General features: G+C 58.2%; 54 protein-coding genes, 4 tRNA genes, 4 pseudogenes and 1 riboswitch (1 of these 63 only partly in view). Of the genes and pseudogenes, 22 read left to right on the forward strand and 40 right to left on the reverse strand.

All coding sequences use genetic code 11. The annotated features are described in order from the left end of the window. The 9 genes and pseudogenes from BMX68_RS03730 to BMX68_RS26240 all read right to left on the reverse strand — a co-directional run bounded on the left by BMX68_RS03730 (position 1) and on the right by BMX68_RS26240 (position 6281). A complete protein-coding gene (locus BMX68_RS03730; RefSeq protein WP_017130905.1) occupies positions 1 to 264 on the reverse strand; it encodes a PAAR domain-containing protein in 264 nt (87 codons plus the stop codon). Beyond that, the gene (locus BMX68_RS03735; RefSeq protein ID WP_074861876.1) at positions 261 to 2609 is read right to left on the reverse strand and encodes a T6SS phospholipase effector Tle1-like catalytic domain-containing protein; all 2349 of its coding nucleotides are present in this window, start codon (positions 2607 to 2609) and stop codon (positions 261 to 263) included. Before BMX68_RS03735 ends, BMX68_RS03730 begins: the two co-directional genes overlap by 4 nt. Next, positions 2597 to 3115 (reverse strand): Tli1a family immunity protein, encoded by a 519-nt coding sequence (gene tli1a, locus BMX68_RS03740; RefSeq protein WP_074861879.1) that lies wholly within the window; start codon positions 3113 to 3115, stop codon positions 2597 to 2599. The genes BMX68_RS03735 and tli1a (BMX68_RS03740) overlap by 13 nt, the downstream gene beginning before the upstream one ends. Positions 3116 to 3117: 2 nt before the next feature. After that, positions 3118 to 3447, reverse strand: coding sequence for a hypothetical protein (locus tag BMX68_RS03745; RefSeq protein WP_256218757.1), 330 nt, complete (start codon positions 3445 to 3447; stop codon positions 3118 to 3120). Then, positions 3435 to 3950 (reverse strand): Tli1a family immunity protein, encoded by a 516-nt coding sequence (gene tli1a / locus BMX68_RS03750; protein WP_074861881.1) that lies wholly within the window; start codon positions 3948 to 3950, stop codon positions 3435 to 3437. The genes BMX68_RS03745 and tli1a (BMX68_RS03750) overlap by 13 nt, the downstream gene beginning before the upstream one ends. 319 nt (positions 3951 to 4269) lie before the next feature. After that, a complete protein-coding gene (gene tli1a / locus BMX68_RS03755; RefSeq protein ID WP_074861883.1) occupies positions 4270 to 4785 on the reverse strand; it encodes a Tli1a family immunity protein in 516 nt (171 codons plus the stop codon). Between the two features lie 35 nt (positions 4786 to 4820). Beyond that, positions 4821 to 5300: a YceK/YidQ family lipoprotein gene (locus BMX68_RS03760; RefSeq protein WP_017130908.1), complete on the reverse strand. Its 480-nt coding sequence runs from the start codon at positions 5298 to 5300 to the stop codon at positions 4821 to 4823. Beyond that, positions 5297 to 6053, reverse strand: a pseudogene (tla1, locus tag BMX68_RS03765) (toxin Tle1 chaperone Tla1). The gene BMX68_RS03760 and the pseudogene tla1 overlap by 4 nt, the downstream one beginning before the upstream one ends. 102 nt (positions 6054 to 6155) lie before the next feature. Next, a complete protein-coding gene (locus BMX68_RS26240) occupies positions 6156 to 6281 on the reverse strand; it encodes a hypothetical protein (protein WP_256218758.1) in 126 nt (41 codons plus the stop codon). Between the two features lie 320 nt (positions 6282 to 6601). On the opposite strand from BMX68_RS26240, the pseudogene BMX68_RS03770 reads away from it, so the two are divergent. The 4 genes and pseudogenes from BMX68_RS03770 to BMX68_RS03785 form a co-directional block, all read left to right on the forward strand. Then, a pseudogene (locus tag BMX68_RS03770) lies at positions 6602 to 7090 on the forward strand (transposase); the annotation flags it as partial. Positions 7091 to 7389: 299 nt separating this feature from the next. Beyond that, a complete protein-coding gene (locus tag BMX68_RS03775) occupies positions 7390 to 8712 on the forward strand; it encodes an MFS transporter (RefSeq protein WP_026013061.1) in 1323 nt (440 codons plus the stop codon). A gap of 333 nt (positions 8713 to 9045) precedes the next feature. Then, complete coding sequence (locus tag BMX68_RS03780) at positions 9046 to 9360, forward strand: hypothetical protein (RefSeq protein WP_074861886.1); 315 nt, start codon at positions 9046 to 9048, stop codon at positions 9358 to 9360. Between the two features lie 183 nt (positions 9361 to 9543). Then, entirely contained in the window at positions 9544 to 10173 is a 630-nt protein-coding gene (locus BMX68_RS03785; protein WP_017130914.1) for a flavin reductase family protein, read from the forward strand. Between the two features lie 175 nt (positions 10174 to 10348). On the opposite strand, the gene BMX68_RS03790 is transcribed toward BMX68_RS03785, so the two are convergent. Both BMX68_RS03790 and BMX68_RS03795 read right to left on the reverse strand, forming a co-directional pair. After that, positions 10349 to 10579 carry a hypothetical protein gene (locus tag BMX68_RS03790; protein WP_017130915.1) on the reverse strand — a complete coding sequence of 77 codons (231 nt, stop codon included), beginning with the start codon at positions 10577 to 10579 and terminating at the stop codon, positions 10349 to 10351. 115 nt (positions 10580 to 10694) lie between these two features. Continuing rightward, positions 10695 to 12332 (reverse strand): 5-guanidino-2-oxopentanoate decarboxylase, encoded by a 1638-nt coding sequence (locus BMX68_RS03795; RefSeq protein WP_017130916.1) that lies wholly within the window; start codon positions 12330 to 12332, stop codon positions 10695 to 10697. A 142-nt stretch (positions 12333 to 12474) separates the two neighbouring features. Here BMX68_RS03795 and BMX68_RS03800 point away from each other — a divergent pair, with 142 nt between their 5' ends. Beyond that, the gene (locus BMX68_RS03800) at positions 12475 to 13377 is read left to right on the forward strand and encodes a LysR substrate-binding domain-containing protein (protein ID WP_017130917.1); all 903 of its coding nucleotides are present in this window, start codon (positions 12475 to 12477) and stop codon (positions 13375 to 13377) included. Positions 13378 to 13415: 38 nt separating this feature from the next. Here BMX68_RS03800 and BMX68_RS03805 read toward each other — a convergent pair whose 3' ends face one another. Both BMX68_RS03805 and ttcA read right to left on the reverse strand, forming a co-directional pair. Next, the gene (locus tag BMX68_RS03805; protein ID WP_017130918.1) at positions 13416 to 14087 is read right to left on the reverse strand and encodes a DNA-3-methyladenine glycosylase I; all 672 of its coding nucleotides are present in this window, start codon (positions 14085 to 14087) and stop codon (positions 13416 to 13418) included. A gap of 10 nt (positions 14088 to 14097) precedes the next feature. After that, a complete protein-coding gene (ttcA, locus tag BMX68_RS03810; protein ID WP_017130919.1) occupies positions 14098 to 14922 on the reverse strand; it encodes a tRNA 2-thiocytidine(32) synthetase TtcA in 825 nt (274 codons plus the stop codon). A 302-nt stretch (positions 14923 to 15224) separates the two neighbouring features. Here ttcA and BMX68_RS03815 point away from each other — a divergent pair, with 302 nt between their 5' ends. Further along, on the forward strand, positions 15225 to 15827 hold the full coding sequence (locus tag BMX68_RS03815) for a Yip1 family protein (protein ID WP_017130920.1): 603 nt from the start codon (positions 15225 to 15227) through the stop codon (positions 15825 to 15827). Between the two features lie 132 nt (positions 15828 to 15959). Next, on the forward strand, positions 15960 to 16454 hold the full coding sequence (locus BMX68_RS03820) for a SprT family zinc-dependent metalloprotease (RefSeq protein ID WP_017130921.1): 495 nt from the start codon (positions 15960 to 15962) through the stop codon (positions 16452 to 16454). Between the two features lie 8 nt (positions 16455 to 16462). Here the strand turns inward: BMX68_RS03820 and BMX68_RS03825 are convergent, their stop codons facing one another. The 4 genes and pseudogenes from BMX68_RS03825 to BMX68_RS03840 form a co-directional block, all read right to left on the reverse strand. Beyond that, on the reverse strand, positions 16463 to 17644 hold the full coding sequence (locus BMX68_RS03825) for a CaiB/BaiF CoA transferase family protein (RefSeq protein WP_017130922.1): 1182 nt from the start codon (positions 17642 to 17644) through the stop codon (positions 16463 to 16465). 386 nt (positions 17645 to 18030) lie between these two features. Next, positions 18031 to 18546 carry a hypothetical protein gene (locus tag BMX68_RS26700; protein ID WP_060782869.1) on the reverse strand — a complete coding sequence of 172 codons (516 nt, stop codon included), beginning with the start codon at positions 18544 to 18546 and terminating at the stop codon, positions 18031 to 18033. Positions 18547 to 18551: 5 nt separating this feature from the next. Then, complete coding sequence (locus BMX68_RS26245; RefSeq protein WP_244159637.1) at positions 18552 to 19406, reverse strand: hypothetical protein; 855 nt, start codon at positions 19404 to 19406, stop codon at positions 18552 to 18554. A gap of 131 nt (positions 19407 to 19537) precedes the next feature. Beyond that, positions 19538 to 20250 (reverse strand): annotated as a pseudogene (locus tag BMX68_RS03840) (IS5 family transposase); the annotation flags it as partial. Between the two features lie 116 nt (positions 20251 to 20366). Here BMX68_RS03840 and BMX68_RS26705 point away from each other — a divergent pair. Continuing rightward, entirely contained in the window at positions 20367 to 20534 is a 168-nt protein-coding gene (locus tag BMX68_RS26705; RefSeq protein ID WP_156430103.1) for a hypothetical protein, read from the forward strand. A 405-nt stretch (positions 20535 to 20939) separates the two neighbouring features. Here the strand turns inward: BMX68_RS26705 and BMX68_RS03845 are convergent. From BMX68_RS03845 to BMX68_RS03855, 3 genes are all read right to left on the reverse strand, one after another. Then, a tRNA-Asp gene (locus BMX68_RS03845) sits at positions 20940 to 21016 on the reverse strand. Positions 21017 to 21035: 19 nt separating this feature from the next. Continuing rightward, positions 21036 to 21111, reverse strand: a tRNA-Val gene (locus BMX68_RS03850). A gap of 180 nt (positions 21112 to 21291) precedes the next feature. Next, positions 21292 to 22188: a LysR substrate-binding domain-containing protein gene (locus BMX68_RS03855; protein ID WP_017130926.1), complete on the reverse strand. Its 897-nt coding sequence runs from the start codon at positions 22186 to 22188 to the stop codon at positions 21292 to 21294. Positions 22189 to 22386: 198 nt separating this feature from the next. Between BMX68_RS03855 and BMX68_RS03860 the strand changes: the two genes are divergently transcribed. From BMX68_RS03860 to BMX68_RS03880, 5 genes are all read left to right on the forward strand, one after another. Beyond that, positions 22387 to 23700 carry an aspartate aminotransferase family protein gene (locus BMX68_RS03860; RefSeq protein ID WP_017130927.1) on the forward strand — a complete coding sequence of 438 codons (1314 nt, stop codon included), beginning with the start codon at positions 22387 to 22389 and terminating at the stop codon, positions 23698 to 23700. A gap of 51 nt (positions 23701 to 23751) precedes the next feature. Beyond that, positions 23752 to 24663 carry an amino acid ABC transporter substrate-binding protein gene (locus BMX68_RS03865; protein WP_017130928.1) on the forward strand — a complete coding sequence of 304 codons (912 nt, stop codon included), beginning with the start codon at positions 23752 to 23754 and terminating at the stop codon, positions 24661 to 24663. A 15-nt stretch (positions 24664 to 24678) separates the two neighbouring features. Further along, complete coding sequence (locus BMX68_RS03870) at positions 24679 to 25407, forward strand: amino acid ABC transporter permease (protein WP_017130929.1); 729 nt, start codon at positions 24679 to 24681, stop codon at positions 25405 to 25407. A 1-nt stretch (position 25408) separates the two neighbouring features. Next, positions 25409 to 26158 carry an amino acid ABC transporter permease gene (locus BMX68_RS03875; RefSeq protein ID WP_017130930.1) on the forward strand — a complete coding sequence of 250 codons (750 nt, stop codon included), beginning with the start codon at positions 25409 to 25411 and terminating at the stop codon, positions 26156 to 26158. A 122-nt stretch (positions 26159 to 26280) separates the two neighbouring features. Next, positions 26281 to 27456, forward strand: a complete 1176-nt coding sequence (locus BMX68_RS03880) for an aromatic amino acid transaminase (RefSeq protein ID WP_026013063.1) — start codon at positions 26281 to 26283, stop codon at positions 27454 to 27456. Positions 27457 to 27554: 98 nt separating this feature from the next. Here BMX68_RS03880 and BMX68_RS03885 read toward each other — a convergent pair. Continuing rightward, positions 27555 to 27631, reverse strand: a tRNA-Asp gene (locus BMX68_RS03885). A gap of 19 nt (positions 27632 to 27650) precedes the next feature. Further along, a tRNA-Val gene (locus BMX68_RS03890) sits at positions 27651 to 27726 on the reverse strand. Positions 27727 to 27885: 159 nt separating this feature from the next. On the opposite strand from BMX68_RS03890, the gene rdgC reads away from it, so the two are divergent. Both rdgC and sugE read left to right on the forward strand, forming a co-directional pair. Beyond that, complete coding sequence (gene rdgC / locus BMX68_RS03895) at positions 27886 to 28806, forward strand: recombination-associated protein RdgC (protein WP_017130932.1); 921 nt, start codon at positions 27886 to 27888, stop codon at positions 28804 to 28806. A gap of 219 nt (positions 28807 to 29025) precedes the next feature. Further along, positions 29026 to 29343 (forward strand): quaternary ammonium compound efflux SMR transporter SugE, encoded by a 318-nt coding sequence (sugE, locus tag BMX68_RS03900; protein ID WP_017130933.1) that lies wholly within the window; start codon positions 29026 to 29028, stop codon positions 29341 to 29343. Positions 29344 to 29389: 46 nt separating this feature from the next. Here the strand turns inward: sugE and BMX68_RS03905 are convergent, their stop codons facing one another. Both BMX68_RS03905 and BMX68_RS03910 read right to left on the reverse strand, forming a co-directional pair. Then, complete coding sequence (locus BMX68_RS03905; RefSeq protein ID WP_017130934.1) at positions 29390 to 31267, reverse strand: MFS transporter; 1878 nt, start codon at positions 31265 to 31267, stop codon at positions 29390 to 29392. 234 nt (positions 31268 to 31501) lie between these two features. After that, positions 31502 to 32128: a cysteine hydrolase family protein gene (locus tag BMX68_RS03910; RefSeq protein ID WP_017130935.1), complete on the reverse strand. Its 627-nt coding sequence runs from the start codon at positions 32126 to 32128 to the stop codon at positions 31502 to 31504. Between the two features lie 121 nt (positions 32129 to 32249). Between BMX68_RS03910 and BMX68_RS03915 the strand changes: the two genes are divergently transcribed. After that, positions 32250 to 33206 carry a GlxA family transcriptional regulator gene (locus BMX68_RS03915; RefSeq protein WP_017130936.1) on the forward strand — a complete coding sequence of 319 codons (957 nt, stop codon included), beginning with the start codon at positions 32250 to 32252 and terminating at the stop codon, positions 33204 to 33206. Positions 33207 to 33225: 19 nt separating this feature from the next. Here the strand turns inward: BMX68_RS03915 and BMX68_RS03920 are convergent, their stop codons facing one another. After that, positions 33226 to 33978, reverse strand: coding sequence for a hypothetical protein (locus BMX68_RS03920; protein ID WP_017130937.1), 753 nt, complete (start codon positions 33976 to 33978; stop codon positions 33226 to 33228). Between the two features lie 251 nt (positions 33979 to 34229). On the opposite strand from BMX68_RS03920, the gene BMX68_RS03925 reads away from it, so the two are divergent. After that, entirely contained in the window at positions 34230 to 37703 is a 3474-nt protein-coding gene (locus BMX68_RS03925) for a hybrid sensor histidine kinase/response regulator (protein WP_017130938.1), read from the forward strand. Between the two features lie 88 nt (positions 37704 to 37791). Here the strand turns inward: BMX68_RS03925 and BMX68_RS03930 are convergent, their stop codons facing one another. Next, positions 37792 to 39156 carry a DNA recombination protein RmuC gene (locus BMX68_RS03930; RefSeq protein ID WP_169316084.1) on the reverse strand — a complete coding sequence of 455 codons (1365 nt, stop codon included), beginning with the start codon at positions 39154 to 39156 and terminating at the stop codon, positions 37792 to 37794. A 192-nt stretch (positions 39157 to 39348) separates the two neighbouring features. Further along, the gene (locus tag BMX68_RS03935; RefSeq protein WP_017130940.1) at positions 39349 to 39672 is read right to left on the reverse strand and encodes an SEL1-like repeat protein; all 324 of its coding nucleotides are present in this window, start codon (positions 39670 to 39672) and stop codon (positions 39349 to 39351) included. Positions 39673 to 40603: 931 nt separating this feature from the next. On the opposite strand from BMX68_RS03935, the gene BMX68_RS03940 reads away from it, so the two are divergent. The 3 genes from BMX68_RS03940 to BMX68_RS03950 all read left to right on the forward strand — a co-directional run bounded on the left by BMX68_RS03940 (position 40604) and on the right by BMX68_RS03950 (position 43003). Continuing rightward, entirely contained in the window at positions 40604 to 40828 is a 225-nt protein-coding gene (locus BMX68_RS03940) for a hypothetical protein (protein WP_017130941.1), read from the forward strand. 267 nt (positions 40829 to 41095) lie between these two features. After that, entirely contained in the window at positions 41096 to 41578 is a 483-nt protein-coding gene (locus tag BMX68_RS03945; RefSeq protein ID WP_017130942.1) for a hypothetical protein, read from the forward strand. A gap of 144 nt (positions 41579 to 41722) precedes the next feature. After that, entirely contained in the window at positions 41723 to 43003 is a 1281-nt protein-coding gene (locus tag BMX68_RS03950; protein ID WP_026013064.1) for an OmpP1/FadL family transporter, read from the forward strand. 143 nt (positions 43004 to 43146) lie between these two features. On the opposite strand, the gene BMX68_RS26255 is transcribed toward BMX68_RS03950, so the two are convergent. From BMX68_RS26255 to cobO, 13 genes are read right to left on the reverse strand one after another with little or no spacing between them, the layout of a single operon-like run. After that, the gene (locus BMX68_RS26255) at positions 43147 to 43269 is read right to left on the reverse strand and encodes a hypothetical protein (protein ID WP_017130944.1); all 123 of its coding nucleotides are present in this window, start codon (positions 43267 to 43269) and stop codon (positions 43147 to 43149) included. Next, positions 43266 to 44474: an MFS transporter gene (locus BMX68_RS03955; RefSeq protein ID WP_017130945.1), complete on the reverse strand. Its 1209-nt coding sequence runs from the start codon at positions 44472 to 44474 to the stop codon at positions 43266 to 43268. Before BMX68_RS03955 ends, BMX68_RS26255 begins: the two co-directional genes overlap by 4 nt. A 51-nt stretch (positions 44475 to 44525) precedes the next feature. Beyond that, a complete protein-coding gene (locus tag BMX68_RS03960) occupies positions 44526 to 44939 on the reverse strand; it encodes a MarR family winged helix-turn-helix transcriptional regulator (protein WP_017130946.1) in 414 nt (137 codons plus the stop codon). Between the two features lie 59 nt (positions 44940 to 44998). Beyond that, positions 44999 to 45730 (reverse strand): adenosylcobinamide-GDP ribazoletransferase, encoded by a 732-nt coding sequence (locus BMX68_RS03965; RefSeq protein ID WP_026013065.1) that lies wholly within the window; start codon positions 45728 to 45730, stop codon positions 44999 to 45001. A gap of 2 nt (positions 45731 to 45732) precedes the next feature. Continuing rightward, entirely contained in the window at positions 45733 to 46311 is a 579-nt protein-coding gene (gene cobC, locus BMX68_RS03970) for an alpha-ribazole phosphatase family protein (protein WP_017130948.1), read from the reverse strand. Continuing rightward, positions 46308 to 47363 carry a nicotinate-nucleotide--dimethylbenzimidazole phosphoribosyltransferase gene (gene cobT, locus BMX68_RS03975; protein ID WP_017130949.1) on the reverse strand — a complete coding sequence of 352 codons (1056 nt, stop codon included), beginning with the start codon at positions 47361 to 47363 and terminating at the stop codon, positions 46308 to 46310. The genes cobC and cobT overlap by 4 nt, the downstream gene beginning before the upstream one ends. Continuing rightward, complete coding sequence (gene cobU / locus BMX68_RS03980) at positions 47360 to 47881, reverse strand: bifunctional adenosylcobinamide kinase/adenosylcobinamide-phosphate guanylyltransferase (RefSeq protein ID WP_017130950.1); 522 nt, start codon at positions 47879 to 47881, stop codon at positions 47360 to 47362. Before cobU ends, cobT begins: the two co-directional genes overlap by 4 nt. Positions 47882 to 47896: 15 nt before the next feature. Then, positions 47897 to 49351, reverse strand: a complete 1455-nt coding sequence (locus tag BMX68_RS03985; protein ID WP_017130951.1) for a cobyric acid synthase — start codon at positions 49349 to 49351, stop codon at positions 47897 to 47899. Further along, a complete protein-coding gene (cobD, locus tag BMX68_RS03990) occupies positions 49348 to 50340 on the reverse strand; it encodes a threonine-phosphate decarboxylase CobD (protein WP_017130952.1) in 993 nt (330 codons plus the stop codon). Before cobD ends, BMX68_RS03985 begins: the two co-directional genes overlap by 4 nt. Continuing rightward, positions 50333 to 51241 carry an adenosylcobinamide-phosphate synthase CbiB gene (gene cbiB, locus BMX68_RS03995; RefSeq protein WP_017130953.1) on the reverse strand — a complete coding sequence of 303 codons (909 nt, stop codon included), beginning with the start codon at positions 51239 to 51241 and terminating at the stop codon, positions 50333 to 50335. Before cbiB ends, cobD begins: the two co-directional genes overlap by 8 nt. Continuing rightward, positions 51238 to 51888 (reverse strand): 5,6-dimethylbenzimidazole synthase, encoded by a 651-nt coding sequence (gene bluB / locus BMX68_RS04000; protein WP_017130954.1) that lies wholly within the window; start codon positions 51886 to 51888, stop codon positions 51238 to 51240. The genes cbiB and bluB overlap by 4 nt, the downstream gene beginning before the upstream one ends. Next, positions 51885 to 53264, reverse strand: coding sequence for a cobyrinic acid a,c-diamide synthase CobB (locus BMX68_RS04005; protein WP_017130955.1), 1380 nt, complete (start codon positions 53262 to 53264; stop codon positions 51885 to 51887). The genes bluB and BMX68_RS04005 overlap by 4 nt, the downstream gene beginning before the upstream one ends. Continuing rightward, positions 53261 to 53872, reverse strand: coding sequence for a cob(I)yrinic acid a,c-diamide adenosyltransferase (gene cobO / locus BMX68_RS04010; RefSeq protein ID WP_017130956.1), 612 nt, complete (start codon positions 53870 to 53872; stop codon positions 53261 to 53263). Before cobO ends, BMX68_RS04005 begins: the two co-directional genes overlap by 4 nt. Positions 53873 to 53953: 81 nt before the next feature. Next, positions 53954 to 54174, reverse strand: a riboswitch (cobalamin riboswitch). A 230-nt stretch (positions 54175 to 54404) separates the two neighbouring features. Here cobO and BMX68_RS26610 point away from each other — a divergent pair. Both BMX68_RS26610 and BMX68_RS04020 read left to right on the forward strand, forming a co-directional pair. Beyond that, positions 54405 to 54629: pseudogene (locus tag BMX68_RS26610) on the forward strand (hypothetical protein); the annotation flags it as partial. A 73-nt stretch (positions 54630 to 54702) separates the two neighbouring features. Next, on the forward strand, positions 54703 to 55425 hold the 5' portion of the coding sequence (locus tag BMX68_RS04020; protein WP_074861889.1) for a PQQ-dependent sugar dehydrogenase. 591 nt of this gene lie beyond the right edge of the window; the window shows 723 of its 1314 coding nt (coding positions 1-723); the start codon lies at positions 54703 to 54705; its stop codon lies beyond the right edge, outside the window.

Consider the following 55425-nt stretch of genomic DNA (forward strand, 5'->3'; position numbering starts at 1 on the left):
TCATGGCGCGACCATCATCGAAGTGGCCGCCAGGGTGCTGACCAACTGGCAACCACAGGCGCAACGATGGCCGTCCAGCGCCACCGGCTTGCCATCTATGGTTGATCCCGAGGCACCCTCGATAATATGCGTCAGGCCATGTAGGTTGCAGCGCACCGGATCATCCACACAGGCCACCGGCTTACCGAAAGCTTCGTAGTGTCCCGCCAAAACCTCACCACCAAAGGGCCACAACGGATCACCGAGACGAACCAGGGGCATCATGGCAGCACCGCCTTGACCTGTTCGACCAGGGTGCCTTCCTTGCGTAACATGGCACTGGTCTGCTCGATGCGCTGCCTATAGTCGTCCAACGCGATCTGGCGTTTCTGCTCGACCACCACCTGGCCGATATGGCCAGTAGGCTTTAGCAACTGCTCGGCGTCAGGCAGGAAGGGCACCACCTTGCCAGTGACCTTATCGATCACCTGATAGCCGATGGTCGCCGCGCCAATGCCCGCCGCCAGTCCACCAACCCCTCCCAGCACTTTACCGCGCCTGATGCCATACGCCGTGGCCCCGGCAATCATCGCCACGCCCAATAGACGCCCGGCCACCACCACCGGCGACAGATCGCGGCTGTTGGCATTCCCGAAATAGATCATGCGGTAAAAGAAATAACCGGCCCACAACTCCCTCGACTTCAGTTTGTCGTGCATAAACCAGGCTCGCGAGTCGTGTATATGGTCGTCGAACAACGCCACCAGCAAGGCCATTTCGGCATCGGTACTGGGTGTCCCGTGGGCGTCGCGGAACAGTTGCTCACTGCGCCGCTTGCCCTCTGCGCTGAGGGTTTCGTGGTCTTTGCGCTCATCGTTCGCATTGAGCAGATAGGCCGCGTCGCGCAACACCACATCAAGAAACCCACCCGGCAAACTGGTCTGCTCGCGCTTTTGTCCGGTGTAATCGGATTTGAATTCAGCGGCAGCCTGGCTCAGTTGGGTCTGATCGATTTGTGCTTCATACACCGGCGGTCCGGGATGCTGAGGATTGGTCAGGCGCACAGCCAGGACGGCGGCCCGTAAGTCCTCGTCATTCTTTTTCTCCTGACTGCTCCTCTCGGCGGTGAATTCAGTGGCCTCGATAAAGAACGGCTGGCGCTGGTAGCTGTCGTTATCGGTTTTGGCATCATTGGCATAGCGACCAATGCGCCAGCCGGTGATCCAGCCCAATTGATCGGCCATACCGTCTTCCACCGTGGTGCCCAGAAGCAGCGGGGTGTACTCACAAGCGGGATAATTGACGGGCTGATCGGCGGTGATTACCGGTAGGGTTTTGCTTCGCCAGGCGTTGAAGCGTTCGACTACAAGCACATCGACATCGAAATCAGTGTTAGTTGCCTCAGACATGACACGCCATGACTTCTGAGAAAGCAGCGTCCGCGGTAACACTTCCTCGGGGACCCGCAACGGAGCGCCAGCAGCAAAGGCGGCGGCATACAGATCGTGCAGGACGATCTGCGACACCAGTTCATGGGTGCCGCCACGGGCCTTGCCCTGGTCATTTTTTGGGTAGCCACCGCCAACATCGGAGTGAACACCGGGGTACAGCACTTCATAGCTGTTGTCCGGGTATCGACCGTCCTCGTTACGGATCGATTCCAAGGGGAAGCAGGAGCGTTGTTCAAAGGCGGCGACAAAGTGCGAGCAGCGCTTGATAAATTTCGGGAAGCGCCGCGCATCCGGCAGCAACTGGGTGTCGTCGGCCCAATCCATATGCCCGGAGAAAAAAGGCGCCACATGGGCAATGCCCACCGAGGCCACGGTATCCAGTATCCCGAGAAACTCGACGCTGATCGGCAAGCCAATCAGCGTTTGAGCGGGTAGCTCCGCCCCGACAGGGGTGTCGAACAATTGGCTCAACCACGTGACAAAGGTGCGAGCTTCGGCTGCTCCTCGGGAGAAACCATACACAAACAGCTTGACCCCCAGTACGCGAGGCTGAGCCCATTCCGTCCGAGCCTGCAAGGGTGCTAGCAACCCGTTCATCGTCCGCCGCCGATTACCCTGGCCCATGGCACTCATCAGCGGTGCCCTCCAGGTGCTCATGGCTTCGACTTTGGCCTTGGCAACAACATTATCGATTTCTTTCTTATTGTTAAGCGCGAAAGAAAGAGCACTGGCCACTTGTACCAATGCCCAATTGATACGATCCTCGCCACCAGCGGCAAATTGCAATCCGCTATCGCTGTAATCCAGCTCGCCAATTTCTGGAAATGGAGTGCCAACACCGGGCATGTAATACGAAAAGTAACCTTGTCCCTTGGCCTTTGAACCTCTGAGTGATGCATGGAATAACTTGGCAATATTGCTCGGATGATTTTTTTTGGTATCGTTGGCCTCGTTATTATTAGTGCCATCAAAAAATAAGCTGATATGCAGGCTGTGGCAGCATTCGGAATACCGCTTTTGGCCTCTAGAGTTGGTTCCTCGACGAAAAATATCTTCCTCGTAAGTCTGCTTCCGGCAGTTAGCGGCTACCATTGATACTTTGGTAGGTAAACGACCATCCTTCGGAAAATAGGGTGGTCCCCATGCTTTATCTTTTGAGTCTCTTTTCACTTCGGACATACGGTCGGCTCCTTCATATCAAGAGGTTCTTTAATTGGATTATTCGGTGAACCATAACCCCAGCAGGAAGTTGTGACCTTGACCTGATTACAAGTTAGAAAATGCACACTCAAGCCACAAGACTCCGTTCCTGGCCACTCTGGTATCTCCACGGTGGTACTGTGGTCTTGGTAGTTAGCTGCGTGTTTGAGTTGAGCGGCTTGGTATCCATCAAAATCAGATGGCCATTTTGAATAAGCATATGGCTCTGGGTCGACCTCCCACTCGATATGGGCTTTCAAGCCAGGGCGCCATTTGGTAGGCATGATAATGCAGCACGAACTCCCGCCCCCTCCGTCGGCCCGATAACCATTGACCGACATCCAGTTAATAGCATGCACGGTATGATTGACGGCTTGCAGATTTCCCCCGGCCATTTCGTTATCGGCTGAAGAACATCCGAACAATGTCAATCCCAACAAAGCAAGCAAGCCTTGCCGTATGATTTTTCTTATTATCATTTGCATCGCTAGAAATTTCCTTGCTGATCATTCTTGTCACGCAAACCATTCGAAGCATGAAACATGCCTGGCGATATTAGTTGGCCAACTGTTCTTGACATCATGCTTCTCGTTATCATTGGCATCGTAGAAAACAAGCTGATATGCAGGCTATGGCAGCATTCAAAATATCGCTTTTGACCTCGGGAGTCGGTCACTCGACAAAAAAGGTCTTCCTCGTAAGTTTGCTTTCGGTGGTTGGCGGCTACCATTGATGTATTGGCAGGTAAGCGGCCACCCTCCGGAAAATGCGGTGTCCCCCACGCTTTAGCTTTTGAATTACTGTTCACTTCGGACATACGGCTGGTTCCTTTATTTGCGAGGGTTCTTTAATCGGGTAGTGCTCTGAATTAAACGCCCAACACGAACTCGTAACCCTGACCTGGTTACAAACCAAAAAATGTACCTTCAAGCCACATCGCTTCGTTCCTGGCCACTCTGGTATCTCCACCGTAGTACTGTGGCGTTGGTAGTTGGCTTTATGTTTAACCATAAAATCCAGGAATTCATCGGTTCCTAAAGGCGGCGTTGGACCAAAGGGCTCAGGATCGACTTCCCACTCGATATGGGCTTTCAAGCCAGGGCGCCATTTGGCGGGCATGATGATGCAACAGACGTTGCCGCCCCCTCCGTCCGCCCGGTAACCATTGACCGACATCCAGTTAATAGCATGCACTGTGTGATTGACGGCTTGGAGATTTCCACCGGCCATTTCGTTGTCGGCTGAAGAACACCCGAACAATGTCAATCCCAACGAGGTAAGTAAGCCTTGCTGTATGATTTTTCTTATTATCATCTTCATCGCTAGCAACTTCCTTGCTGATTGTTCTGGTTGCGTAAACCATTCGAGGCATGAAACATGCCTAGCGATATTAGTTGGCCAACTGTTCTTGACATCATGCTTCTCGTTATCATTGGCATCGTAGAAAACAAGCTGATATACAGGCTATGGCAGCATTCAAAATATCGCTTTTGACCTCTAGAGTTGGTTCCTCGACGAAAAATATCTTCCTCGTAAGTCTGCTTCCGGCAGTTAGCGGCTACCATTGATGTATTGGTAGGTAAGCGGCCACTCTCCGGAAAATGCGGTGACCCCCATGCTTTAGTTTTTGAATTATTGTTCACTTTGGGCATACGGCTGGCTCCTTCATTTGCGAGGGTTCTTTAATCGGATAGTGCTCTGAATTAAATGCCCAGCATGAAGTTGTTACCTTGACTTTATTACAAACCAAAAAATGAACTTTTAGGTCACAAGACTCCGTTCCTGGCCATTCTGGGATTTCTACGGTAGCACTATGATGTTGATAGTTAGCTTTATGCTTAACCATAAAATCCAGGAACTCATCGGTTCCTAAAGGCGGTGTTGGACCAAAGGGCTCGGGATCGACCTCCCATTCGACATGAGCTTTCAAGCCAGGGCGCCATTTGGTAGGCATGATGATGCAACAGACACTGCCACCACCACCGTGAGCCCGATAACCATTGACCGACATCCAGTTAATCCCCTGCACGGTATGATTGACGGCTTGCAGATTCCCCCCGGCCATTTCATTATCCGCAGAAGAACATCCCAACAACATTAACCCTAATAGGCACCACAATCCTTGTATCCGCGCCTTTCTCATTATTATTTTCATGATCTTCAACTCCCTTGATCACCAGCAACTCACACTCAAACAGAACCCTGCATCAAGGCCCAATTTTTTAGTGCTGCTTCATCTGGCCTATCCTCAGCGAGAGCGTGTTCATCTCGAATATATCCGCTGTTTTTTTGTTCTTCTTTGAGTTTATTTTGATGGTCGCTATACAACATCACCGTATCGACCAGAAAATCTACCGGCATGCTGAGCAGAGTCGCAAATGGGCATACGATGATTAGATAGCAGTACGTAGGAATGGGGTCATAACCACCGGCGCCTTCCAATGTAAGAAGCCTCCAGTCATATTGAACACCGACATAGTAATGACCTGAACGGTGGTAGGTTTTCGATGATTCGCCCCGCTCAACTAATGTTCCGCAGCCGGCACTACTGATTGCAAGACCGCACAGCATGATCAAAGCTAATCGTTTCAGTATATCGACCTTTTGCTTGAGTAAATTTTCTACATTCCGAACACGCTGACCATTCGACACGCCTTGTTTGCGGCTCATAATTTTTGCCTCACGTATTCGGTCAAATCATCCAAATGATTTTCCTGGTGGGCCTGTACGACAATTGAGTATAAGGCGGCGAAACGCAGTTCCCGGGTCGCCTCCAAATCATCGAAGTCCCCTTCATCCAGCAGTTTCTGCGCATCACCGATACAACCAATCAGCTCGCCTTGCTGATCGCTCAAATTCAGAAAAGGGGGTAACTTCGATTTCAGCGTGATATCCCTGGCAATTACCTTGCAGCCACTGCGGCTGGTCGTCCCGATCCAGCCAGCCCCAATAGTTGACCGCTTGCAGGTATTCGGTGCGCTGGTTATCCGTCAGGATCGCGGACGTCAGCAAAGGAAAGATTCGTGGGTCGTAATACCGCAACAGGCCCGTCCGTGCGCCCCACTTTACTTGCGAGAGGGCTTGCAGAGCCTGGCTCAAGGTATCGAAGGGCAATGGCGAGATCACCACCAGCAAGCGAGCCTCGGTGGCGCACTGGGTCAGCAGTTCTTCCAGCCAGGCTTTATGTTGCCAATGCGTCAGGTTCAAGCGCATCAACAACGGGGCCTGACCCAGAAGGTTTTCCTCCGGTGTGCCGCTGAACAATGAAAACCATGGAACTTGCGGCCTCAGCATCTTCAGCGCCGGTACAGCGCAGTTGTTCCAATCGGCTTGGTCGAGCAGCACGTTAACCTGTTGCAGGCCGACGCTGGCACATGTCCGCTCGATGTGTTCTTGCCATTCTGTTGGCGTTGCCATCTGCATCTTCCCTTCAATCAACGTTCACGGCTCAAGACTGAAAGTGGCGCTGCGGCCGAGCATTTTTTCGACGTCGATATCGCAGTCGGTGCAGGTGAACTCCACGCATTAGTTGAACGGTTGGCTCAGGCCCTCGGTGCCCTGAAAGGTGAGGACGTCGAGCAAGACGTCAACGCCGTAAACGCTGAGTGTGTGCCGGCTATGGTCGAAGATCGGGCGCGGTGGGTTGAGCATGTTCAGGCCTCCGGGAGGACGAAGGCTTGAGGATCATATATAAGGTCTGTGATCATCAGGCGTGAGGAAGCGTTGAACATCCGTTGTTCCTTTAGTTACCCAGCTAGGACAGGCTTTGGCGTGCTGGCAGGACCGCCCATAAAGCACAACAACTAGCCTGACAAATATGAACTGAGAGGAACGCTAACAAAGCGGAAAAAGAATTACTGTAAGATCCATCCCCAAAATAGCTAGGAATGTTCAGCAACGATCTTTAGCCAGGCGATTAGAGACTGTCAGAAACTTTGTGTTTGGGCATGCCATGAGTAAGAGGTGCATGTATGCCAACCAAAAAGAAGCCGGCCCGTGAGGCCCCGCGAGACCTTCCAGCTATTCCCAAGGAGCTGATCGATCAGTTCGTCAACGGACCGATGAGCGCCGAAGCCATCCAGGATGCCTCAATGGCGTTCAAAAAGGCGCTGATTGAGCGAGCCCTTGGCGCAGAACTGGGCCATCACCTTGGCTATCCTCAGGGCGCGGAGCGCCCTGAGGATTCGAGTAATCAGCGCAACGGCAAAAGTGGCAAAACAGTGCTTACCGATAATGGCCCACTTCGCCAGGACATTCCCAGAGACCGCGACGGCAGCTTCGCTCCGATCCTGATACCCAAACACAAGCGTCGTTTCACTGGCTTTGGCGGCAAGATCATTGCCATGTATGCCCATAGCATGACCGTGCGCGAGATCTGCGCATTTCTCTCGGAGCAGTACGGAACAGACGTCTCCCATGACTTCATCAGCTCGGTCACCGATGCCGTATTGGAGGGGATCGATTTATCAGGCCGACCTGGTGAAATGAAGGCCTGCCTGACGACAAGCCGTTAACAGCCCGAACACAAAAAATCTGACACTCGCGTCCCTTGTGGCAATGCGGCGTCCCGACCAGCCCGCTCACTCCAAAATATCGGCAATTTTCCGCTTATCGATTGGTTGCCAACAAGCGGATTTCCGCCTATCAACTCCCATCAGCTCCCCTAGACCGGGCCTTCGTTCCCTGGCACGGCTCCTGCTATAGCCTTGTCAGGCTGCGCTCACGCATGCCATAAAAACAATGACTTGAAGGTTCCCTGATGGATAACTCCTCTACCTTGCCCCTAGGGTCGGCCACCGCGCCGGCACAAGAAAGAACGACCTCCAGCCGTTTGAAATCGATCTTCAGCGGTTCGGTCGGCAATATGGTCGAGTGGTATGACTGGTATGTCTACGCCGCTTTCTCGCTGTACTTCGCCAAGGTCTTCTTCCCCAAAGGCGACACCACGGCACAACTGCTCAACACCGCAGCCATCTTTGCCGTGGGCTTCCTGATGCGCCCGATCGGTGGTTGGCTGATGGGCCTGTATGCCGACCGCAAGGGGCGCAAGGCGGCACTAATGGCTTCGGTCTTGCTGATGTGCTTCGGTTCCCTGATCATCGCTCTGACACCCGGTTATGAAACCATCGGCGTCGGCGCACCGATCCTGCTGGTGGTTGCCCGCCTGATGCAGGGCCTATCGGTCGGTGGCGAATACGGCACTTCCGCCACCTATCTCAGCGAGATGGCGACCAAGGAACGTCGCGGCTTCTTCTCCAGCTTCCAGTATGTGACCCTGATCTCCGGCCAGCTCATCGCCCTGGCGGTACTAATCGTACTGCAACAGACCTTGACCACCGAACAGTTGCAGAGTTGGGGCTGGCGGATTCCATTCGGCATCGGTGCATTGTGTGCGGTGGTCGCGCTCTACCTGCGTCGCGGCATGGAAGAAACCGAGTCGTTCACCAAGCAGCGCAAAAAACCGAAAGAAAGCTTGATGCGCACGCTAATGCGCCATCCCAAGGAGCTAATGACCGTGGTCGGCCTGACCATGGGCGGCACCCTGGCCTTCTACACCTACACCACCTATATGCAGAAGTACCTGGTGAACACCGTCGGCATGAGCATCTCCGACTCCACCACCATCTCGGCGGCAACGCTGTTCCTGTTCATGTGCCTGCAACCGGTGGTCGGCGCGCTGTCGGACAAGGTGGGCCGACGGCCGATCCTGATCGCTTTCGGAATTCTCGGCACGCTCTGCACCGTGCCGATCCTCACCACCCTACATACCGTCCAGAGCTGGTGGGGTGCATTTTTCCTGATCATGGCCGCGCTGATCATCGTCAGCGGCTATACCTCGATCAACGCGGTGGTGAAGGCCGAGCTGTTCCCGACGGAAATCCGTGCCCTGGGTGTCGGCCTGCCCTATGCACTGACGGTATCGATCTTTGGCGGCACCGCTGAATACATCGCACTGTGGTTCAAGAGCATCGGCCTGGAAACCGGCTACTACTGGTACGTGACCGCCTGCATCGCGGTTTCGCTGCTGGTGTACATCACCATGAAGGACACCCGCAAGCACTCACGGATCGAAACCGACTGACACGACTGAAAAGCCCCACTCCCCATCGTGGGAGCGGGCTTGCCCGCGAAAAAGCCGCCCTGCTTCGCGGGCGCTTCCATATCCTGCGCTTCTGCACAAAAGAAATTTGGGAATTAATAACCGTTAATTCCCAGCCTCAATTCTGCCCCCACGCCAAATCAACTGACGCATGCGCCGTTGGGCATCACGTGATCGTTATTCGTTGACGGCACCAAATACATCGATTTATACGATTGATTTAAGCATTATTTTGCGTTTTTCAATCAAATTAATCAGCGTAATATAGCCTCCATACCCACTGAACAAAACAACTACCCGATAGGAGCAGCTACCATGAAAACCAAATTGATCCTCGCCCTGACCTTTTCCGTACTGGCCGCCAACACCTTTGCCGCCGATGGTTACAGCCACACCCCAGGTGCCTATAGCGTTGCGGCTGATGGTTACGACCGGACCCCTGGTGCCAATGCGGTTGCTGCTGACGGTTACGACCGGACCCACGGCGCCAATGCGGTTGCTGCTGACGGTTACGACCGGACCCACGGCGCCAATGCGGTTGCTGCTGACGGTTACGACCGGACCCACGGCGCCAATGCGGTTGCTGCTGACGGTTACGACCGGACCCACGGCGCGGTTGCCTTCGGCTAACGGGTCGCGCAGACCTCACAGCCCGGCTTCGGCCGGGCTTAGTCGTTTCTTGGGGGTAACAAAATGCAGCCCATGACGCCCGTGCCAGCAGAGCGGACGAAGGTCGCAGTCATCGAGCTATCGCATTTGCTCTCAAGGCCAAGCACACTGTTGGCCTCACCCAGCCTGCGGAACCCTCGAAACATGTCCGACGATATCCACTATTACGAACCCATCAACGGCCACGGCCTGCCTCACGATCCGTTCAATGCCATCGTCGGTCCGCGCCCCATCGGCTGGATTTCGTCGCAGGACACCGAAGGTCACCTTAACCTGGCGCCCTACAGCTTTTTCAACGCTTTCAACTACATCCCGCCGATCATCGGGTTCTCCAGCGTCGGTCGCAAAGACAGCCTGAACAATATCGAACAGACCGGTGAATTTGCCTGGAACCTCGCCACCCGCCCGCTGGCCGAAGCGATGAACCAGAGCTGCGCCGCTGTGCCGGCCACGGTCAATGAATTCGAACTGGCGGGCCTGACGCCCGTTGCCTCGAAGATCATTCGCGTGCCACGGGTGCTGGAAAGCCCTGTGTCCTTCGAATGCAAGGTCACCCAGATCATCCAGTTGCAGCGTGCCGACCAGACATTGGTGCCCAGTTGGCTGATTCTCGGCGAAGTGGTTGCCGTCTATATCGCCAGGCATCTGCTCAAGGACGGTATCTACGACACCGCCGCCGCCGAGCCGATTCTGCGTGGCGGCGGCCCGGCGGACTATTTCCAGTTGAGCCCGCAGGCTCTGTTCAAGATGTATCGCCCGCAAGTGACGAACTAGTGGCCCGTGTGGTTAGTTCTATGAGTCAATTTCGGCGCCCTAAATCCCTGGCCTACGTTGCTGTTCCTCGCCATAGCCCCGCTATGACTCGTCACAGCGCCTTGGCCATGGACTTATGGCATCCGAACTTGAGCTAACGAACTCACCGTACAGGCCACTAGGCACTGGGGAACGCCTACCAGGACAACTCGCCTTTGGCATCGACGTCGATCAGCCCCGCCAACGCTTGCTCGGCGGCCTGATCGGCGGCCAGCGCGGTCTTGAACGTCTGGTCTTGCAGAATTTTGTGGAAACGCGGGGCATCGAAACCGCCCAGGGCCTTTACCGCAATAGCTGCGCTGTAACCGGCCTCACCGCGAACCGCTGCGGAAACCGCTTCGAATTGTGCAAACTCTTTACGTGCCATGCCTATCTATTCCACCCCATTGATCGGCTCACATTCTAAACCTTCAACGGGTCAACTGGCGCAAGGAGTCGCTGGCCGTCGATAGGGAGGCCGTCCAGGTGCATTTGCACATTCATCACGACAACATCCCTTTCAGCCAAAGACCTTGGTCAATTTCAATCAACGTCGGTCCCGGACGCGCGGCGGCGGTCTGCAGCGCGATGCGCAGAGGCTCCACCGCGCTGACCGCCTCGGCCGCGCAGCCCAGGGCCTTGGCGACGCCGATAAAGTCGGGAGTATAGATATCCACGCCCACTGGGGTGATGGCACGGTTGACCATGTATTTCTTGATCTCTTCGTAGCCCTGGTTATTCCACAACAAGACGATCACCGGGGTGCCTGCTTCGACGGCACTGGCCAGTTCCGACAGGGTGAACTGCAAGCCGCCGTCACCGATCAAGCAAACCACGGCGCCGCGCTCATGACGCTTGGAGGCCCGTCCCAACCAGGCGCCGATGGCGGCGGGCAAGGCATAACCGAGGGTGCCGTAGCCGGTGGACGAGTTGAACCAGCGCCGTGGGTGCTCCGGATTCAGGGTCAGGTTGCCGGTATACACCGGTTGGGTCGAGTCGCCCACCAGCACCGCTTCCGGCAGCACCTCGAGAACGGTGTTGAGGAACTGCGTCTGGGCACGTGTCGGCGCATCCCAGAGAGCGTCCAGTTCAGCGCGCAAGGCAGCGGCGCGTCGCAGCCCCCAATCGTCTTGGCGTTCAGCCAGGACCTGGCCTTCGACAGCCGCAAGCAGCGCCTCGGCCGCCGTTCGCGAGTCGGACACCAACGCGACCTTGGGCGGATAGTTGCGGACGGTCTGGTCCGGGTCGATATCGACACGCAGCAGGATGCCGGGAATCTCGAAGCCGCCGGCAAAGGTGATGTCGTAATCGGTTTCCGCCAACTCGGTGCCGATAGCCAGGACCACATCGGCATCCGCCACCAGGGCACGGGTGGCAAGCATGGATTGAGTCGAACCGATCAACAGCGGATGGCGCGACGGCAACATGCCCTTGGCATTGATGGTCAAGGCCACCGGGGCTTCCAATCGTTCCGCCAGCCGGGTCAAGGCGGCTGCCGCATCGATGGCGCCGCCACCGGCGAGGATCAACGGATGCCGGGCCCTGGCTAGTAGTTCGGCCATTTGCGCGACCGCTGCCGGGGCCGCCCCGGCACGGCTAATCTGCACCGGCTGGCTATCGAGCAAGGCATCGGCGTTCTCCACCAGCACATCGAGGGGAATCTCGATGTGTACCGGACGCGGGCGCCCGGCCTGGAACAACGCGAAGGCGCGGGCCAACACCGCCGGCAATTCGGCTGCCGACATCAGTGTGTGGGAGAACGCCGTGACACCCGCTACCAGCGTGCCCTGGTTCGGCAACTCATGCAGCTTACCGCGCCCGCCGCCCAGTTGATTGCGCGACTGGACGCTGGAAATCACCAGCATCGGGATCGAATCGGCATAGGCCTGGCCCATCGCCGTGGTGATATTGGTCATGCCGGGGCCGGTGATGATAAAGCACACCCCCGGCTTGCCGCTGGTGCGGGCATAACCGTCAGCCATAAAGCCTGCGCCCTGCTCATGGCGCGGCGTGACGTGCTCGATGCTCGACGACGCCAGGCCACGATACAATTCCACGGTATGCACGCCGGGAATGCCGAACACCTGCTCGACCCCGTAGCCTTCCAGTAACTTGACCAATACTTCGCCGCACGTCGCCATCAGATTCGCCCTTCTTGTTCGTATAAGCCATGCTGCCGATAAGCGCGGCGCCAGGGTTATTGGAGCGTTTGACCGATGGCCGGCACAAGGCAAAAATAGTCATACTAGGCATGTCCTGCCGTCATGCCTGAGCTGCCTTACTATGAAACGTCCACCACCGCTGCCCGCGCTGCACACCTTCCTGGTCACCGCCCAGTGCTGCAATTTCACCCGCGCAGCCGAGGTGCTGCACATCACCCAGGGAGCGGTGAGCCGGCAGATCGCCGGGCTGGAAAGTCATCTAGGCTATGCGCTGTTCCAGCGCCAGGCACGTGGCCTGAGCCTGACCGCTCAGGGTCGTGAGCTGTTCCCACGAATCCAGCAGGCGTTCAATCTGATCGACGAGGCGCTGGACCAGGTCGGCGCCCGCCGCGAAGCCCTGCAACTCAAGGCACCGACCTGCATGATGCGCTGGCTGCTGCCACGCCTGTTGCAATGGCAGAAGGAGCGCCCGGACGTGCCTGTAGAGCTGACCACCACGGTGCAGCACGCCGTGGATTTCCGCCGGGAAGCATTTGACGCCGCCGTGGTCTATGGCGCGCCGCCAGGCCCTTCGGTGGCCTCCCATCATCTGTTCGATGAGCAATTGACGCCGGTTTGTTCACCACAACTGATGAATGGCCAGATCCCCTTGAACAGCTTCGCCGATCTTGAGCAACACATGCTCCTGCATCCCACGCGTGACCAGCGGGACTGGGAAGCCTGGCTCAAGGTAGCGGGTGCGCGGGTCAGCAATATCGGCAAGGGACAGCATTTCGACACCCTGGACCTGGCGATGAGCGTGGCGTCCCAAGGCACCGGCGTGGCGATTGGCGATTGGGCGTTGATTGGCGAGGACCTGAGTGCCGGGCGGCTGGTTATGCCGTTCGACTTGCGCGTGCGCACCGGGCAGGCGTACTACCTGGTCTATCCGGAGCGGGCCAGGACGGCACCGCCGTTACGAGAATTGATGGAGTGGCTGGTGGCGCAGGCGGCGGAGCGGGCCGCCCCCGAGCACCCGGCATAGCCCGCCGGAATCGGCTCAGCGACGCTTACGGGTCATGTTCAATGATTGGCGGTAAACGCCAGCATCATCGAAAGCTGGCACATCGGTCGCCCGCTCTCGGCATGCCACTGGTTGAAGGCGTCCTGGACGATTGCCAGGTCACGCAAGCTAGTCGGCACCTTGTCGACGATCTTCTGCGCATTGAGCGCTGCCACCACGTCATAGCTCGGTATAAAGGTGTCCTTGCCCACCATCCGCAGCAAACGCGGAGCCGACAGCCCACCCAGTTGCTGTCCGTGCTTGGCCAGGTATTTCCACAGCCCGGTGATCTCGGTCACCGGCCAATCGGCGATCAGGTTGCCGAAGCTACCCTTCTCCTTGGCCACGTCCAGCACCATCTGCGCATTGCGCGGCACACTCTTGAGCTTGCCCAGGTGACGGATGATTCGTGCATCCTGCATCAGTCGCTCCAGGTGTTCGGCGCCCATCAGCACCACTTTCTCAGGATCGAAACCGAAGAACACTTGCTCGAAGACCGGCCACTTGGCATCCACCACACTGTGCTTGAGACCGGCACGGAATACCCGCAAGGCAATCATCGACAGGTAGCGATCATCACTGAACCGGCGCAGTTGCGTCGCCGTCTGCGGCTCGGGCAGCTCGGCCGCCAATGCCGCCGCCGAACCGAAGCGGTTCAGACAGTATTCGTGCAGCCATTTGTAGTCGCGCATGCCGGTTACTTCAGAGATTCACGACATTGACGAAGCGCGAGGCTGCCGTTTCGTCGATACGCAGGTGGGTGAAATCGAACAGGTTGCGGTCGGCCAGTTGCGAAGGGATGACGTTCTGCAAACCACGGAAAATGCTCTCGGTGCGGCCTGGTGTCTTGCGCTCCCACTCCTGCAACATCTCCTTGACCACCTGACGTTGCAGGTTTTCCTGGGAACCACAGAGGTTGCACGGAATGATTGGGAACTGTTTAAAGTCCGAGTAGGCCTGGATGTCCTTTTCGCTGCAATACGCCAGCGGCCGAATTACCACGTTGCGTCCATCATCGGACCGCAGCTTGGGCGGCATGGCCTTGAGGGTGCCGTTGTAGAACATGTTGAGGAAGAAGGTCTCGACGATATCGTCGCGGTGATGCCCCAGGGCCATCTTCGTCGCACCGATCTCGTCGGCGAAGGTGTACAAGGTGCCACGACGCAGGCGCGAGCACAGCGAGCAGGTGGTCTTGCCTTCGGGCACCAGCTCCTTGACCACCGAGTAGGTGTCTTTCTCGACGATATGGTATTCCACGCCCAGCGCTTTCAGGTAGGCGGGCAGTACGTGCTCGGGAAAGCCGGGCTGCTTCTGGTCCATGTTGACGGCAACGATGTCGAACTTGATCGGCGCCACTTTCTGCAGGTGCATCAGAACGTCGAGCATGGTGTAGCTGTCCTTGCCGCCCGACAGGCAGACCATGACCTTGTCGCCCTCCTCGATCATGTTGAAATCGGCGACCGCCTCCCCCGCCTGCCGGCGAAGGCGTTTCTGCAGTTTGTTCTGATTGACCGAAAGAGTGCCCATAGCCCTTGAAATCCGCGAGGTGTGTCGAAAAGGCGGCTATTTTACGCACAAACCCGCGTTGGGCGAAGACTCCGTGTTGTGGGAGTGGAGCTTGTCCGCCGAAATCCAATGCAAATGCTACAACGCGATTACAACCGCGCCCGACAGTGCGATTTGCTCTAAAGCCCCGGATTTATTGAGTCCAGCCCTCTCTATACTGCGACATAAGGTCGCGCAGATATCCAGACCTCTGATTACTTTGGCCGATTGGCCGGTAGGTGCTCCTCTGGGGGGCGACGGTAATAACAAAAGGAGTGACTGACATGATCCATCACGTTTTCGGACTGTTCACCCACCCTGATCAGGAATGGCGGGAAATCCGTGGCGACGCCGAGGAAAGCATCGGCCACATGTACCTCACCCACACCTTGATCCTTGCCGCGATCCCCGCGGTTTCCGCCTTTATCGGCACCACACAGGTCGGCTGGGTCATCGGCAACCGGGCTCCGGTCATGCTGACCCAGGAAAGCGCGATCTGGATGACCCTCATGTCCTATATCGCCATGCTCGGCGGCGTGGCGGTGATGGGCGCCTTCATTCACTGGATGGCCCGCACCTACGATGCCAACCCCAGCCTGGCACGCTGCGTGGCATTCGCCACCTACACCGCCACACCCCTGTTCATTGGCGGCCTGGCGGCGCTGTACCCACATATGTGGCTGGGCATGATCGTCGGCACCGCCGCCATCTGCTACACCGTCTACCTGCTCTATGTCGGTTTGCCGACTTTCATGAACATACCTTCGGATGAAGGCTTCCTGTTTTCCAGTTCGATACTGGCCGTTGGGCTGGTCGTACTGGTGGCAATCATGGCCTTTACCGTGATTGTCTGGGGCTTGGGAGTGGGTCCGGTCTACACCAACTGAATAACCAGAAACCTGCCGACACAGGCCGCCGCAAGGCGGCCTCTTTAATTCCACCCTGACCATTTGGCGCCTGACGGATTCGGAATCGCCAGGGTTTGCGGCATACTCACGCTCTCTGGAGAGACGTACAGCATGCCCGAGCACCTCAACACCCGTGTCGAAGACTGTTTCCAACAAGCCGAATTCTTTTTTAAACGACCGTTCAAACGCCCGGTCATCAGCCTCAAGCTGCGCGGCCAGAAAGCCGGTGTTGCGCACTTGCGGGAAAACCTGCTGCGCTTCAATCCGCAGCTATACCGGGAGAACAACGAAGACTTTCTGCGCCAGACCGTACCTCACGAAGTCGCGCACCTGATCGCCTACCAACTGTTCGGTGAACGTATCCAGCCCCACGGCGAGGAGTGGCAACTGATCATGCGGGGGGTTTACGAATTACCGCCCAACCGCTGCCATACCTATGAGGTCCAGCGGCGCAATGTGACACGCTATATCTACCGCTGCCCTTGTGCCGACAGCGACTTCCCGTTTTCGGCTCAGCGGCATCGACTGGTGAACCAGGGCCGGCGCTATCTGTGCCGGCGTTGCCGGCATACGCTGGTGTTCAGCGGTGAGATGCGGGTGGAGTAGGTTCGGCCTCAGCCGAGTATTCCCGCCTTGCGCAGCGCCACGATGCGCGCCTCGCTGTAGCCCAACTCAGCCAGCACCTCGTCACCCTGGGCGCCCAGCGCCATGCCGATATGCCGGGGGGCGGGCAGGCCCTCTGAAAATTTCAGCGGACAGGCTATCTGCGCCTGGCTGCCCCCCTCGCCACGGGGCACCTGAACCACCACTTCACGAGCCTTCAATTGCGGATGCTCGACAGCTTCAGCCAGGCTGAGAACCGGCTCGACACAGGCATCGGTACCGGCAAACAACACGCATAACGCGTCGTAGTCATGCTTTTCGAACTCCACCTGCAGCGCCTGCTTGAGCTGCCGTTGCTGCACGGGATCCGACGACAAACCTGGGTGAATCAACTCCGGGCGCCCCAACGCGGTACATAACGAGCGCATGAAGTTTAGCTCCAGGCTGCCCACGGCGAACCAACGGCCCTCGCGGGTGCGGTAGTAGTCGTAGAAACTACCGCCATTGAGCATCTGCCGCTCGCGCTCCGGCTCCACGCCACAAGCGAGGAAACCGGCACCGGACAAGGCATTCAGGCTGAACGCGCAATCGGTCATACTGACATCGACAAATTGCCCGAGCCCCGTCTGCTGCCGGGCGATCACCGCCGCCAGCAGGCCGATCACCCCGTGCAGCGAGCCACCGGCCACATCCGCCACCTGCATCGCCAGGGGCAGCGGTCCGGCGTCCTGACGCCCGGTGTAGCTGGCCAGTCCCGATAATGCCAGGTAATTGAGGTCGTGCCCGGCGCGGTCGCGGTAAGGTCCGGTCTGGCCGTAGCCGGTGATCGCTACATAGATCAAGCGTGGATTGATGGTCTTGAGGGTTTCATAACCCAGGCCCAGGCGGTCCATGACACCGGGGCGAAACTGCTCCAGCAGGATGTCATGCTCAAGCACCAGTTGCTGCACGATCGCCACGGCCTCGGGCTGTTTCAAGTCCAGGGCCAGGCAGCGCTTGTTACGATTGAGATAGGCATGAGCGGCAGAGATCCCCTGGTCATGGGGCGCCAATATCCGTAGCAGGTCCGGGCGACTGGGCGATTCGATACGCAGTACATCGGCGCCCATGTCCGCCAGCAGCAAGGAGGCGAACGGCCCTGGAAGCAATGTCGAAAAATCCAGAACCTTCAGTGATGCCAGCGGACCTTGCATGGGCGCTCCGTAATCTGGACGATGATCTCCAGAATAGGCAACCCACCACCGGGCGCCACCCACCGTAGCTATGAAGGCAAGTGGGATCAATACCATGGCATCCCACGGCATTTCGTGGGAGTACGGATGCAAATTCCGGTAAGGAAAAATCTTCGCCGCGCTGATTACCACAAGGACAATAGTCGCGGTTCCCGCAAACTCGGCCTTGAGCAGCTTTTTGCGCCAGCATGTAGACCTGAAAGGGTGGCCCCACAAGCAGGGCCGCCAGTACGGCTAGAAAGCTCAGGCAAATACCTTGGCCGCCTTCGCATCGACCACAGCCTGCTCTCGAAGCCATTCGTACTCTTGTTGAGGAACAGCCGTCGCGCCAGAATTGCCCAGTTCGTTCAAAGGGATCCGGCAGGCCAAGAAATAGCGCATTTCTTACTTCGCATCAGTTTCTTCTTCACTTCGAACTTCATGTCAGTGATCAGCAATAAGGAGGAGAAATACAGTCCAACGGTAGGCGAATCAATACGAAAATTGATGCGCAAGAAATCACAAAAAATTGTGTCAGCGGTATACTTAAAAACCGTGCTCGTGGATAGATTTCGGTGAAATCCAGAAAACGAAAAAAGCGGCTCGATGCCGCTATTTTCCATGGTTTCCAGGCGTTCAGTGGGCCTTAATGGAAGCAAATATGGCGTAGCGGGGGGAATATCTGCCCTGGTTCGGCCTCGCTTACCGTGGAGCACGGCGGTCGCCCGGCCCTCGCCTAGGTTTAATTGCATCGGGGTGGCACGAAGCTTGGATTTATCATCGATGTACAGAGTTTTCTCGATGCGCCCGAAATCGACCGGTGCTTCGGCCAAGTGCAGCAGATCATCCCGGTGCTCGATGAGCAGATCGAGCTTGACCGCCAAATTTTCTAATACAGAACTTCTTCGGCACTTATATTAAGCATACCCTTGAACTCAAAGTTATGTTTATCCGCTTTCAAAAAGTGCTCCAAAGTTCTCACCGAGGTGGCTTCAGCATCAACTTTTAGAGCTTCGCTATAAGGAATACCCATACGGCTTGCCGCAGCCTGATAAGCCGCTATGATAAAATGTGAGCAGAATGCCCCACTAATCTGAGGTCTATTTTCAAATGCTTCTTTTGAATAAGATTGACTGGCTTTCGAAGCACTCTCACCGAAATTTGAGTTGCGTAAAACACTGAGTACAGATTTAGTTTTTGAGTACGGAACGCTTTGATCCGCGCTCCAGGCCTGCCCTACCTGGGCAGCCCAATCACCCAAATCTTTATTTTTTGGTGAGTAAACTTTATAAAGACCTTGCCGAATTGGCCCAGAGTTTGATGACAGTTGCATGCCGCCCCGCATCTCTACAATTTCCGACTCGCCTGAGCTATTGATGCTAGTACGTCCAGGGTTGTTCGATCTTTTCGACCACATGACAGCATGGACGAGTGCAGGATCGCCTTTATTATTTCGCAATAAAGAAAGTACGACCAACTTCTGCCCAACCTTAATTAGCTGATGATTAGTTGTTGTATTACTCTGCTGATCAAGCAATATAAGTATGTCACCAGCCGTGATATCTTCTTTTTGCAATTTAATGTTGTGTACAGGTTCCACCGCCTGTACATTTTCTGTCCGCATACCAGATAGCGCATCATGAGAAACGCTATGTGGCGCAGCAGAATTTTCTGTACTCGCACGCTCTTGAGTCTGATTAATTACGGATTGAACAGATTTATAATTTGAAATTCCCAACACCATAAAATCTCCATCACTATAACATATATTAAATTAAAACCATTCCGAAAATCCCTAGAGATGCTCTGAAATAGCCGAATGCTTTCCGGCTATCGAGCCGTCAGCCCTTTATTCAAAAAAGATGTATATTGAAACTTGTTCAACTCTCTTCGCTTTTCAGCCCTCTCGAACACCGCGAGACGATTCGCAACAGCCATTTCCTGCATGACACGCGCACTACTTTTCACGCCTCTCGACCCGGTATAACCCGCATCGGCGCGGACCACGTTTTCCTCGCCATGCAGTAGTTTGTCGACCTGCGTAACGTTCGCAACGTCGGCCGCAGTGATCACTACACTGTGTACCAGGCCTGACTCGTCGTCGGCTCCGACGTGAGCTTTGGCGCCGAAATAATATTGGTTGCCTTTCTTGGCCTGATGCATGTCCGGGTCGCGCTTGCCGTTTTTGTTCTTGGCCAAACTGGGCGCATGAATCAGTGTGGCGTCGAAGATAGTGCCTTGAGGAAAGGACAGACCTAGGTCACCAAGATAACCATTGATCACACCGAGAATCCTGACTGCCAATTCATGTTTTTCCAGCAGGCACCGGAAATTAAGATGGTGGTTTTGTCCGGGATCCGCTCAAGGCTCAAACCAGAAAACTGACGCAGGATGATCATTTTATACAGCGTTTCTTCCATCTCCGGATAGGCCGGGCAACCGCCTTCACCTTTTGGATAGTAGGGCTCGCTCAAGGCAATCAAGCCCTTCCACCGTACCACCCGATCCATCTCGATCAGGAACAATTCCTTGTAGGTCTGTTTGCGCTTGTCGATGTACTCGGCGTCGACGAAGGTCATCTGTTTCATCATCGGAAGGCTCGGCGACTGGTGCCCGGACAGGTTCTAAATCGGGAAGCTTTTTCAGAGTTTCCCAAGCTTTAACGATTGAAGTGAGTGGTGGCCAGATTCGCATTGGTTCCCCCATGCATCAAAACCTTGGCTGGCGAGGATATCCGCAGGAGATCATGGACAATGCTTGGCAAAAACACATCACCCGCGAAGACAGCTCCTGCGACATGTGTAGTGGTCAACTGATCCCGGACACGACGTTGATTTTTTCTCTGCCTGAGCCGGAGCCAACCCATCGTTGAAGTGGTGCAGTCGAGTCCAGTTAACCGATGTATCAGATAGTGATACCGATACATCGGTGCGCTTCTCGGGCCCTTATGCTGCCCATTATCGACAGCCACTCAGTTTTCAAACTTCGAAACGTGCGCTCCATCGACGCATTGAGGCACCTATGTCAATAAGATCGCAGCATCTGTCAGATGCCATCGGCACCTCCTTCTACATCAAAGAGGGAAAAATACAACTCAGTGGTAGGCGAATCAATATAAAAATTGATGCGCAAGAAATCACAAAAGATTGTGCCAGCGGTGTGCTTAAAAACCATGGCCGGAGATAGGTTCCGGTAAAATCCAGAAAGCGAAAAAGCGGCTCAAGGCCGCTATTTCCGTGGCTTCCAGGCGTTCAGTGGGCCTTAGTGGAAGCAAATATGGCGCAGCGGACGGGACTCGAACCCGCGACCCCCGGCGTGACAGGCCGGTATTCTAACCGACTGAACTACCGCTGCGCGTAACACTGACAACGAATGGTGGGTGATGACGGGATCGAACCGCCGACCCTCTGCTTGTAAGGCAGATGCTCTCCCGGCTGAGCTAATCACCCTTCGCTTTCGGTGTGGCGCGCAGTATGCCACAAAAAAAACATAACGCACTGATTTAAATAATCTTTTTTAAATCTCGAACTTTTCGCAAATAACCGACGACAAAAGGCCCACATAGGGCGGAAAAGCCAGGACGGCGCTCTGTGACGCGACAGACAAAACCTCATCAGTCGTAACGACTTCTAACGCCACTCCTTGCTTGGGTCGCGGGAAGCTTTTGAAATGCTGTCCTGCAACCACTCCACAAAGGCCTCCCTCGATTCGGACTTTCTGAAGCCCGACGCGCTCACCAAATAATAAGAGGTGACCTCCACCCAGGATGACGCATCCTCGAAGGGCGCCACCAGCCTGCCCTCCCTGAGCTCATCCTCCGCCAATAGCTCACTTTCCAGCACCACCCCGAGCCCGGCTGTCGCGGCTTCGATGGCCATCATCGAACGATCGAGCCAAAGCTCCTTGTTCGCCACGACAGGCTCCATGCCCATGCGTCGGAAGTAAGCGCCCCATGTAAGCGCGTTGGACGAGTGAATGAGCGTCGCGCGCGCCAAATCATCTAGTGCCTTGAGTTCGAGCCGGCTTACCAACTCGGGACTGCACAACGGACGTAGTCGCTCAGTCAACAACGGTTTGATATCCGTATGGGTGACCAGCGGCGGCCCATAGGAAATCACCAGGTCATACCTGTTAGTCAGCAAGTCTTCGTTTTCGCTCAGGGTCGAGAGCCTGATCTTCACATCGGGATAGGATTGCAAAAAACCGATCAATCTCGGCTGCAACCACTTCACGGCAAAGCTCGGGCTGGCAGCCACCACCAAGTGTCCATCCTGGGATTGAGGCGAGACCACATTGGTCGCGTTGGATATCTGTTCAAAGGCCATCTTGATCTCTACGGCATAAGTCCGACCGGCCTGGGTAAGCACCGCTTTTCCGGCGTGGCGCTGAAATAATTGGACCCCCAGAAAATCCTCCAGGAGCTGAATCTGGTGACTGATCGCCGAAGGCGTGACAGCGAGCTCATCCGCACCGCGAACGAAACTGCCAAGCCTGGAAGCGGCCTCGAATGCAACCAGGGCCTTCATGGGCGGGAGACGAAACTTTGCCGTGGTAGGTGATGAATTCATTTGAGGGTGCGCTGAATTATATGAGCTAGCATGGCAATGACCCACGTTCGTAAGATCCAGTGAACAGGAAGCAAACTGCGAGCCAATTGACAATGCCGGTCCGGCTCGTGAACACCTGTAGATCCGCGCACATTCATATACGAGTTGGGGTTCAAGATGCAAAACGATCTATTGCAGGCGTCCAAAGAGTTCATGGTTCGTTACGGTGGCGATGCTTTCCCGGAGCTTTTCCATTCAGCTAAAGGCACCATTGTTACCGACAGTAAAGGTCGTGAGTATCTCGACTTCACCTCCGGGCAAATGTGCGCCACCATCGGCCATAACCACCCTGCCATTGTCGAAGCGGTCAATCGCGCTGGAAAGAAAGCCTTCCACATGTTCAGCGGCATGATCCCCGAAGTTGTTGCCGAACTGGCTCAAACACTTGCCCGAGACTGGCTGCCCGGCGATATCAAACGCTCTATCTTTGTTAATACCGGCTCGGAAGCAACGGAAGTTGCACTGCGCATGGCCAAAATGTACACCGATGGCTACGAAGTATTGGCCCTCGGTGGCTCGTGGCACGGCATCACCGGTGGCGCAAGCACCGTGTCGATGGCCAGTGATCGTAAAGGCTACGGCGTCCCCCCTCCTGGCGTATTCGTGATCCCCGAGCCGAACTCCTACCGGCCTTATCTGGCGGGCATGAGCGCCGAAGAAAGTGCATTGGCCAACCTCGATGTCGCTCTGCGCATGTTCGATATGCAATCCGCCGGTCGTGGCGCCGCCATTGTTGTAGAACCGGTGATCAGCGCCGGCGGCGTATTGGTTCCGCCCAAGTCGTTCATGCAAGCGTTGCGAAAAGCCGCCGACGACCGAGGCATGTTGCTCATTTTTGACGAAGCTCAAACCGCATTTGGCCGGATTGGCACCAAAACCGGTTCGCAATACTTCGGCATCGTGCCGGACATCATGACCATGTCGAAAACCCTCGGCGGCGGTCTTCCCCTGGCGGCTGTTGCGACCACGGCAAAAATCGAAGACGCGCTGTTCGACAAGCACTTTACCTTCTATACCAGCCATGTATCCGACCCGCTGACGGCGGAAGTAGGCCTCGCAGTCCTGGATGTCATCACCCGGGAAAACATGGTCGCCCAAGCCAACGTCATGGGTGACTACCTGCGCGGGCAATTCAACGAACTCCAGGAGCGCTATGAAGTCATTGGCGACGTCCGGGGCCTTGGCCTGCTGCTGGGGATCGAACTTGTCACAGACCGTGAGTCGCGCAAAGCCGCCCACGAGTTGGGGGCCCTGACGACCCAGAAATGCTTCCAATATGGCTTGAGCATGAACATTCGCCGCCGCCCTGAACGAGGATCGGTATGGCGCATTGCGCCGCCGCTGACAGTAAGCTACAGCGAATGTGATCGCGCTATTGAAATTCTCGAGCGAGCCTTGCGCGAAAGCCTTGATGAAATCGCCAAGCGATAAAGCAGTAGATAAAAATACAATATTAATAAAAACGATGAAGGAGTGGTGGGTATGAAGCGCGTGCAGCTATGTACAAAAGTAATCGCCATTGTAACGGGTTTCACCCTTCTAGGTCTGGTATCACAAGCCCAGGCTGAAAGTCTGACCTTGGAAAAAATAAAAAACGACGGCAAGCTGACTCTGGGCTATAGAGAGTCTTCAGTTCCCTTTTCGTATCTGGGAGGCGATGCGAAACCCGTGGGATTGGCGATTGACCTTTGCACTGCAGTTGCCGAAAAGGTCAAGTCGCAGCTTGATCTACCAAACTTTCAGATAAGATACATCCCGGTCAATCCGGCAAACAGAATACCGCTCCTGCAAAATGGCACCATCGATCTGGAATGCGGTAGCACGACCAATACGCTGGATCGCCAAAAGCAGGTAGCGTTCTCTATTCCGACTTTTGTCGGAGAGACTACCTGGTTGGCCCTTGAGTCTTCCGGGATAACCAATACCCAGCAACTTAAAGGCAAAACGGTAGTTATCACTCAAGGCTCGCTTAGCCTCGCCTCGGGAATGAAACTCAACCAAGATGCAAATCTTGGAATGACCATAGTCAACGCTAAAGATCAGGCGGAATCACTGTTGATGTTGCGCAGTGGCCGGGTGGCTGCATTCTTTGAGGACAACATACTCCAAGCGGGGCTGGTGGCAAACCTGGGTAAGGGGGTGAAGTTCACCTACTTCGCCAATGAATATGCAACACCGCAATATTACGGATTGATGCTGCGCAAGGACGATGGCGAGTTCAAGCAATTGATTGACAATGTCATCAAACAAAAAATGGCCTCCGGAGAGTTTGCCGCGCTCTATAAAAAATGGTTCGAACAACCCATACCACCCCGAGACAACAATCTTGAATTACCACTGAGCGAGGCTCTCAAAGGGGTAATCGCCGACCCCAAAGACTACGTAACAAACTGATCCTGGAGGTGACAAGTGGACATTCTATTTGCACCTACCCCAGATGGCAGTACCTATCTGATGTGGATGCTATCGGGATTAAGCTGGACGCTTCTATTATGGATACTGGCCTCTATAATCGCCTTCCCTGTCGGGATCGTCATAGGTGCCATGCGCACCGCGCCTTGGCGAGCTATACGCTTGACGGGAAAACTGTACGTGCAGATTTTTCGCAACATCCCTCTGCTCGTCCAGGTTTTTCTCTGGTATTTCATCGTCCCGGAACTGCTCCCGATTGCCTATGGCGACGCCCTGAAACAGCTACCGCCGCCATGGATCGGCGTTATTTGCGCAATCGCGGGGTTGGGGCTTTACACCTCGGCGCGGGTGGCCGAGCAAGTGCGAGCAGGTGTCGAAGCCCTGAGCCCTGGTCAGCGTGGTGCCTGCAGCGCGTTGGGGTTATCTGTCCGGGCCATGTATGTTCATATCCTGCTGCCTCAAGCATTAAGGATAACGCTACCCACTCTGACCAGTGAAATGTTGGGGCTATTAAAGAACACCTCGGTAGCCCTGACCATCGGAATATTGGAGATCACTTCCCGTGCCCAGCAAATGAATGAATTCACGTTCCAGACATTCACCGCATTTACCTGCGCCACCGTACTGTATTTGCTGTTGGCCTTGATCGTTCATTTTATGGCAATGCTTCTGGAGAAGCGCTACAGCGTGCCAGGCCTGAACCTCCGACCAACGAGAGGTCATTGAAATGTTAGGCAGCTTCGATACAACAGCGGTCCTGGAGGCTGTGCCCTTGCTGTGGCAAGGTCTGGTATTTTCTCTCGAACTCACTCTCGTAGCTCTTGTGGGGGGAATGGCCTTCGGAATACTTCTAGCCGTAGTCAGGCAACTGAATATTCCAATACTTAGCCAAATTGCCAAACTGTATATCGTGCTCATGAGGTCAGTACCGCTGATACTGGTACTATTCTGGTTTTTCTTCCTGGTGCCGTTGGCTATTGGTCACTTTACCATAGGCGGGCAGCCAATACCCGTTGGTGCAAGGGCCACGGCATTCATAACATTTACCATGTTCGAAGCAGCATTCTATGCCGAGATCATACGCTCCGGCTTGCGCTCCATCAGTGTCGGGCAGTATGAGGCTGCCCAGGCCCTGGGCATTTCGACATTCAGCACTTATAGTAAAATCATTATTCCTCAAGTGCTGCGAGCAACCGCACCAATCGTGGTCACTCAAACTATTATTTTATTCCAAGATACATCCCTGGTCTATGTACTGTCGCTGACCGACTTTCTCGGCGCGGCATCAAAAACCGCACAACGGGATGGAACACTGATTGAAATGTACACAACCGTCGCACTGGGTTATTTGCTGCTATGCGTGGCGGGCTCCGAACTCGCAGAATTCCTTAAAGATAAAAACAATAGCCCCAAAGGCAATTGGATTAAACGTGCGGTAAATTTTCGTTTTTCCTCTTTGGACACTAATGGGCTATGAGCATGAATGCAATGGCCGGACGTAAAGAGATAGCACTCCAGCCCGGCACTGGTAAACACCATTAGCGCCTGACAGATATTCGGCCTTTCCCCCATACAATCGCATTATCGAGGTGTGTTGCTGTGCTAGAGCGACTCGAAGTACTTCCAGCCGATCCACTTCTCGGCTTGATCGAATTATTTCAATCCGATACCAGGCCAAGCAAAATGGACCTTGGCGTCGGGGTATATAAAGACCCAACCGGGGCCACGCCTATCATGCCGTCGGTAAAGCAGGCCGAATCGGTAATTCTTGAAACCCAACAGTCTAAGAGCTATTACAGTTCGGAAGGTAACTTACGTTTTCTGGAGTCTGCAGAGGAGCTGGTTTTTTCTGATCCGGGTAGTTTGAACAACCGGATCAGCGCATGCCAATCGATTGGCGGTACAGGCGGACTTCAACTGGGGGCCGCGCTTAGCCGCAAAGCTCGCAGTCATCAGCGAATCTGGGTGGGCACCCTGACATGGCCAAACCATGTAGCCATATTTGAAAATGCCGGCCTTGAAGTGCTCACCTACGATTACTACAACCCGGCCAGCCACCAGGTGATGTTCGACAACCTGATGAGCGCGGTGAAACGCAGCCAGCCCGGTGATTTATTTCTCATGCATGCCTGCTGCCATAACCCGACCGGCGCCGATCTTGATCACGACCAATGGAAAATACTGGCGCATCTGATGCTGCAATATGGGGTAATCCCTTTTATCGACAGTGCCTATCTCGGAATGGGCAAAAGCTTCAAAGAGGACGCCTGGGGACTTCGTCTGCTAGTGAATACCTTCCCGGAAGCACTGGTTGCGGTGTCGTTCTCCAAGAACTTCGGTTTGTATCGGGAGAGGACGGGAGTATTGTTTGCACTGTCGCCAAATGCCTCCTGCAAACGAGCGGTCGATACCCAACTTCGCAGCGTGGCGAGGGCGACCTACTCCAACCCACCCGACCATGGAGCGGAAATAGTCGCGACCATCCTGGCCAGCCCTTCGTTGAAAGCCCAGTGGCACTCAGAGCTCACCGAGGCGGCGAATCATATACGTGAGATAAGGAACCGCCTTGCCAGTTATGAAAACGCCGGAGCAATCCAGCTCTCCCATGTGAAGGCCCAGAATGGAACCTTCTCTCTGCTCTCGATTGATTACGATCAAGTGTTGAAGTTGAGGCGTGACTTCGGCATCTACGTGCCCTATTCGGGCAGGATCAATGTCGCTGGATTGCAGATAGAAACCATCGATCCATTTGTTTCAGCGCTCCACTCGCTATAAGAGATAGATTCCGAGGGAGTTCAGAAACGAAAAAAGCGGCTCAAGGCCGCTATTTCCGTGGCTTCCAGGCGTTCAGTGGGCCTTAGTGGAAGCAAATATGGCGCAGCGGACGGGACTCGAACCCGCGACCCCCGGCGTGACAGGCCGGTATTCTAACCGACTGAACTACCGCTGCGCGTAACACTGACAACGAATGGTGGGTGATGACGGGATCGAACCGCCGACCCTCTGCTTGTAAGGCAGATGCTCTCCCGGCTGAGCTAATCACCCTTCGCTTTCGGTGTGGCGCGCATTCTACGGAGCGCTCTATACTCTGGCAAGCACTTTTTTTAATATTTTTCTCAGGCCTTCCAAAGACTTAGCAGAGGGTTGGCCTATCGGGCCATGAAGAGAATAATGCCCTCCTTTGTTAAAGGAGAGATTCACCCCATGTGGTTCAAAAACCTGCTTATCTATCGCCTGACCCAAGATCTGCCTTTTGATGCCGAGGCGCTGGAAACCGCACTGGCGAGCAAACCGGCCCGCCCCTGTGCAAGCCAGGAGTTGACCACCTATGGCTTCGTCGCTCCGTTTGGCAAAGGTGAAGAGGCTCCGCTGGTTCACGTCAGTGGTGACTTTCTGCTGGTCGCGGCGCGCAAGGAAGAGCGCATCCTACCCGGTAGCGTGGTGCGTGATGCACTGAAGGAAAAGGTCGAGGAGATCGAAGCCGAGCAAATGCGCAAGGTCTACAAGAAGGAACGCGATCAACTGAAGGATGAAATCATCCAGGCGTTCCTGCCCCGTGCCTTTATCCGTCGCTCGGCGACCTTTGCCGCGATCGCGCCGAAACAGGGCCTGATCCTGGTCAACTCGGCCAGCCCGAAACGCGCCGAGGACCTGCTGTCGACACTGCGTGAGGTACTCGGCACTCTGCCAGTCCGCCCGCTGACCGTGAAGACCGCGCCGACCGCCGTGATGACCGACTGGGTCAAGACCCTGAAAGCCGCCGAGCACTTCTTCGTTCTCGACGAGTGCGAACTGCGTGACACCCAGGAAGATGGTGGCATCGTCCGTTGCAAGCGCCAGGACCTGACTGGCGAGGAAATCCAACTGCACCTGAGCACCGGTAAGATGGTCACCCAACTGGCATTGGCCTGGCAGGACAAGTTGTCCTTCGTGCTCGATGACAAGATGGTGGTCAAGCGCCTGAAGTTTGAAGACCTGCTCCAGGACCAGGCTGAACAGGACGGTGGCGAAGAAGCCCTGGGCCAATTGGATGCCAGTTTCACCCTGATGATGCTGACCTTCGGCGAGTTCCTGCCGGAACTGTTCGAGGCCTTGGGTGGCGAGGAAATGCCGCAGGGTATCTGAGACCATTTGCAGCTGGACGCGGTCTTGTGGCGGGGCCGCTCAACATCGTCCAGAGCAAGGAAACCCCATGCGCGAATCGACCGCACAAACTGACTGAATGGCAACTTGATTTGATCCTTAGATCGATAATGGGCACTATAATGCGCAACGTGGGGACGACCCTGCGGCTCGATCAAGTTGTCAATCCGGGGACGACCCCATCAATCGATAAAGGTCATCATGTCCTGGGTCATTCTATTTTTCGCTGGTTTGTTTGAAGTCGGCTGGGCCGTCGGCCTGAAATACACCGATGGATTCAGCCGTCCACTGCCCACCGCCCTTACCGTTGCAGCCATGGCCATCAGCCTCGGCCTGCTGGGCCTGGCCATGAAGGAATTGCCGTTGGGCACTGCCTACGCGATCTGGACGGGTGTCGGTGCAGTGGGCACGGTGATCGCCGGCATCCTCCTGTTTGGCGAGTCCATGGCCCTATTGCGGCTGCTCAGTGTGGCCTTGATCATTGCCGGGCTGATCGGCCTGAAGGTCTCGACGGCCTGAACCCTTGCCACTCCCGCTGGTCGACTCCAGCGGGATTAGGTTCTCTCTATCGATAGGTCATTCCGCGCAACTGCAACACCTGCTCGCGCAATTGCGCCGGCACCGCCACCTCAGCCGCCACCGCCGCTCCAGCCACCAGTGTCACCCGTGACCAGAAGCGACGGAACAGGCCCTTACGCGGGTCCCGACTGAAGAAACTGCCCCACAGGCCTTGCAGCGCCAGTGGAATCACCGGCACCGGGGTTTCTTCCAGCACGCGGGTCACGCCGCCCTTGAACTCGTTGATCTCGCCATCGCCGGTCAGCTTGCCCTCGGGAAAAATGCACACCAGCTCGCCGTTCTTCAGGTATTGGGCGATCTTCTTGAACGCACGCTCGTAGATCTCCAGGTCTTCGCCGCGTGCGGCAATCGGAATGGCGCCGGCGGTACGGAAGATGAAGTTGAGCACCGGTAGCTGGTAGATCTTGTAGTACATCACGAAGCGAATGGGCCGGCGCACCGCGCCACCGATCAACAGTGCATCGACGAACGACACGTGGTTACATACCAACAACGCCGCCCCCTCATCGGGGATCGACTCGAGGTTCTTATGCTCGACTCGGTACATGGAATGGCTGAGCAGCCAGATCATGAAACGCATGCTGAACTCGGGGACGATTTTGAAGATGTAGGCGTTGACCGCGACGTTCATCAGCGACACGACGAGGAACAACTCCGGAATCGATAGCTTCGCCACACTCAACAAGAGGATCGAGACGATTGCCGAAACCACCATGAACAATGCATTGAGAATGTTGTTCGCGGCAATCACCCGAGCCCGCTCATTCTCAGCGGTGCGTGACTGGATCAAGGCATACAGCGGCACGATATAGAAACCGCCGAAGACTCCCAGCCCAAGGATATCGAGCAACACCCACCACGCTGGGTGGTGGCCCAGCACATTCAGCCAATCATTGGCCTGGACGTTCTGCGGTAAGTTGCCTGAATGCCACCACAACAGCAGGCCGAACAGGGTCAGACCGAAGGAGCCAAATGGCACCAGGCCAATTTCCACCTTGCGCCCGGACAGGCGCTCGCAGAGCATCGAGCCGACCGCAATGCCCACCGAGAATACCGTGAGAATCAGTGTGACTACGGTTTCATCGCCGTACAACCACGCCTTGGCGTAGGCCGGAATTTGCGTCAGGTAGATCGCCCCGACAAACCAGAACCAGGAGTTGCCGACAATCGAGCGCGAGACCGCCGGTGTCTGCCCCAACCCCAGGCGCAAGGTGGCCCAGGACTGGCTGAAGATATTCCAGTTCAGCCGCAGTCGTGGGCTGGACGCCGCCGCACGGGGAATGCCATGACTGGCAAGATAGCCAAGGACCGCCACGCCGACGATGGTCACGGAGACTACCGGCGCGTAATGGCCGGACGACATCATTATCCCGGCACCGATAGTCCCGGCCAGGATCGCCAGGAAGGTACCCATCTCCACCAGGCCATTGCCGCCCACCAACTCTTCTTCACGTAGCGCCTGGGGCAAGATTGAATATTTCACCGGTCCGAACAGCGCCGAATGGGTGCCCATGGCGAACAGTGCCACCAGCATCAGGGACAAGTGATCGAACAGAAAGCCCACGGCCCCGACCGCCATGATGACAACTTCCCCAAGCTTGATCAGCCGGATCAGCGCATCCTTGGCGAACTTCTCGCCAAACTGCCCGGCCAGGGCCGAAAACAGGAAGAACGGCAGGATAAACAGCAGAGCACAGAGATTGACCCAGATACCGCGATCACCATCGATGCTCAACTTGTAGAGGATGGCGAGGATCAACGACTGTTTGAAGATATTGTCGTTGAACGCGCCGAGCGCCTGGGTCACGAAGAACGGCAGGAAGCGCCGTGTACGCAGTAGGCCGAACTGTGAGGGGTGACTCATCTTCCATGGTCCTGAGTGGCGCCGAAAGTGGCTTCTTATTGGAATGCGGATCACCGCTCCAGGCCACAACCTTACCTAATCCTGAAGCTCTATTTCATCATTGCTGTAAGACAGGGTAAAACAAAGCGCTCGCCGTTACAGGTGCCTGGCACATACGGATACCGACTCGACACCTTCCCGGCGATATTCAGCACCGCCCAGAGGCGGCACCGGTAAAGCCGCGGCGCAGGCTGGTCATGAGCGATGCAGCGCCTGTTGATTGGAAGCCGGGATCGAAGACCGAGACAACGCCACCCCGTCATTCACGGCGCACTGCCATTGCGCCGTGCTGACCACGGCGGCAAAACGCGTGTGGAACACCACGCTGAAAACCCGATGGATCTCCTCCGCGCTGGCTTGCCCCGCTGCGTTGGCATAGGGCAGCGAGCCGCTGGCATCACTGAGGAACTCGACCGCCAGGCCACGGTGGGTGGCTTCGAAGATCGTCGAGGCATCGCAATTGTGGGTCATGTAGCCCACCACGCTCAGAGTGTCGATATTGCGCGCCGCCAACCATTGGCCAAGGTCGGTATCGGCAAAGGCAGAGGGCAGTGTCTTGTGGATCAGATGATCGTGGGCACGCGAGCCCACGACCGGATGCAGCGCCCATCCCGACGAGCCGATGGCAAACAGCGGCGAGTCGATGGGACTGTCGTTTTGTACGACCACCACCGGAATACCCACGGCATTCGCCGTATCGATGGCCTTGCCGATATTGGCCAGTGATGCATCGATTGGCGGGTATTCGATCAGCAGGTTGCCGCTGACATATTCGTTCTGCACATCGATCACGATCAGCGCACGACGGGGAGCGTGGGACATGGTTCAACTCCTTGGTAAACAGGTTGGCGCCCATCATTGCCCACCCCTCATCTATCCATAAGTGGCCCGTAAGACAATATTCGATAAGATCGGGCCAAATCCAGCGGCAGAGCGCACCTTGATGAACACGATCCATATCGCCGTGATCGCTTTCAACGGCATCAGTCCATTTCATCTGTCCGTGCCGGCGCTGGTGTTCGCAGAGCAACGCGAAGGTATCGATACCCCGCGCTTTTCTCTGAAGGTCTGTGGATTCGAATCCGGCCCGTTCGGCACCTGCGCCGGTTTCGATATTCAGCTCCACCATGGACTGGAGATCCTCGCCCAGGCCGACGTGATCATCATGCCGTCCTGGCGAGATCCTGAAGAGCGACCGCCCGAGCCATTGCTTGAAGCCTTGCGCCGGGCGCACGACAAAGGTACGCGGATCGTCGGTCTGTGCCTGGGCGCCTTTGTGCTGGCCGAGGCCGGATTGCTGGACGGACGCAAGGCCACCACTCACTGGAACTGGGCAGCGGCCTTCTCTCGTCGATACCCGCTAGTGCTGCTGGATGCCGCTGTGCTGTACGCAGAATCCGACCACTTGCTGACCTCCGCCGGTACCGCCGCCAGCCTGGATTGCTGCCTGTACTTGATGCAACAACTGTGCGGCGCCGAGGTCACGCACAAGGTCGCCCGGCAACTGGTAGTCGCGCCCCACCGTTCGGGTGGCCAGGCACAGTTCATCGAGCGGCCGATCCCCGTGGCGGGCGAGCACGACCGCATGGGGCAACTGTTACAATGGCTCGGGCAGAACTTCACCCGCAGCCATTGCCTTGATGAATTGGCCGACCGGGCGGCGATGAGTCGCCGATCATTTACCCGACACTTCCGGCAACTGACCGGCACCACCGTCGGCCACTGGCTGTTGGGACAACGCCTGAGCCATGCCCAGCGCCTGCTGGAAAGCAGCCCGCACAGCATAGAGGCCATCGCCCTGGAGGCCGGATTCGGCACAGCGCTGTCATTGCGGCAACATTTCAACGCTTCGCTGCAGATTTCCCCATCGGCTTACCGGGCCCAATTTATCGGGCGCTGAGCGGCCCCTTGCCAGCGAATCACTCGGTAGATAGACGTAGGTCATTGAACACGGGGCGAACCTCGGGTTCGGGCGCCTCACGACGAGCATCCAACTGAAACTCCTTGCGCAGCCAACCGGCATCCAGCGCCGGCTCCATACCCGGTGCCGGTCGCTTGATTTCGTCGCCACGAAGCAGGTCATTGCGCAAGATCGCAAAACGCGCCCTGCTGATATGCCCGCCGGAACCGTAGAAGCCGGCCCGCCCCAGCTTGGCGGCGACGCCGGTCTCCCCGCCGAACCAGCCAGCGCCAATGCCCAGGCGGCTCATGAAAAAAGCCCGATCCCTGAGGATCGACGCACAGACCTCCACCAGTGCGATAAAACCTTGGACCACCATGTCCATGGCGTCCAGGCCGTGCAGGACGGCGATTCGCCGACCAATACAACGCCAGCCTTTGCTCACCAGCAACCTGTCGATGACCTCATGGGCATGCATAACCCGTCGCCGGGCATCGCGCTCGCGCAACAGCGCTTCCTTGAGGGAGTAGAACGCAAAGGCCAAGGGCGCCGCGCCCTGGGGGCGCATCGAGTCCGAGGGTAGGACATGCCGCAGTTGCCGATGAATACCGAACAGGACATCGGGGCTCAACAGCAGGTCGGCCTGGCGCGACAAGGGTTGTGCGGCGATCTCCAGGACCAGGGCGAAGGTCAGAGTCAGGTCCGCGCCACGGAGTTGGCTTACGAGGTAATCAGCGTTCAGAGGGGATGCCGGGGATGTGTAGACGGGCATGATCGACCTAGAAAAATCAGCTATGGGATCTGTACCAGACTGACCGCCCCCTCGCCGCCCAGCTTTCAATTAGCGCTCGCCGACAGGCACATTGCCTGCCCGATTGCTTCAACGTTCCATTGCCCGCGAGCCCCTTGGGAGACCTAAAAGCTCCAGGAATCAATGCCACGCCTACACGCCACTCGACCGTCGTGCGAGACTGTAGCGCCGGGGTCGGACTGCCTTCGGGATATCTTTTGTCTGGAGTTTCCATGTCGCTGTCCAGCGGACTGATTGCCGTCGTCGCCCTGGCCTATATGGCCATCATGTTCGCTATCGCTTTCTACGGCGACCGCCGCAGTACCCCCCTGCCGCCACGGGTGCGCGCCTGGGTCTACAGCCTGTCGTTGGCGGTTTATTGCACCAGTTGGACGTTCTTCGGCGCGGTCGGTCAGGCCGCCGACCAGCTCTGGTCGTTCCTGCCGATCTACCTGGGTCCGGTGCTGTTGCTGGTGTTCGCACCCTGGGTCCTGCAGAAGATGGTGCTGATCAGCAAACAGGAAAACATCACCTCGATCGCTGACTTTATCGCCGCCCGCTACGGCAAGTCACAATCCCTGGCAGTGGTGGTGGCGTTGATCTGCCTGGTCGGCGTACTGCCCTACATCGCCTTGCAGCTCAAAGGTATCGTGCTCGGGGTCAACCTGCTGATCGGCGCTGGAGCGGACGCCATGGGCGTGCGGGCCCAGGACACGGCGCTGATCGTCTCCCTGGTGCTGGCGCTGTTCACCATTGTCTTCGGTACCCGCAACCTTGATGCCACCGAGCACCACCGCGGCATGGTGCTGGCGATTGCCTTCGAGTCCCTGGTCAAGCTGTTGGCCTTTCTCGCGGTCGGCGCCTTCGTCACCTACGGCCTCTATGACGGTTTCGACGACTTGTTCGACCAGGCCAGGACTTCGGCGCTGCTGGCCGAGTACTGGCAGGAAACGGTCAACTGGCCTTCCATGCTGGTGCAGACCGGCGTCGCGATGATGGCGATCATCTGCCTGCCACGCCAGTTCCACGTCACCGTGGTGGAAAACATCGAGCCCCAGGATTTGCAGCTGGCCAAGTGGGTCTTCCCCGCCTACCTGATCCTTGCCGTGTTGTTCGTGGTACCGATTGCCCTCGCCGGACGGATGCTACTGCCGGCCGAGCTGCTGCGCGACTCTTATGTGATCAGCCTGCCACTGGCCCATGCGCACCCGGCACTGGCGATGCTGGCCTTTATCGGCGGTGCCTCAGCGGCGACCGGGATGGTGATCGTCGCCAGCGTGGCCTTGTCGACCATGGTTTCCAACGACATGCTGCTACCCTGGCTGCTACGCCGAAACAATTCCGAGCGGCCGTTCGAAGTGTTCCGTCACTGGATGCTGTCGGTACGCCGCATCAGCATCGTAGTGATCCTGCTGCTGGCCTATGTCAGCTATCGCCTGCTCGGCTCCACCGCCAGCCTGGCGACCATCGGCCAGATTGCCTTTGCTGCCGTGACCCAGTTGGCCCCGGCGATGCTCGGGGCGTTGTACTGGAAACAGGCCAACCGCCGCGGCGTATTCGCTGGGATCGCCGCAGGAACCTTCCTTTGGTTCTACACCCTGGTCCTACCGATCGCCGCCCACAGCCTGGGTTGGTCACTGAGCAGCTTTCCTGGCCTGGCCTGGCTACGCGGCAACCCATTGAACCTGCCCATCACGCCCCTCACCCAGGGCGTGGTGCTGTCGTTGGCCGGCAACTTCATCCTGTTCGCCTGGATCTCGGTGCTGTCGCGGACCCGCGTTTCGGAACACTGGCAGGCCGGGCGCTTCATCGGTCAGGAAATCAACGTCCGTCCCAGCGCCCGCTCGATGCTAGCCGTACAGATCGAAGACCTGCTGACCCTAGCCGCGCGATTTGTCGGCGAAGAACGTGCACGCCAGAGCTTTATCCGTTTCGCCTATCGCCAGGGCAAGGGCTTCAACCCGAACCAGAACGCCGACAGCAACTGGATCGCCCATACCGAACGCCTGCTGGCCGGTGTCCTCGGCGCGTCCTCGACCCGCGCAGTGGTGAAAGCCGCCATCGAAGGCCGGGAAATGCAACTGGAGGACGTAGTCCGTATCGCCGACGAAGCGTCCGAGGTGTTGCAGTTCAATCGAGCCCTGTTGCAGGGTGCCATCGAGAACATTACCCAGGGCATCAGCGTGGTCGATCAGTCACTGAAACTGGTGGCCTGGAACCGTCGTTACCTGGAGCTGTTCAACTACCCCGATGGACTGATCAGCGTCGGTCGACCGATTGCCGACATCATTCGCTACAACGCCGAACGCGGTCTCTGCGGCCCCGGTGAAGCCGAGGTTCACGTCGCCCGGCGCCTGCACTGGATGCGCCAGGGTCGGGCGCATACCTCCGAACGGCTGTTCCCCAACGGTCGGGTGATCGAATTGATCGGTAACCCGATGCCCGGCGGGGGATTTGTCATGAGCTTCACCGACATCACCGCGTTCCGCGAGGCCGAGCAGGCCCTGACCGAAGCCAACGAGGGCCTGGAGCAACGAGTCGCCGACCGCACCCATGAACTGTCGCAACTCAATGGAGAGCTGACCGAGGCCAAGGGCATCGCCGAATCGGCCAACCAATCCAAGACTCGCTTTCTCGCGGCGGTCAGCCACGACCTGATGCAGCCCCTGAACGCCGCACGATTATTTTGCGCAGCGCTCTCCCATCAGGACAGCAGCCTGCCTGCCGAAGCCCGGCAACTGGTGCAGCATCTGGACAGTTCGCTACGCTCGGCCGAAGACCTGATCAGCGACCTGCTGGATATCTCGCGCCTGGAAAACGGCAAGATCACCCCGAACTCGACACCTTTTGCCCTCCACGAACTGTTCGACACCCTGGGCGTGGAGTTCAAGGCCCTGGCCCAGGAACAGGGCCTGAAATTCCGGGTCCGTAGCACTCGCCTGCTGATCGACAGCGATATCAAGCTGCTACGGCGGATCCTGCAGAACTTCCTGACCAACGCCTTTCGCTACGCCAAAGGGCCAGTACTGCTGGGTGTGCGGCGGCGCGGTGGGCAATTGCTGCTGGAGGTCTGGGATCGCGGTCCGGGCATTCCCGAAGACAAACGCCAGGTGATTTTTGAAGAGTTCAAACGCCTGGACAGCCATCAGACCCGCACCAAAAAGGGCTTGGGGCTCGGACTGGCGATTGCCGACGGTCTGTGTCGGGTGCTCGGGCATCGGCTTCAAGTGCGCTCCTGGCCAGGACGTGGCAGTGCCTTCAGCGTCAGCGTGCCGCTGGCGCACGGCGCGCTAGCGGTGGACGCCAAGACAGCAGCCCTCCACAGCCGGCACGCCTTGAGCGGCGCACAGGTACTGTGCGTCGACAACGAGGACAGCATCCTGACTGGCATGCACAGCCTGCTCAGCCGCTGGGGTTGCCAGGTCTGGACCGCACGCAATCGCCAGGAGTGTACCGCCCTGCTGGAACAAGGCATGTGTCCGCAATTGGCGCTGGTGGATTACCATCTGGATGATGGCGAAACCGGTACCGGATTGATGGCTTGGCTGCGCACGCGGCTGACTCAACCGGTGCCTGGCGTGGTGATCAGCGCCGACGGTCGCCCGGAGACGGTGGCCCAGATACACGGTGCCGGACTCGACTACCTGGCCAAGCCAGTGAAGCCAGCGGCGCTACGAGCCTTGCTGAGTCGGCACCTGCCGCTTTAGGCCGCCCCCGGGTGGTGAGGCTTGTCCGTGCTCGGCGGCGCAGCCGTCGTAAAAGCGAGCACCTGATCCTGTCTGCAAACCTGCGGGGCTACTCCGGCAACTCGGCCACGCTATCACCATCGGTCATCGCTCGCTCCAGCAGGTCCGCCGGCAAGCTCTTGCTGGCGCGAGCGCCAAGCAGTCTCAACTGCTCGCTGCGGCTGATCAGGTTGCCGCGCCCCTCCGTCAGCTTGTTGCGTGCGGCGGCGTAAGCCTTGTCCAGTTGCTGAAGGCGACCGCCGATTTCATCCAGGTCCTGGATAAACAACACGAACTTGTCGTACAGCCAGCCGGCCCGCTCGGCGATTTCCCGGGCATTCTGGCTCTGGCGCTCCTGCTTCCACAAACTGTCGATAACTCGCAGGGTCGCGAGCAGGGTAGTCGGACTGACAATCACGATATTACGATCGAAGGCCTCCTGGAACAGATTCGGTTCTGCCTGCAAGGCCGCCGCGAAGGCCGCCTCGATCGGCACGAATAGCAACACGAAATCAAGGCTGTGCAAGCCTTCCAGACGTTTGTAATCCTTGCCGGCCAGACCTTTGACATGATTACGCAGCGACAGCACATGCTGCTTGAGCGCGGCCTGGCCTATCATCTCGTCGTCCGCGCCCACGTATTGCTGATAGGCGGTCAGGCTAACCTTGGAGTCCACCACGACCTGCTTGTCGCCCGGCAACAGGATCAGCACATCCGGCTGAAAGCGCTCGCCATCGGTGCCCTTCAGGCTGACCTGGGTCTGATACTCGCGCCCCTTCTCCAATCCCGCCTGTTCAAGGACTCGCTCGAGAATCAGCTCGCCCCAATTACCTTGGGTTTTCTGGCCCTTGAGCGCGCGGGTCAGGTTGGTCGCTTCGTCGCTCAGGCGCAAGTTCAGTTGCTGCAGGCGCTCCAACTCCTTACCCAGGGAGAAACGCTCGCGGGCCTCGGCCTGATAACTGTCCTCGACACGCTTTTCGAAAGACTGAATGCGCTCCCTCAGCGGGTCGAGCAATTGTCCAAGGCGCTCCTGGCTGTTTTGAGCGAACCGTGCCTCGCGCTCGTCGAAAATTTTTCCGGCCAGCTCGGCAAACTGCGCACGCAGCTCGTCCCGCGAGCCTTGCAGGTCGTCCAGGCGTTGTTGATGACTGTCCTGCTGTTCACGCAACTCGGCGCTCAGCGACGCGGCCTGGGCATCCAGGCGGCGCAATTCGGCTTCTTTGTGGCTGCGTTCGAGAGTCCACGCATGGGCCGCATCGCGGGCATTATCGCGCTCGATCTGCAACAACTCGACTTCGCGCCGCGCCGCCGCCAACTCCGCCTGTTTGGCGGCATTGGCCTGGTCCAGATCACTGATCTCGTCACGACAGGCATCCAGCTGGGCATTGAGACCGTCCTGGGCCAGTTGTGCGGTGCCCAGTCGCTCGTTGAGCAAGGCAAGTTCCGCTTGCGCCGCATTGCCACGACGCTGCAATTGCCAGGCACAGACCAGCAACGGCAACGCGCCCCCCAACACACCCAGCAACAGACTGGTCAGATCCAACGCCATAAGGACTCCGGTTAGTCGCCGACGCCAAGGCCGGACTCAAAGGATCAAGGGTAACGAACGCACTCCGCCAGGGACAGCTCAGTCTTCGCCCCGACCCAATTCGGCCTGTGCTATCGGGTCACCGGCACACGCGGCCTGACGCAGCAATTCACGACCGATACGCCGGTCCCGGGCGCTGCTGCAATCACGGTACATCAGTTGCCCCAATCGGCGCTGAGCCAGCATCACACCCTTGCGCGCAGGCTGTTTCAGCAAACATCCGGCGAAATGCTTGACCCTGGGGTGGCGACCCAAGCTCGGGCTGTCCAGCAACCAGAGCGCGACACGCAGGGAAAAAAGCTGCGGTTCGGGTGAAATAGTATTGGACGAAGACAGGGATGATGGGCTTGAGCGAAATTTCATATCTGACGGTAGGGTAGATCGGAGGGCGCGCCACTCTACTCTTTTTTCCCGTCAGGTAAACTCGAAAAAACGTCATATCCCCGTGCTAGAGCAAGCGCTTGGGACAATCCACAGAAGCTGTGGATAACTCAGTGGACAACCCCCCTTTAACTCCCGCAAACCCCCATGGAATGGGGCTCTCAGTCAAACTGACGATTTTTTCACCAATAAAAAAATACGATATTTTTCATTGACTTGTATTTCCGATACAGGCAACCGAAGGCCTGAACCAGCAGATGGTGACGAAGTGACAAGCCGGACGGATAATGTGCACAAGTCGTACTTTGACGGTTATATCGACGCACCTTTTTTGCACAAGCGGGTAGAATCGGTCGCCGCTCCCGCGATAAAAATCGGGGTAAGCGGCTCCAACGAACACCGTGCCCAATCAGCCGGGCACTCTGCAGACTTTCGTCAAGCTTTTTTTCATCAAGCCCTTTCATTTTTCGACTCAATGCGCTAGCATCCGCCCCGTTAGTACCAAGCTGAAAGTCAATTCTGGTCGAACATGTCTCACAGTCAATGCTCTTCAAAGGAGTCAACGACTGAAAAAAGGGATCGACCACCTCGATGGTTTCCAGGTAGAACTTGCCACAACACGGCCTTGAATCGAAAACGAAGGGTGTTGCCAGGCATTATTATTCTGAGCTAAACCACCCTGTAAATTGATCAGGATCTTCATCCTGGGCTCAGAACCTTTGCCCTTGCTGTGACTGCCTGCCCTCCTAAGTACCTACCTGCCAGCCCAAGCGCCACTTACTTCAAGCGCTTCAAACTGGCTGCTTTGTTCCAGTCAGGTTCTTCGTCCGACCAATGGTGGCTCGGCGTTACTGGAACGTTTTAACGTTGCACGGTTCCAATGCCGTGTCATTTGTAGGAACACCCAATAATTATGTCGACTCAAATCCATGCTCAGGATGCCATTCGCACCCTAACCACTGCCTTTGCCCCCATGAACTGCCTGATCATGGCCGCTCGCAAAGGTTGCTTTAGTTTTACCCTGGTCAACGAACACGGCATCGCCCGTCACAGCGAACGCCTGTATCCAGAGCAGTACTCTAGCGCCGAGCCGCTGCAGGCAGTGATCGAACGCACCCGCCAGGCACTGGTTGCCTGAAATTCGAAACTCGTTGCAATACAAAAACCCTGTCGATATCGCAGGGTTTTTTATTACCTAAAATTTCGCAATTGTGTTCGAAATCCTAATCACGAATAAATATATAAGCTTGCGCCACACGCTTTAAATAATTTAAAAACAGTCCTTTACAGCAAAGATATGACACTACACTTCAACTCAGGCGGCCTAGGCCGCTTCCGGCAGACCTGATCGATCCACCGCTGCCAAGCGCCAGGTCTCGCCGGCCAATAACGGCTTGAGGGTGTTATGGGTATTGCCGCGAGGGAACTGCGCCTTTATGTGATTCGCCCAACATTGCTGTACTTGGGGCGTCACAGCCAGACCGCAGAAGCATTGCTGCTAGGTATCGCCGCCAGCCAATCGGACCTGGGGTCGGCCCTGCACAACCGTCGCGGCCACGGCCTGTACCGCATTGGCGAAAACCGCCATGCGGCACTCTGGGACCGCTACCTGGCTCTCGACCCCGAACTGGCCAGCCTGGTTCGCGGCCTGGCCAGCCAACGAGCCTTCTTAAGTAGCCCCCATCTCGAACTCACCGTGAACCTGCGTTACGCCACGGCCATTGCCTGGCTGCTGATCGAGGAGCAGCAATTGCGCCTTCCCGCCGCCGACGATCTGCTCGGCATGGCGCGGATCTGGCGACAGATATTCCAGCCACAGGGACGTCTGCGCGACTTCACCCGCGCTTGGAAAAACTGTGACTCATTGGTCAATTTTGCCGCCTGTTAATCGTATTACTTAAATATCGGCAAAATACTACCGATCCCGGTCTGATTGTCCTACAAAACCCCGCTATCTCCTGCGATACGGCCTATAGCGCCGAAGCGAAAATGTTGGTAGTTTCGCCTCGGTGATCACCACGGAGTTCTAATAATGAAAAAAGTAATGCTCAAGACCACACTCAGTCTCGCCGTTACCTTGGCATCCACCCAGCTTTTTGCGAGTGGCTTTGCTCTCAACGAACAGAGCATCAGCGGGATGGGTACGGGTTTTGCGGGGCGATCCTCTTCTGCCGACGATGCAAGCACTGTTTTCGGTAACCCTGCGGGTATGTCCCTGCTTAAAAGCGATCAAGTGACTGCCGGTGTCGCCGCCATTGATGCCAACACCAATATCAAGCACACCAGAGGTGGCCCTCCCGGCGGCACCAGCGACGGCGATATGGTGCCGTTTACGAGCGTGCCAATGGGTTATTTCGTCAAACAATTGGGTGACGGTTGGGCAGTAGGCCTCGGCGCCTACGCACCTTTCGGCCTGATAACCAATTATGAAGGCAGTTCCGCCAGTCGCTACTACGGCGACAAGAGCGACGTGAAAGTGGTGACCCTGCAACCCACCATCAGCTATGCCTTCAACGATATAGTGTCCATCGGCTTCGGTCCGACCATCAACCGTATCAGCGGCCAACTGACGTCAGCGACCCCCTTTGCCCCCACATTTGGCAGAAATGACGGCAAGGTCAACATCAGGGGTGATGACACCGCCATCGGCTACAACGTCGGCATCCTGGTTCAACCTACCGACGGCACGCGCCTCGGCTTGACCTACCACTCCAAAGTCAAATACGAGTTGGATGGCCATACCAATATTTCCGGTGTCGGTTTCGGCCCAGCCAATGGCTCCCGCTATAAGGCCTCTCTGGATATCACCACTCCAGAGGTCGTAGATTTCTCGATCACCCAGAAACTGGATGATCAATGGACCGTCTACGCAGGTACTTCCTGGACTCGCTGGAGTCGCCTGAAAGACATCACCGTCAAAAACCAAGGCGTCCCTCCTCTGCTCGGCGGCTCAGCCGGTCCGATCGGTACGATCACCGAAGAACAGAACTGGCATGACACCTGGGCTTCGGCTATCGGCGTCTCCTACCAGCTCAACAAGGAATGGGTGCTGCGCAGCGGCTTCTCGGTGGACCAGGCGCCCACCAACAATACCGATCGCTCGGTTCGCGTCCCTACGGGCGATCGCAAAGCGATCAGTTTCGGTGCCGGCTACAACCCAACCGCTGACTGGACTATCGACGCAGCCATCTCCTACCTCAAGGAAGAAGACGTCAACGTCAACCTCAACAGCCCGAGTAAAGGTGGCCTCTACAGCGCCAAGTACAAAAACAGCGCATGGGGCTACGGCCTGGGCGCCACGTACAAATTCTGATTCACCGCGAGCCTGAACGACTTATCGGTTGAGCAGAAAAAACCCCGTCTTCGCGGGGTTTTTTATTGGCCGGTTTTCTCAAGGTTTCAACGCAAGCGCTTTTTTGCACCCTTTCATTCCGGGACCGAACACCACACAGGCCACTAGCAAGCGCCCATGCCCAGTTGCATCAGGGCCAAGCCCCCCTGATGCCAACCCCACCAGGCCAACGCCAGCAACAGTGCCACGCCAGCCAGGGCCAACAGCCTCGGCCACAACGAATTCATGCCACCCCCAACTGCGTCTGCAAGCGTGCCACGGGCCGCTCGCGGACTGGCCAGTTCAAGGCCGCCGCCAACAGGCTGAGGAGAATTGCCACCTGCCAGATCAAGTCATAGCTGCCCGTGCGGTCATACACCACACCCCCCAACCAACCGCCGAGGAAGGAGCCGATCTGGTGGAACAGGAAAACGACTCCACCCAGCATAGAGAGATTTCGTACCCCAAACAGCGTCGCCACGGTGCCATTGGTCAGTGGCACTGTCGACAACCAGAGAAACCCCATGGCCATGCCGAACAGATAGGCACTGGTCTGCGTCACCGGCAGCCAGAGGAACAGCCCGATCACCACTGCCCGGCCCAGATACAGGCCAGTCAACAGACGCGGCTTGGACATGCGCCCGCCCAGCCAGCCGGCGGTATAGGTGCCAAAGATATTGAACAACCCGATCAACGCCAGCACTGTGGTGCCGACCCTGGCTGGCAGATGCTGGTCCACCAGGTAAGCCGGCAAATGCACACCGATAAACACCACCTGGAAACCACAGACAAAAAAGCCGAATGCCAAGAGCCAGAACCCGGAGTGGCAACAGGCCTCGCGCAGTGCCTCGCCCAGGGTCTGCTCACCGGCCAGTACCGGCAACGGCTGGTCCTTGAGCATCGCCACCAGCGGCACGATCAGCGCCACCAGCATACCCAGCACCAGTAGTGCGGTCGACCAGCCGAGCCAGCCGATCAGCCCCAGCGTGCCCGGCAACATCGCGAACTGACCGAAGGAGCCAGCGGCGCTGGCGATCCCCATCGCCATACTGCGTCGCTGCGGCGCGACAGCTCGCCCGACCACGCCGAGAATCACCGAGAAAGAAGTGCCCGACAGGCCGATGCCAATCAACAGGCCGGCACTCAGGGATAGGCCCAAGGCCGAGTTGGAAAGCCCCATGAAGACTAGGCCTACGGCGTACAGCAGCCCGCCGACCAGCACCACTTTCGCCGCGCCGAAACGGTCGGCCAGAGCGCCGGTGAAGGGTTGTGCCAGGCCCCAGATCAGGTTCTGCAAGGCGATGGCAAAGGCAAATACCTCCCGTCCCCAACCGAACTGTGCGCTCATGGGCGGCAGGAACAGCCCGAAACCATGTCGCACTCCCAGCGACAAGGCAAGAATCAGTGCGCTGCCGAGAAGAATCCAGCCGCTGCTACGCCAGAGCGATGTCATTATTGTGCTCCACTAGCAGGTACATACCCGCTTTTATGCAAATAGAGGCGATCACTCGCCGCACGCCAGCTCATCCAGTAACGCCTGCAAGACAGCGCGCTTTTCATCGCCCAAGCGCTCGGCCAGACGCCGCTGTACCGCTTGCCAGGCCGGAAAAGCCGCCTCCAGCCGCCTGGCCCCGGTGTCGGTCAGGCGCACCAGGCGATTGCGCTGGTCGGCGCCCTCGCTCATCCGCACCAGGCCTTCGCCTTCGAGAACCCGCAGATTGCGCCCCAGGGTGCTGCGATCCAGTCCTACGGCTTCGGCCAGGCTCGAAATGCTCGGTTTGTCCAGGCGCCGCAGATGACACAGCAGAGAATACTGTGCGACGTTGATCCCGAAGCCATCGAGAGCGCCGTCATAATGCCTACTGACGCCACGAGCGGCGCGACGCAGGCTGATGCATAAACAGTCGGTGGACAACATGATTGGTGTATATACCCGCAAATCAGTTGTTACCAGTTTATCGAGAAAACGCCAGAGTGTCAGATCAACGCCAACCCCACCAGCACCGCCGCTTCCAGTAACTCCAGCAAGGCCCCTGCCGTATCGCCGGTCGTGCCGCCCAGTCGGTGCATCATCAACTGCCGCAACCCGAAGAAACATCCCATCGCCAACAGCACGGCAAACGCGCCCTTGAGGCCCGCCAGGATCAGGCAAGCCAGGATACTCGCCAACAACACATGACGTCCGGTTCGCCGTGGCAGATGATCGGCCAATGCCTGGCCCAACCCGCCAGTCCGCACATAAGGCGTCACCAGGAACAAGCCCAGCAGCGCGCCGCGCCCGATCAACGGAGCCAGGATCAAGGCAACTGCCTGTTGTTTTTCGATCAAGGCCAGCAAGGCGCAAAACTTCAACAGCAAGACTAGAATCAGGGTCACCACGGCGATCGGTCCGCTGCGCGGGTCCTTCATGATCAGCAAGGTCCGTTCGCGATCACCGAAACCGCCCAGCCAAGCGTCGGCACTGTCGGCCAGGCCATCCAGGTGCAGGCCGCCGCTGAACACCACCCAGACCGTCAGCAACAGCGCACCTCGCAGGAGCAGCGGCGCCCCGCCCAGCAACCCGTCGACGCCATACAGCAACATTCCCAGCAGCAGACCCACCAGCGGATACCACAGCAACGACCGTCCCAGTTCCTCGGGTGATGGCATGCCCGGCAGACGAATCGGCAAGCTGCTGAGAAATTGCAGGGCAATCCGCAACGGCAGCAGGTTCACAGTCCTTCCCTCAGCACACCATCGGCCTGCACCCGCAGAGTGAACAAGGCGCCATGAGCGACCTCGACCTGCAGCAGTTGCTCGCGGGGCAAGCCGCGAGCGCGGGCCAACAGCAATTTCATGACCCCGCCATGGCTGACCAGCAACACGCGTTGACCGGCGTACCGCTGTTGCAAGCGCTCCACCGCCCCCAGCACCCGTTCGGAAAACCGTGACAGGGGTTCTCCCTCGGGTGGGGTAAAAGCATAAGGATCGGACCAGAATCGCCCCAGCGCATCGGCGTCTGTCTCCATCAACGTCGCTGCGCTGTGCCCTTCCCAGGCACCGAAATGCAGCTCCTGTAGATCTTTTTCCAGTTCGATGGGCAAGCCGAGCCGCCCACCCAGCTCTTCGGCAAACCGCGCACAACGCTGCAAAGGCGAACTGACCAGACGATCCCAAGGCCCCCGCCCCAGCACGGCGCTGCGCAACTGTTCCCAGCCCCTGTCGGTGAGGGCGTCATCCAGACTGCCACGCAAGCCGCCACCCAGCTCGGTCTCGCCATGGCGCAGCAGATCCAGATGCAGGGCCGTCATGCCGGACGATCCGCCACGGCCGCTTCGGCAAAGGTCGCCATCTGCCCGTGCAGGTCGCAGGCCAGCCGCAGCAACGGCACCGCCAGGGCCGCGCCACTGCCTTCTCCCAAGCGCAGGCGCAGCTCCAGCAGCGGTTCGGCCAGCAGGCTTTCCAGCACATGTCGATGCCCTGGCTCAGCACCACGATGAGCAAAAATCAGCCAGTCACGGCAAGCAGGATTCAAGTGCACCGCCACCATCGCCGCCACCGTACAGATAAAGCCGTCCACCAACGCCGCCACGCCTTCCTGGGCGCAGGCCAGGTAAGCCCCGGTCAGCGCCGCGATCTCGAAACCGCCAAGTCGGAACAGGGCCTGCAACGGGTCATTGGTATGCCCGGCATGCAATGCCAAGGCCCGCTCGATCACTTGCGCCTTGTGACTGACTCCTGTCGGGTCCAGGCCGGTGCCAGGGCCGGCGAGCAGCTTCGCCGGGCAACCGAGCAAGGCGCAGGCCACGGCACTGGCCGCGGCGGTATTACCGATGCCCATCTCGCCGCCGATAAACAGTTCACTCTCGGCGGCCACGGCACGCCGCACGCTGTCACGCCCGGCTTGCAGCGCCAGCCGTCCCTGGGCCTCGGTCATCGCCGGGCCCTGGACAATGTTCGCCGTGCCCGCGCCGATCCGCAGATGACGCACGCCAGGCAGGTTGAGCATCGGTGTCACCGTGCCAAGGTCATTCACATCCAGTTGCGCCCCCAGTTGCCGCGCCAGGACGCTGATCGCCGCGCCGCCGCCGACAAAGTTGGCGAGCATCTGTCCGGTGACTTCTTGGGGATAGGCCGACACGCCCTCGGCGACCACACCATGGTCAGCGGCGAATAGCGCGATCCACAGATGATCGACCCGTGGCTTAAGCCGTCCCTGCAGGCCGGCAAGCTGCACCGCGACCTGCTCCAGCAGGCCAAGGGAGCCGGCAGGCTTGGTCAACTGCTGCTGGTGATCGAGCGCCGCCGCCCGGACTTGCAGATCGACCGCCGCGCACGGGTTCAGCCACCATGATTCACTCATAACGCCACTCCTTTCAACGTCAGGGGCAGTCCGGCAACGGTCAACACGACACGCTGGCAGCGTTCGGCGAGGGCTTGATGCAGCCAACCCGCTTCATCGACATAACGGCGAGTCAATTGGCCCAACGGCACGACACCGAGCCCGCTCTCGTTGCTGACCAAAATGATTTCGCCCGGCAGCTCGGCCAGGCAGTCCAATAGGGCGCTACGCTCGGCTTGCAGGCGGGTCGCATCCTCCAACATCAGCAAATTGGTCAACCACAAGGTCAGGCAATCCACCAGCAGGCAGGTATCGGTGGCCGCGTTGTCGCGCAAGACCCGCGCCAGTTGCAGCGGTTCCTCGACCAGCCGCCAATGCGCCGGTCGACGCTGGCGGTGCAGGGCGATCCGCTCGCTCAACTCGCCATCCAGCGGCTGGCTGGTGGCTATGTAGGTCACCCGTAGACGGCTCTCTTCGGCCAGACGCTCGGCCAGACGGCTTTTACCGGAGCGCGCGCCGCCCAGAATCAGTTGCTGCATATTCAATAGATCCGCTTAGCCAAGACCGCACAACCCGCGCAGGCGATCGGTGTCCAGATGTTGCTCGACCAGATCGGCCAGGCGTTCGATATCTCGTTCGCGCAGGGCGTGATAATCCACTTCCTGCACCGCTTCCAGGCCTGCCCAACGCAGCAGCGCGGCACACGAACCGGGCGATTCGAACAGGCCGTGCAGATACGTGCAGAGGATCTGCCCATCGGCACTTTGGGCGCCGTCGCAGCGCCCGTCATCCAACTGCACCGCCGGGCGCTCCAAGGCAGCGCCGGTGGTCACTCCGGCGTGAATCTCGTAGCCGCTGACTGCGCTGTTCTCCAGCAACAGGTGCCCGCGCACATTGCGCAATTGCTTCTCCTGTTCGAGCTGGGTGCTGAACGCCAGCAGGCCCAGGCCGGCGCTGGACCCCGCCGAACCTTCCAGGCCCAACGGATCGTGCACCTGCTCGCCGAGCATCTGCAGCCCGCCGCAGATACCCAGCACCTTGCCGCCATAGCGCAGGTGCCGGTTGATCGCAGTTTCCCAGCCCGCCCCGCGCAGATACGCCAGATCACCGCGCACGCTTTTCGAGCCAGGCAGGATAATCAGGTCTGCCGCCGGGATCGCCTGGCCCGGCCCGACAAACTGCAGGTCGACCTGCGGATGCAGGCGCAACGGATCGAAATCGGTCGGGTTGCTGATGCGCGGCAACACCGGCACCACCACCTTCAGGACCTTCTCGGCCTTGTCGATCTGGCGCGAGTCAAGGCCGTCCTCGGCTTCCAGGTGCAGGTCCATGACATAAGGCAGCACGCCGATCACCGGCTTGCCGGTGTGCGCTTGCAGCCAATCGAGCCCCGGTTGCAACAGGGCGATATCGCCGCGAAAGCGATTGATGATGAAGCCCTTGACCCGCGCCTGCTCACTGGCCGACAACAATGCCAGGGTGCCCACCAGATGGGCGAATACCCCGCCGCGGTTGATATCGGCGATCAGCAGCACCGGGCAATCCACCGCCTCGGCAAAGCCCATGTTGGCGATATCGCCGGCACGCAGATTGATCTCCGCCGGCGAACCGGCGCCTTCGACCATCACCACCGGGTACTCGGCACTCAGGCGTCGATGGGACGCCAACACCGCTTGCATCGCGGTGGCCTTGTAGTCGTGATAGGCGACGGCGTTCATGGTGGTCACGGCGCGGCCATGGATGATCACTTGGGCACCGGTATCGCTGTTGGGCTTGAGCAGCACCGGATTCATATCGGTGTGCGGCGGCAGGCCGCAAGCCTGGGCCTGGACCGCCTGCGCCCGGCCAATCTCGCCACCGTCGGCGGTCACCGCACTGTTGAGCGCCATGTTCTGCGGCTTGAACGGCACCACCCGTATGCCCTGACGGCTCAGCCAGCGACACAAGGCAGTCACCAACGTGCTCTTGCCGGCATCGGATGTCGTGCCCTGGACCATCAGGGTACTCATGGGTGCTCCTCGGTATACGCCTTGAACGCCAGCTCCAGCCGCTGCCAGTCGGCATCGTCGACCGGCAGACCCAAGCGCAGGCTGCTGTTCTGGACAAACAATCGCAACAAAATCCCGCGCTTGGCCATAAACTCATACAGGTGCTCGGCCCGAGACGTGATCAACCACTGAAACAGTGCGCAGCCGCCCTGGGGCGCAAACCCGTAACGGCTCAACAACGCCACCAGACGCTGGCTCGCCTGCTCCGTGCGCAGTCGCTGCCGGACGTGACCGGCGCGGTCGGCCAGGCAGACTTGCCCCAACACCCGTGTGGGCCCGGCCACTGCCCAGGGACCGACCTGCTCAGCCAGCAACTTGAGCAACTTGCGCTCGGCCAGGACAAAGCCCAGGCGCACACCGGCCAGACCGAAAAACTTGCCGAAAGAGCGCAATACGATCAGCCCGACCTTGTGGCTATGCGCGGCCAGACTCAACTGCGGCGTGTTGTCCATGAAAGCCTCGTCCACCACCAGCCAGCCGCCGCGCTGGGCCAGTCGGCCATGCCACTCCAGCAGTTGCTCCGGTGCCAGACTCAGACCTGTGGGATTGTTCGGATTGACCACCACCAGCACATCGAGGCTGTCGAGAAAGAAATCGACTTCATGCTCCTGCACGTCGCGCACGATATAACCGTTTCGGCGCCAGGCCTCGGCGTGTTCGGCGTAGCACGGCGACAGCACCCCAACCTTGCCCGCCCGCCGCAGCCGTGGCAGCAACTGGATGGCGGCCTGCGAGCCGGGCACCGGCAGTACCAGCGGCGCACCGTAGTAAGTGCAGGCGGCCTGCTCCAGGCCATCGTCGGTTTCCGGTAGACGAGCCCAGGCACGCTCGGGAATCGGCGGGATCGGCCAGGGCCACGGCGCGATGCCGCTGGACAAGTCCAGCCAATTGGCTTCGGCAATCGCGTATTGCTCCACCGCCTGGCGCAACCGCCCGCCGTGCTCAAGCATAAAACTCTGCTCCCAGACAGAGAATCAGCAACCATAACCACACGCCACGTTGCACCAATTGCCAACCGCGATCGATCGCATCGGCATCGGCGGGTGGGCCTTCGCCCAACGGCGGACGCTGATGCAGCTCGCCGTGATAGATCGCCGCGCCGCCCAGCTCGACTCCCAGCGCACCAGCCCCGGCGGCCATCACTGGTCCGGCATTCGGACTGTCCCAGGTGGGTCCCTGGCTGCGCCAGCATCTGAGTGCCAGGCGAGTCTTGCCCAGCAGCGCATAAGTCAGCGCCACCAGTCGTGCGGGAATATAGTTGAGCACATCGTCGATCTTCGCCGCTGCCCAGCCAAAACGCTCGAAACGTTCGTTGCGATAGCCCCACATGGCGTCCAGGGTATTGCTCAAGCGATACAGCACCACACCGGGGACTCCGGCAACGGCAAACCAGAACAGCGCGGCAAATACCGCATCGCTGCCGTTTTCCAACACCGACTCGGTGGCCGCACGGGCCACTGCCGTGTCATCCAGCTCCGAGGTCTGGCGACTGACCAGATAGCTCACGCGCTCCCGCGCCAATTCCAGGTTTGCGCCACGAAGCGCCTGGGCCACCGACACCACATGTTCACCCAGGCTGCGCATGCCGAGGGCACAATAGAGAAACAGGATTTCGATGACCCAGCCGATATAAGGCGCCCAGGACAGCGCCGTAGCCAGCACTGTCAACGGCACGACGGCCAGCAACCAGGCGGTCACACCATGGCTACGCCAGCCACGGCCACCGGCGTTGAAGCGTTGTTCGATGCGATCGGCGATACGGCCGAACGCCACCAGCGGATGCCAGCGTTTGGGTTCGCCCAGCAGCGCATCCAGCGCAACCCCGGCGACACTCAACAACGCCACACTCATTGACTCACTCCCCAATAGTTTTCGTACAACAGCTCACTCAGAGGGCGCGATTTCGCCCAGCCTTCCAGTAGGAGCATCGGTGCCGGGTAAAATGCCTGGACCGGCCCCAGGCACAACACCGCCACCGGCTTGGCCCCCTCCGGTAAGCCCAGCAAGTCCGCCAGTGCCTGTGGCTCGAACAGCGACACCCAGCCCATGCCCAAGCCTTCCGCGCGGGAGGCCAGCCAGAGGTTCTGAATCGCGCAGGACACGGACGCCATGTCCATCTCCGGCAACGTCCGGCGCCCGAAGATATGCCGTTCGCGACCGTCCATCAGCGCCGCCACCAGCACTTCGGCGCAATCGTTGATACCCTCAACCTTCAACTTCATGAACTCATCGGAACGCTCGCCAAGGGCATCGGCGGTGCGGACCCTTTCCTCTTCCACCAGTTGCCGGATCCGCTCACGCAGCGAGCGATCGCTGATCCGGATAAACCGCCACGGCTGCATCAGACCGACACTCGGCGCCTGGTGTGCGGCTTCCAGCAGGCGCGCCAGGAGTGCTGGTGGCACCGTACCCCCGACAAAGTGACGCATGTCGCGGCGCTCGGCGATGGCGCGGTAGATTGCATTTCGCTCTTCAATGGAGAATGTGTTGTCAGTCATGGTCTGCTCCCAGCGATCCGGCGCCCCGGTAAGCTCGCTTCCACACAGAGAGCGCCGACCTGGGCAAAGTTGATTGCTGCATCAGGTGCCAGCAACGCGGCAACCGCCCGAGGGTTGGACGGAAAGTAGAAGTGCACATAGGACGCAGTCGTCCGCCCTTCGCGGTACACGGCTTCCGCGCCGCGCCCGCCGTTGGGGCTCAGCCCGCGAGCAATCGGAGTCAGTTCGGTAGTGGTCAGCGAATGGTGATAGGTATGTCCGCGCAACAAACCTTCCGGCAACTCCACGGCCTGCAAGGCCAGGGCAGCCAGGCGTTTCTGCATCACCGCCTCTCCCGCCAACAGGCCCAGCAGCTCGGCGCGTCGACCGTCGACGTCGGTCAGCGCATCGAGCAGGTAGAGCATCCCGCCGCACTCGGCGAGCAAGGGTTTACCCTTGGTCTGGTGATCGCGGATCGCCATCAACATCGAAGTGTTTCGCGCCAGCGCCACGTGGTGCAATTCCGGATAACCTCCTGGCAGGTAAAGGCTATCAACGTCTGGCAGGCCGGCATCGTGAATCGGCGAAAAGAAGCATAACTCGGCGCCCATCGCCCCAAGCAGATCCAGGTTGGCACCATAGATAAACGCGAACGCTTCGTCACGGGCAACCGCAATCCGCACGCCAGCCAGCAATGGCTCGGCAGCGATCAGCGTCGGCGCGGCAAACTCGACCGGAGGCGGCAGCGCGACTTCGCAACTTGCGCCCAGGGCCTCGGCGGCAGCGTCGAGGCGCCGATCGAGGTCATTCAATTCGCTGGCTTGGACCAACCCGAGGTGCCGGCTCGGCAACTCGATCCCGGTCTCCCGAGAGAGCGCGCCGTACCAGCGCAGGCCTTCGGTCAGGCTACCTTCGAGCAACTGCGCATGCCGCGGCGTCCCCACGCGATTGGCCAATACCCCGGCGAACGGCAGGTCCGGTTGATAACGCGCCAGGCCCAGCGCCAAGGCACCAAAGGTCTGGGCCATGGCCGTGCCGTCGATGACCCCCAGCACCGGCACACCGAAGTGCCGAGCCAGGTCGGCACTGGACGGAGTACCGTCAAACAAGCCCATGACCCCTTCGATCAGGATCAGGTCGGCGTCACCGGCCGCTTCCCACAGCAAACGACGGCTTTCCTCGGCGCCGACCATCCACAAGTCCAACTGATACACCGGCGCGCCGCTGGCCCGCTCATGAATCATCGGGTCGAGAAAATCCGGGCCACACTTGAACACCCGGACCTTGCGCCCCTGATTGCGGTGCAGGCGCGCCAGCGCCGCCGTCACCGTGGTCTTGCCCTGGCCGGACGCTGGCGCGGCGATCAGCACCGCCGGGCAACGACGCGGCTGATTCATAGCTCGATGCCTTTCTGCGCCTTGATCCCGGCCTGGAACGCATGTTTGAGCAGGCCCATTTCCGTGACGGTATCGGCCAGGTCGATCATTTCCGGCTTGGCGCCGCGTCCGGTCACCACCACATGCTGCATTGGCGGCCGACCCTGCAGATCGCTCAGTACCTGGTCGAGATCCAGGTACCCGTGTTTGAGGGCGATATTCAGCTCATCGAGCACCACCAGACCGATAGCCGGGTTGCCGAGCAGCTCCCGAGAGACGGTCCAGGCGGCTTCAGCGGCGGCGATATCACGCTGGCGGTCCTGGGTTTCCCAGGTGAATCCCTCGCCCATCACATGGAACCGCACCTGCTCGGGAAAACGCCGGAAGAACAGCTCCTCGCCGGTGCTGCTGCGACCCTTGATAAATTGCACCACGCCGCACTGCATGCCGTGGCCCATGGCTCGGGCGAGCATGCCGAAGGCGGAACTGCTCTTGCCCTTGCCATTGCCCGTCAGGACCAGCAGCAAGCCGCACTCGTTGGGAGCGCTGGCGATACGTTCATCGATCACCGCTTTTTTGCGCAACATGCGCGCCAAATGACGTTCATCGCGATCGGGGGATGGGTTCATGACAGCTCTCCGTTGGGGCTGGATAAGGCAAACGGGGCTGGAAAAAACACGACCGCAACGGTCCAGCATCGCCCGCCGTGATGCTGTGGGATGGATCAGGCCGGTCTCCGGGCTCATGAGCTGCGCAAGCGCAGGACCGCGCGCCTTCCCGTGCAGCCGGCACAGTGGCGAAAAGCGTAGTCTTGACTCATTTACCGTTGCGGGGGCAGCGCCGGAATCGCACCTGTCGAAAGGGCTCACCGGCTTCCCTGTTTCACCCTGTCGACGCATCGCCACAGAGCACCTGAAACAAGTTGAGAAGGTTAGAGGGTTGAGGATGGAGCGTCAAATAAAGCCGCCACAACAAAAACACGTCCCCCTGAGCCTGGAAAATCGTCCAAGACACCCGCCAACAAAAACCGCCGCCAGAATTTGTGCTTTGGCGAGGACAGTTGATATCAAACAGCCATAACCCACTCAACAATAAAAAGAGAAACCCCCATGCAGGACCTGATCATCGGATGCCGGCCCTGCTCGACGCGATCAACGCCGCCAAAAGCTTAACCATCCTCATCATCTCAGGCTCGGTTGTCTGTTTGTTTCGCCATTCAACCCCCAACGGAGTCCGAGTCTGGAAAACCTACAGGGTATGGTCGACGACCTGCAAAAGACCAATAGCTACGCGGTGGCCTGGTACTTCCCCTATGCCTACCGCAAGCTGCACAACGAAGCCGACCACTACCATCCCGGCATCGCCCTGCTGTTCAAGGAGGCTTGAGCAAAAGGATTGAACCTGCGTCGACTATGCTTCTCTACTTCTAGACCCGCGTAAGCATCGACGGAGACTCAGCATGTTCCAGCACAAGCACGCTCTGATCATCCTGCTCGCCAGCGGATTGGCGGCTTGCGGCGAAAGTTCCACCCTGTCGGTGTCCGAGGGCACCGGTCCCTCTCCCAAGCTTACGGAACCGAACAAGACCCTCCTTCCCACCGTCAATATCGCCCCCGCCATCGGCTGGCCTCAGGGCGCCAAGCCAGTGGCGGCAGTCGGCACTCAAGTCGCCGCGTTCGCCGAAAACCTCGACCACCCGCGCTGGTTGTATGTGCTGCCCAACGGCGATGTACTAGTTGCCGAGACCAACTCGCCACCCAAGCCCGACGACAACCAGGGCATTCGTGGCTGGATTTCCCGTAAGGTCATGGATCGCGCCGGGGCCGGGGTGCCCAGCGCGAATCGCATTACCCTACTGCGCGACAGCAATCACGATGGGATCGCGGAAACCCGCACGACCTTTATCGACCAACTCAATTCGCCTTTCGGCATGACGCTGGTGGGCAATGACCTGTATGTCGCCGACACCGATGCCCTGCTGCGCTTCCACTATGAGCCGGGTGAAACCGTGATCAAGGAACAAGCGGAGAAGATCATCGATTTGCCCGGCGGCCCCCTCAATCACCACTGGACCAAGAATGTGATTGCCAGCCAGGACGGGGGAAAGCTCTACGTCACCGTTGGTTCCAACAGTAACGTCGGCGAAAACGGCCTGGACAAAGAGCAAGGTCGCGCTGCGATC

Origin of the sequence: Pseudomonas agarici, from assembly GCF_900109755.1 — a bacterium.
In the GTDB taxonomy this organism is placed as follows: domain Bacteria; phylum Pseudomonadota; class Gammaproteobacteria; order Pseudomonadales; family Pseudomonadaceae; genus Aquipseudomonas; species Aquipseudomonas agarici.

Excerpts from the sequence above, each read along its gene's own strand:
- BMX68_RS03730 (WP_017130905.1), bottom strand. The coding sequence starts at position 264 with ATGATGCCCCTGGTTCGTCTCGGTGATCCGTTGTGGCCCTTTGGTGGT.
- BMX68_RS03735 (WP_074861876.1), bottom strand. The coding sequence starts at position 2,609 with ATGTCCGAAGTGAAAAGAGACTCAAAAGATAAAGCATGGGGACCACCC.
- tli1a (WP_074861879.1), bottom strand. The coding sequence starts at position 3,115 with ATGCAAATGATAATAAGAAAAATCATACGGCAAGGCTTGCTTGCTTTG.
- BMX68_RS03745 (WP_256218757.1), bottom strand. The coding sequence starts at position 3,447 with ATGTCCGAAGTGAACAGTAATTCAAAAGCTAAAGCGTGGGGGACACCG.
- tli1a (WP_074861881.1), bottom strand. The coding sequence starts at position 3,950 with ATGAAGATGATAATAAGAAAAATCATACAGCAAGGCTTACTTACCTCG.
- tli1a (WP_074861883.1), bottom strand. The coding sequence starts at position 4,785 with ATGAAAATAATAATGAGAAAGGCGCGGATACAAGGATTGTGGTGCCTA.
- BMX68_RS03760 (WP_017130908.1), bottom strand. The coding sequence starts at position 5,300 with ATGAGCCGCAAACAAGGCGTGTCGAATGGTCAGCGTGTTCGGAATGTA.
- BMX68_RS26240 (WP_256218758.1), bottom strand. The coding sequence starts at position 6,281 with ATGCTCAACCCACCGCGCCCGATCTTCGACCATAGCCGGCACACACTC.
- BMX68_RS03775 (WP_026013061.1), top strand. The coding sequence starts at position 7,390 with ATGGATAACTCCTCTACCTTGCCCCTAGGGTCGGCCACCGCGCCGGCA.
- BMX68_RS03780 (WP_074861886.1), top strand. The coding sequence starts at position 9,046 with ATGAAAACCAAATTGATCCTCGCCCTGACCTTTTCCGTACTGGCCGCC.
- BMX68_RS03785 (WP_017130914.1), top strand. The coding sequence starts at position 9,544 with ATGTCCGACGATATCCACTATTACGAACCCATCAACGGCCACGGCCTG.
- BMX68_RS03790 (WP_017130915.1), bottom strand. The coding sequence starts at position 10,579 with ATGGCACGTAAAGAGTTTGCACAATTCGAAGCGGTTTCCGCAGCGGTT.
- BMX68_RS03795 (WP_017130916.1), bottom strand. The coding sequence starts at position 12,332 with ATGGCGACGTGCGGCGAAGTATTGGTCAAGTTACTGGAAGGCTACGGG.
- BMX68_RS03800 (WP_017130917.1), top strand. The coding sequence starts at position 12,475 with ATGAAACGTCCACCACCGCTGCCCGCGCTGCACACCTTCCTGGTCACC.
- BMX68_RS03805 (WP_017130918.1), bottom strand. The coding sequence starts at position 14,087 with ATGCGCGACTACAAATGGCTGCACGAATACTGTCTGAACCGCTTCGGT.
- ttcA (WP_017130919.1), bottom strand. The coding sequence starts at position 14,922 with ATGGGCACTCTTTCGGTCAATCAGAACAAACTGCAGAAACGCCTTCGC.
- BMX68_RS03815 (WP_017130920.1), top strand. The coding sequence starts at position 15,225 with ATGATCCATCACGTTTTCGGACTGTTCACCCACCCTGATCAGGAATGG.
- BMX68_RS03820 (WP_017130921.1), top strand. The coding sequence starts at position 15,960 with ATGCCCGAGCACCTCAACACCCGTGTCGAAGACTGTTTCCAACAAGCC.
- BMX68_RS03825 (WP_017130922.1), bottom strand. The coding sequence starts at position 17,644 with ATGCAAGGTCCGCTGGCATCACTGAAGGTTCTGGATTTTTCGACATTG.
- BMX68_RS26245 (WP_244159637.1), bottom strand. The coding sequence starts at position 19,406 with ATGGTGTTGGGAATTTCAAATTATAAATCTGTTCAATCCGTAATTAAT.
- BMX68_RS26705 (WP_156430103.1), top strand. The coding sequence starts at position 20,367 with ATGCATCAAAACCTTGGCTGGCGAGGATATCCGCAGGAGATCATGGAC.
- BMX68_RS03855 (WP_017130926.1), bottom strand. The coding sequence starts at position 22,188 with ATGAAGGCCCTGGTTGCATTCGAGGCCGCTTCCAGGCTTGGCAGTTTC.
- BMX68_RS03860 (WP_017130927.1), top strand. The coding sequence starts at position 22,387 with ATGCAAAACGATCTATTGCAGGCGTCCAAAGAGTTCATGGTTCGTTAC.
- BMX68_RS03865 (WP_017130928.1), top strand. The coding sequence starts at position 23,752 with ATGAAGCGCGTGCAGCTATGTACAAAAGTAATCGCCATTGTAACGGGT.
- BMX68_RS03875 (WP_017130930.1), top strand. The coding sequence starts at position 25,409 with ATGTTAGGCAGCTTCGATACAACAGCGGTCCTGGAGGCTGTGCCCTTG.
- rdgC (WP_017130932.1), top strand. The coding sequence starts at position 27,886 with ATGTGGTTCAAAAACCTGCTTATCTATCGCCTGACCCAAGATCTGCCT.
- sugE (WP_017130933.1), top strand. The coding sequence starts at position 29,026 with ATGTCCTGGGTCATTCTATTTTTCGCTGGTTTGTTTGAAGTCGGCTGG.
- BMX68_RS03905 (WP_017130934.1), bottom strand. The coding sequence starts at position 31,267 with ATGAGTCACCCCTCACAGTTCGGCCTACTGCGTACACGGCGCTTCCTG.
- BMX68_RS03910 (WP_017130935.1), bottom strand. The coding sequence starts at position 32,128 with ATGTCCCACGCTCCCCGTCGTGCGCTGATCGTGATCGATGTGCAGAAC.
- BMX68_RS03915 (WP_017130936.1), top strand. The coding sequence starts at position 32,250 with ATGAACACGATCCATATCGCCGTGATCGCTTTCAACGGCATCAGTCCA.
- BMX68_RS03920 (WP_017130937.1), bottom strand. The coding sequence starts at position 33,978 with ATGCCCGTCTACACATCCCCGGCATCCCCTCTGAACGCTGATTACCTC.
- BMX68_RS03925 (WP_017130938.1), top strand. The coding sequence starts at position 34,230 with ATGTCGCTGTCCAGCGGACTGATTGCCGTCGTCGCCCTGGCCTATATG.
- BMX68_RS03935 (WP_017130940.1), bottom strand. The coding sequence starts at position 39,672 with ATGAAATTTCGCTCAAGCCCATCATCCCTGTCTTCGTCCAATACTATT.
- BMX68_RS03940 (WP_017130941.1), top strand. The coding sequence starts at position 40,604 with ATGTCGACTCAAATCCATGCTCAGGATGCCATTCGCACCCTAACCACT.
- BMX68_RS03945 (WP_017130942.1), top strand. The coding sequence starts at position 41,096 with ATGGGTATTGCCGCGAGGGAACTGCGCCTTTATGTGATTCGCCCAACA.
- BMX68_RS03950 (WP_026013064.1), top strand. The coding sequence starts at position 41,723 with ATGAAAAAAGTAATGCTCAAGACCACACTCAGTCTCGCCGTTACCTTG.
- BMX68_RS26255 (WP_017130944.1), bottom strand. The coding sequence starts at position 43,269 with ATGAATTCGTTGTGGCCGAGGCTGTTGGCCCTGGCTGGCGTGGCACTG.
- BMX68_RS03955 (WP_017130945.1), bottom strand. The coding sequence starts at position 44,474 with ATGACATCGCTCTGGCGTAGCAGCGGCTGGATTCTTCTCGGCAGCGCA.
- BMX68_RS03960 (WP_017130946.1), bottom strand. The coding sequence starts at position 44,939 with ATGTTGTCCACCGACTGTTTATGCATCAGCCTGCGTCGCGCCGCTCGT.
- cobC (WP_017130948.1), bottom strand. The coding sequence starts at position 46,311 with ATGACGGCCCTGCATCTGGATCTGCTGCGCCATGGCGAGACCGAGCTG.
- cobT (WP_017130949.1), bottom strand. The coding sequence starts at position 47,363 with ATGAGTGAATCATGGTGGCTGAACCCGTGCGCGGCGGTCGATCTGCAA.
- cobU (WP_017130950.1), bottom strand. The coding sequence starts at position 47,881 with ATGCAGCAACTGATTCTGGGCGGCGCGCGCTCCGGTAAAAGCCGTCTG.
- BMX68_RS03985 (WP_017130951.1), bottom strand. The coding sequence starts at position 49,351 with ATGAGTACCCTGATGGTCCAGGGCACGACATCCGATGCCGGCAAGAGC.
- cobD (WP_017130952.1), bottom strand. The coding sequence starts at position 50,340 with ATGCTTGAGCACGGCGGGCGGTTGCGCCAGGCGGTGGAGCAATACGCG.
- cbiB (WP_017130953.1), bottom strand. The coding sequence starts at position 51,241 with ATGAGTGTGGCGTTGTTGAGTGTCGCCGGGGTTGCGCTGGATGCGCTG.
- bluB (WP_017130954.1), bottom strand. The coding sequence starts at position 51,888 with ATGACTGACAACACATTCTCCATTGAAGAGCGAAATGCAATCTACCGC.
- BMX68_RS04005 (WP_017130955.1), bottom strand. The coding sequence starts at position 53,264 with ATGAATCAGCCGCGTCGTTGCCCGGCGGTGCTGATCGCCGCGCCAGCG.
- cobO (WP_017130956.1), bottom strand. The coding sequence starts at position 53,872 with ATGAACCCATCCCCCGATCGCGATGAACGTCATTTGGCGCGCATGTTG.